The organism is Coriobacteriaceae bacterium (assembly GCA_025992855.1).
Taxonomy (GTDB): Bacteria; Actinomycetota; Coriobacteriia; order Coriobacteriales; family Coriobacteriaceae; genus Collinsella.
Map to the genome: position 1 here is coordinate 403700 of DAJPGB010000001.1, position 57671 is coordinate 461370.

The following is a 57671-nucleotide window of genomic DNA, read 5'->3' on the forward strand; positions in this document are numbered from 1 at the left end:
ATCTCGTCAGCCTGCTGATCAGTAAGTACTAACAACGAAAGCTCCTTTCTGACAAAAATCAGTGTATCGAGAACTTTTGACAAAAAAAGGGGACGTGGAAACCACGTCCCCTTAGCATAAGCTCGAGTAGATTATCGAGCAACAATCACCACATGGCGATCGGGATCAGAACCCTCAGAATGAGTATCGACGGCGTCATTGCCACGAAGTGCAATGTGAACCAGTCGGCGCTCGTAGGCATTCATGGGCGGAAGCGAAACACTCTTATGAGTGCGGATGGCACGCTCGGCAGCAGACTGAGCCATGGAGGCAACCTTGTCCTGACGGCGGCTTTTGTATCCCTCAACGTCCACCACAACCGGATACCTAAAGCCAAGCTTGCGGCTTACCAGAAGTGAGAACATAACCTGAAGGGCATCAAGCGTACGACCGTGACGACCAATGAGAACAGCAAGGTCAGGAGCCGTTACATCCAAAATCAGCTCGCCCTCATCGCCCTCATACTCATCGATAGGAGAGTTGGCAGCATCGAAGTGCGAAAGGATGGAACGCAGAATAGAAATCGCAACATCGGCAATGGTGTCAAGCTCCTCATCAGTCAGCTCTTCACCAGCCTTGTAGCGCTGTGCAATCTCGGGATAATCGCCCGCAACCTGCGGGGCAACCTCCTCAAGCATATCCTCGATGATCTCTTCAGACATAACGTACTCCAAAAGTTAGGTACCTAAATAAGATTGATATCCCGACTACTTCTTCTTGTGCGGACGCGGCTTCTTCTCGCGGCGCGTAACCTCGACCTGCAGCGGGGCGTTCTGAAGACGCTCCTCCTCTTCGGCCTTGGCCTTGTCGATAACCTTCTGCGTCACGAAGATCTGCTGGATAACCTGCCAAGCTGAGGACACGTCATAGTACAGCAGAACGCCGACGGGAAGGCTCCAGCCCATCCAAAGCATCATGACAGTCATGACGACAGCCATCATGCGCATGCTCTGAGCCTGCTGACCAGTCTGGTTGCGCGACATGTACAGCTGCGGAATCAGGGTCAGGACAGCGAACAGAAGCAGGCAAATCAGCGCCGGCAGAGCAACCATAAAGCCATCGGCAAACGAGGCGCTCGGCGTCGTGGTCAGGTCGGGCAGGATGTTATAGAACGAGAACGTACCCTCGTTAAAGTACTGCGGCAGATTGCGCAGCAGCGTGAACAGGGCGCACAGGATAGGCATCTGGATCAGCAGCGGCAGACAACCAGCCATAGGGTTGAACTTGTTCTCGCTGTAGAACTTCTGCATTTCCTCGGCCTGGCGCTGGGGATCGTCGGCATAACGCTCCTGGATCTCGAGCATCTTGGGCTGCAGCACCTGCATGCGGGCGGTCGACTTGGTCGACTTGAGCATAAGCGGCGTCAGCAGCAGACGGATAATGACCACCAGGATGATGATGGACAGGCCCCAGTCGACCGCAAAGGTCTGGATGAGCTTGAGCAGCTCAAAAAGGATGTTAACGATCCAATCCCACATGTAAGTTTTCCTCCGATAGCGAGTGCCCGCTAGGGCACAGGGTCATAACCGCCGACGTGCAGGGGATTGCAGCGAGCGATGCGCCTCACGGCAAGCCAGCAGCCTCTCAAAACACCGTATTTCTCAATCGCCTGAACGGCGTATTGCGAACACGTTGGATAATAAATGCAGGCGTCAGGCAATAAGGGCGAAATAACCTGTTGATATATGCGAATAGGAGCGATGGCAACACGCCGCAAGACGTGATTGCTCATCGCTCCTCCCCGGCAACGCCGGCGCGTTTCATAAGCGAACGCAACGCCTTGTCCATCTCCTGCGGCGAGGAAACCCTCGTCTTGGGAGTTGCGAACAAGATGATGTCATAACCCGCAACGGGAAATCCGCAGCTGCGGGCGGCCTCGCGCATCACACGCTTAGAACGGTTGCGCACAACCGCACAACCGAGCCGTTTAGCACCAACGAAGGCGACCCTTCCGGAGTCGCCTTCGCCAACCGATTCACATATGGTCATTCGAATCAGAGGGTGATTGAAACGACGCCCCTGACTGAACACATGCTCGAAATCTTGCCGAGACTTAATAGTCTTCATGCGAGATGTGTGTATCGCTGCTAGACAGTGAGACGCTTGCGGCCCTTGGCGCGACGACGGGCGAGCACGGCACGACCACCCTTAGTGGCCATACGGGCACGGAAGCCATGGGTCTTGGCACGCTTACGCTTATTAGGCTGATACGTACGCTTCATCTTAAGTTCCTCCTGCTGCATTTCGAGTGTCCGCGGGGACGCGGACGCAGATATAGACACGTGAGCTTGAAGATTGTAGGGAAATCAATGTTCAAATGTCAAGAAATCAAAGGTAAAAGGTTGCAAAGAGTACACGGTTCCCCCATAAGCAGAATCGTCATTTGAGGCAGTGGGCAACTTTTCACGATATTTCATCGAGTTTTCAACAGGTCATGTTGGCAATGTTGAGAACTTTTCGCCCGATTTCCAAAGTTTTCAACAGGTTTTGAAAAGTTGTCGAAAGATGAGAAACATTGCACGGTGAGCTACTATTTGTTCGAAACCTTTTGAAAGATTGCGAGCGGCATGTCTGACGACTTTTACACCATGGTCGACTCCGGAGATCCGGCACCCGACAACGAGCACATCACCGGCGTACGCGAAGAGCGCGACGAGGGCGAACAGGCCGCAGCAAAAGCGCCGGCAGCGATGTATGCGGCGCGCATAGCGGTATACGACGACATGCTGTCGACCCCGCGCGTGATCGTCATCGAGCCGCAAGACGTCCGCACGTATCTGGAAGAGACGACCAACACCGTCTACCAATGCATGAAGGAACAGGGCGGCCACATCTCGCTCATGGTCATTCGCGAGATTGTCGAAAACTTTATCCACGCCCACTTTGCAGAGCCCATCATCTCGATCCTGGACGGCGGAGACACGATTCGCTTTGCCGATCAGGGACCGGGCATCGATGACAAGGAACGTGCCTTCGACTTTGGTGTGACCAGCGCAAACAGCAAGATGAAGCGGTATATCCGCGGAACTGGAGCGGGTTTTCCCATGGTGCAGGAGTACTTGGAAAACGCCGGCGGTGCCGTCTCCATCGAAGACAACATGGGCAACGGCACCGTGGTGACCGTGAGCCTGAACCCCAAGCGCGTGCAGGAAATCGAACGCGCCGGCGGGCGTGGCGCCGCCGTGCGCCCCGAGACCGAGCAGGCGGTCTATCCCCTGCCGGGAGCTTTTACACAGCAGCCCATGGCAGCACAGCAGACACAAACGCCCATGATGCAGATGCAGCAGCCCGGTATGCTCCCCATGCAGGGATCCCCGGCAGCGTCGATGCCGGCGCTTTCAAACACTCCAGAGGGCATGCCTCCGACAGACCAGGATGTCGCCGCCATCCAACAATCGGCAGGCATGCCGGGCGGTCAGCAAATGGGTTATCAACCGTACCCGCAAGGGTATCCATACCAACAAGTACCGCAGCAGGGGTACGGGTACACCCAGCAGTATCCGCAACAGTACCCACAGGGATACCAACAGCCGTACCAGCAGATGCCTCAGCAGCAGTACAACCCATGGGCGCAGCAGGTACCGGCGCAGCCTTACCAGCAGTGGCCACAAAGTTTTCAACAGCAGATGCCGCCCATGCAGAGTTCTCAACAACCAGCAGCTCAAATGATGTATCCTAATGCGGCGAATCAGTACGCACAGCCACAGCCGGACGTGTTCGTAAGCGACCGCGGCAACGCCGCGCTAGGCTATCTGGCGCAAAATCAGGCATGCGGCGCAACCGATCTGGCGAGGGCGTTTGGAAATTCGGCCCCCACTTGGTCACGCACGCTCAATGATTTGGCACAGGCCGGCTTGGTCATCAAGCATGGCCAAAAATACCATCTGACCGAACTCGGCGCCGCTCGCGTGCGAGCTCAGAGCTAAAGGACGGGAGAGACAGTGGACGAGGAAGCAAGCATCATCCTGGGGGATGCCATCGCCTTTTGCCAGCGCGACGGCCAAGATGCACGCCTCATCAACATGCTGGGGCAGTCGCGCGCCGTGAGCCTGACCGAAGACACGCTCACGATCGAGGCCCCTTCGCGCTTTGCCATCGCGCAGCTCAAAAAGCACCAACCGACGATCGAGGCCTATCTAGAGGAAATCGCCTTTGCGCCGATCGCGCTCGACATCGTGGCGCCGCAGAGTGCCACGGCTGATTCCGCTGCCGCAACAGCACCCGCCACTCCCACGGTAGCGACCGCAGCAGTCGCAACGACACCCGCGCCCAGGGCCGGTGGTGTTTCCCGTGAAACCATGGGAGAGGCACAGCAGGCGCCCGCGGCGCCGTCGGGCCCGGTGACATCAACGCCCGCGCCCGTCACGCATATGCCCATCGCCCACGACACGACGCCGGGCGAGGATTCGGGCATTGCGATCAAGAACACGCTTTCGGCCGATGACTTCCGCCGCATGATGAATCAGATGAAGGGCGGCGCCCCGGCAAAGACCACGCACGTTGCGGTCCCTGCTCCATCCATGGTGGCGCCGACGGCGGCGGAGCAGAACACGGACGGTGCCCCGCTCGCCGCAAACTCAAAATTCACCTTTGAGAACTTTGTCTACGGCCCCGAGAACAGCCACGCCTATCGCTCGGCGCTCAAGTTCGCCGCCCTGGCGGACGAGCGCGGCACGTGCACGTCACTGTTCATCTACGGCAAATCGGGACTGGGCAAGACCCACCTGCTGCTCGCCATTAAAAATGAGCTCGCCGAGAAATCTCCCGAGATCAAGGTCAAGTATGCCAATTCCCAAGCGTACCTGGACGACCTGATGACCGAGTTCGACCGTCAAAAGAAGAGCAACGCCCCCATCATGCAGGCATACCACGGCGTGGACGTGCTCATCATCGACGACATCCAAAACATTATCGGCAAGCGCGCGAGCGTGGATTACTTTTTCCAGCTCATGGACGAGTTCATCCGCAACAACAAAAAGGTCGTGATCGCAGCCGATCGCGCACCCAAAGACTTGAGCATGGACGAGCGCCTGACCAGCCGCTTTAATGCCGGCATGCTCTGCTTGGTCGCAGAGCCCAGCTACGAGATGAAATACAAGATCTTGCAGCGCTACTACGAGAACACCATCGCCGCCGCACCCGAGGTGGGCGACGATTCGCTGCTGGCGGCCTACGGGGGAGACGGCGGACACCTGACCGACGAGCACTTTAAACACATGGCCGAGGTCTCGGGCACCAACATCCGCGAGCTCGAGAGCTTCTGCGAGCGCTGTGCCGGCGAGGCGGGCGATCGCGAACGCGAGGGCGGGGAGCTCACCTTTGACGATATCGACACCATCGCCAGTCAGTACTTCGACACGTCGGCCAAAAAGATCAACGTTCAGACGGTCCAGTCCGTCATCGAGGAGCAGTACGGCGTAACGCACGAGGAGCTCATCGGCCCGCGCCGTAACGCCAATATCGCCAAGGCACGTCACATAGCCATCTATCTGGCGATTGAGATGTGCGAGATGACGACCACGGCGGTGGGTGCCGAATTTGGCAACCGCAACCACTCGACCGTCAGTACGAGCTACAAAAAAGTCCAGAAGATGATCCAGGAAGACAGAACTGTCACCGAGGACCTCAAGTCGCTGCGGGACAAAATTACACTGCGCTCGTAGGGAAATAGAGACACCTGTTGAAAACTTGTCGAAACCACGGGCATAAGGTGTCTAAAACCCAACCCGCGGTGATGAAAAGTTTTGCGCAGGTTTTGAACGTGGAAAACGACCCCTGTTGCACACAGGCTACTGTCGATTCTCTTTCTGGGCCTGACCTGCATCTTTGCGAGTAATCAACAGTTTCGTCAGTGCTATTACTATTATTAAAATATTTATATCTATAGAAAGGTATTAAAAGATGAAGTTCACCGTCAGCCAGAGCTCGCTTACACAAGCTATCGGCGTCGTTATGAAGGGAGTCGCTTCGGCATCTACCCTTCCTATCCTTTCGGGCGTACTCGTTAAGGCGCAGGACGGCATCTTGGAATTCCAGACCTCTAACTACACCATCTCGATTCGTCATCGCATCGCGGCACATGTCGAAGAAGAGGGCGAGATGGTTATCCCCTGCAAGATGCTCTCCAACATTACCAAGACGCTCCCCGACGCTCCGGTCACCTTTGAGCTGTCTGAACGCCAGGTGCTGATTGGGTGCGAGAAGAGCTCTTTTCGCCTGAACACGCTCGACGCTAACGACTTCCCCGAGTTCCCGGCCTATGCCATCGAGAGCGCCGTTGAGCTTCCGACCGACGTCCTGTCCGAAATGGTCGGCCGCGTGTGGCGCGTCACCTCGACCGACAAGGCCCGCCCCATCCTGGGCGGCGTGCACATGAAGGTCGAGAACAACACCGTGCGCCTGGTGGCGACCGACTCCTTCCGTCTGGCCGTATGCGATACGCAGGTCGAGACCTCGACCCTCGAGGGCTCCTTTGAGCTCAACGTTCCCGCCGACGCCTTCAACGACGCTCTGAGCATTATGGCCAGCCAGGCCACCATCATGATCGGTGCCACCGACACCCAGGTCGTCTTCGAGGCCGGCAACACCACCTACGTCTCGCGCCGTATCGAGGGCGTGTATCCCAACTACAAGCAGCTCATCCCCGATTCGTGCGTGACGAGCGTCAAGATCGACGTGGCTGCCTTCAACGCCGCCCTCAAGCGTGTGGCGGTTATCGCGAGTGCCAACCCCGCCGTCAAGTTCGAGATCGACGTCGAGAACGGCCAGATGGGCCTGTCCTCCATCTCCAACGACCAGGATCTGGCGCAGGAGACGATCGATGTCGAGGCCGAGGGCGAGTCGGGCACCATCGCCTTCAACTACCACTACATCTTTGGCTGCCTAAACGCCCTGTCCAAGGAGAAGGAGATCACGCTGGAGCTCAAGAGCTACTCACAGGCGGGCATCTTCAAGTCCTACGACAAGATCAACTACCTGTACCTGGTCATGCCGGTTCGCATCTAGCGGTCGCTCCATGACCATGTTCGCTCGCGATCTTTCCGTCGCGCACTACCGCAGCTTCGATAGTTACCGCCTTGCCTTGGACGATGGCGTGACGGTGCTCGCGGGGCCCAATGCGGCGGGAAAGACCAACCTCATAGAGGCGCTGCAGCTGCTGACGAGCGGTGCCTCGTTTAGGCACCCGACCGCCGCCGAGCTGGTGCATGACGGCGTTGGCTCATGCCGAGTCCAGTTGAGGCTCGAGGGCGATGGCCGCGTGCTGGACATGGGGCTGAGTGTGGAGGATGGCAAACGCTCGTTTAGTCGCAACGGCAAGAAATGCTCCGCCGCCGGTGTGCGCGGCGTGCTGCCGAGCGTGCTGTTTTGCCCGGACCACCTGGACATGGTCAAGCGAGGTGCCAGCGTGCGTCGCGCCGCGCTCGACGACTTTGGCGTGCAGCTGAGCGCGCGCTATGCCGATCTGGCAAGTGCCTATGGACGTTGCGTGACCCAGCGCAATGCCCTTCTCAAGGAGAGCTGGTGCTGCCGCGAGATGCTCGGCGCCTGGAACGAGTCCATCGCCCGCGCTGGATCCGCTTTGCTGGTGCATCGTCTTGCCCTGCTCGATCGCCTGGCGAGTCACGTGCGCGATGCCTACGGACAGGTCGCGTCCGGCGAGACCGCCCATGTGTCCTATGCGTCCACGTTGGGCGATTTGCCCCAGACCGACGATCGAGAGGAACTAAAGGGCTGGGCGTACGAGCGCATGCTGGCGGCCCTCGATGACCGTGCCGACGAGGAGATGCGCCGCGGCGTGACACTCGTGGGTCCGCATCGCGACGAGATCGAGTTTAGCGTGGCGGGCCGATCTGCCCGCTCGTTTGCTAGCCAGGGCCAGCAGCGTACGCTGGTGCTGGCGTGGAAAGTGGCTGAGGTGGCGGTTGCCCGCGATATCTTGGGCACCGCACCGCTGCTGCTTTTGGACGATGTGATGAGTGAGCTCGACGGTGAGCGCCGTGCCGCTTTTCTGCAGCTGATCGGTGATGACATCCAGACGGTTATTACTACTACCAACTTGGGGTACTTTACCGATGATCTGCTCGATCGAGCCAAGGTGGTGAGCATGGGTGAGACGTGCTAATTACGAGCGCGAAAACGGCACGGTTGCCTTTGGCGGCTTTTTGGATGCCGAGCGCCAGCGCATTATGGCTGCGGCGACACCCGAGCGCCGCGCGCAGATGGAGGCCGCCGAGGAGTCGCGCGCGGTCTATCGCGCGTGGAATGCGGTGTGCTCGGGCACGCGCGAGGGGCGCCATGTGACGGGTCTGCGCTATCTGCCCGAGTCCAATGAGCTGCTGGTATATCTCGATTCGCCCTCGTGGACGCAGGAGATGACGCTTCTGCGTGAGATTATCCGTGCGCGCATGGAGCGCGCCGGGGCGCATGTGGACGGCCTGGTGTTTAAGACGACGGCCCCCGGGCATACGCCAGCCGCCGCCAAGGAGCGCCTGCGCCCGGCGACCACCGAACGCCCGCCGGCTCCACACGCCGACCTGAACGACGCCGAGCGCGGCGAAATCGAACGTCAAGTGGCGCCTATCGAAGACCAGAAACTGCGCGAGGCCCTCGAGAACGCCATGAGGGCTAGTGCCGAGTGGGCCAAGGGCGTGCAAAGCACAAAAGAGTCTTAAATCGCATCTGGTGGCCTTGTAGAGCCAAATACCCTCGTCCCCGAGGGTATTTTTTTACGATAAACTAGTAAGGCTGTACACATTTTCTTAACTGAAGGAGGACGTGTGGCAAACGAAAACGATTACGATGGCGGAGAGATTAAGATTCTCGAAGGTCTCGAGGCCGTTCGTAAGCGCCCGGGCATGTACATCGGCTCGACGAGCGCCAGCGGTCTGCATCACCTGGTGTGGGAGATCGTTGATAACTCCGTCGACGAGGCCATGGCCGGTTTCTGCACCGAGATTCAGGTGACGGTCCACGCCGACAACTCCATCACGGTCGTCGACAATGGGCGCGGCATCCCCGTCGACGAGCATCCTATCAAAAAGATCCCGACGCTCGAAGTCGTCATGACGATTCTGCACGCCGGTGGTAAGTTCGACAATTCGGCTTACAAGGTGTCGGGCGGCCTGCACGGCGTGGGTATCTCCGTCGTCAACGCGCTGTCCAAGCGCGTGGTCGTTCAGGTGTGCCGCGACGGCAGCATCTACGAGATGGAGTTCTCGCGTGGCAAGACCGTCAAGAAGATGGAGGTCGTGGGCACTTCGGAGACGACGGGCACCACCGTTTCCTTCTGGCCCGACGACGAGATCTTCGAGACCTGCATCTACGATTTCGATACGCTGCACAACCGTCTGCAGGAGACGGCGTTCCTCAATAAGAACCTCAAGATCGTGCTGACCGACGAGCGCGAGGCGACTCCCCATGTGGAGGAGTTCTGCTATGCCGGCGGCATCATCGACTTCGTTAAGTTCCTCAACGACGGCAAGGACGTTCCCGAGGCCTTTAAGGAGCCCATCTACATCGAGGGCAAATCGGATCCGGATGCGCCCGTGACCAAGATGGGCGAGGTCGAGGTATCCCTGCAGTGGAATAGCGGCTACGGCGAGAACGTCATGTCGTTTGCCAACGACATCTACACCCCCGAGGGCGGCATGCACCTCGAGGGTTTCCGCACTGCGCTCACCCGCGTGATCAACGACTACGCGCGCAAGCAGAACCTGCTCAAGGAGAAGGATGCCAACCTGACCGGCGACGATGTGCGCGAGGGTCTCTCGGCCGTTATCTCGGTCAAGCTGCCCGATCCTCAGTTTGAGGGCCAGACCAAGGCCAAGCTCGGCAGCTCCTACATGCGCGCGCTGACGCTCAAGATCGTGACCGACGGTCTGGCCGATTACCTGGAGGAGCACCCCAAGCCCGCCCGCGAGATCGTCAAGAAGGCTCAGCAGGCCTGCAAGGCGCGCAACGCCGCCCGCAAGGCGCGCGAGGCGACCCGCCGCAAGAGCCTGCTCGAGACGGCATCGCTGCCCGGCAAGCTCGCCGACTGCTCGGTGCGCGATGCCGAGCTGACCGAGCTCTTCATCGTAGAGGGCGACTCGGCAGGCGGTTCGGCCAAGGACGGCCGTCGCCGAGACATCCAGGCGATTCTGCCCCTGCGCGGCAAGATTTTGAACGTCGAGCGCGTGGGCGACCATCGCGCGTTCTCGAGTGACACCATCCAGTCGCTGATCACCGCGATCGGCTGCGGCGTCACGACGAGTGCCGGCGACGGCGGCGACTTCGACATCACCAAGGCGCGCTACCACAAGATCATCATCATGACCGATGCAGACGTCGACGGTGCGCACATCCGCATCCTGCTGCTGACGTTCTTCTACAAGTACATGCGTCCGCTGATCGATGCCGGCTATGTCTACGTTGCCTGCCCGCCCATCTTTGGCATCAAGGTGCGTAACAAGATTCACTACGTGTATCCCAACGGCCGCCAGCCCGAAGACGAGATCCTGCGCGACACCATCCAGAGCCTGGGCCTGAATCCCGACGACAACGACGAGGACGGCAAGGCCAAGGACGGCAAGATCACCAAGAAACGCAAGGGCTATACCGTCCAGCGCTACAAGGGCCTGGGCGAGATGGATCCCAAGCAGCTTGCCTCGACGACGATGGACCCCAAGACCCGCATTCTGCAGCGCGTGTCGATCGAGGACGCCGTGGTGGCGGACCGCGCCGTGCGCGAGCTGATGGGCTCCGAGGTCGGCTATCGCCGCGAGTACATTGAAAAGCACGCACATGATGCACGCTTCTTAGACGCCTAACCTGTTCGGCTTTCCCAGCCACCGCACCTTCGCCCTCAATCGTCGGTCGCGTACCCAAGTACGCTTCCCTCCTCTTTCGAGCGAATCTGCGGCACCTGGAAAAGCCGTCTCCGTGGTAGGGAACTAATGGACCACGCAAACCATGAGGAGGTAACGTGGCAGACGATATCAACAACAATGAGGGTATGGACGAGGCCGGCGATGCCGGCATGCCCGATGATCTGAAGCGCCTGCTCGCCCGCGCCGAGCAGGGCGAGGACGGCGACCCCGATGCCTACAACCCCGATGCCGACGAGGACGAGGAAGAGGACGACGACGGCGAGCTCGAGGAGAGCTTTGGCGAAGTCGACCGCGGCGCCTCCGCAGGCGAGGACATCAACGGCGGCCAGCTCCAGATTTCGGAGTTCGGCCGCGAGATGAAGCAGTCGTTCATCGAGTACTCGATGTCGGTCATCACGGCGCGCGCCCTGCCGGACGTGCGCGACGGCTTAAAGCCGGTGCACCGCCGCATCCTGTACGCCATGAACGAGAGCGGCATCTACCCCAACCGCCCGCACAAGAAGTCGGCCTGGACGGTCGGCGAAGTTATCGGTAAGTACCACCCGCACGGTGACTCCGCGGTCTACGAGGCCATGGTTCGTCTGGCGCAGTGGTTCTCCATGCGCACGCCGCTCATCGACGGCCACGGCAACTTTGGCAACATCGACGGCGACGGCGCCGCCGCCATGCGTTACACCGAGAGCCGCCTGGCAAAGCCCGCCATGGAGCTGCTGCGTGACCTGCAGAAGGATACCGTCGACTGGCAGCCCAACTACGACGAATCACTCGCCGAGCCCGTGGCACTGCCTGCGCGCTTCCCCAACCTGCTGGTCAACGGCAGCCAGGGCATCGCCGTCGGCATGGCCACCAATATCGCCCCGCATAACCTCACCGAGGCGATCGAGGCAACCTGCTACCTGATCGATAATCCCGACGCTACTGTCGACGAGCTCATGCAGATCATGCCCGGTCCGGACTTCCCCACCGGCGCCATCATCATGGGCAGCGCCGGCATTAAGCAGAGCTACGAGACCGGCCGCGGCTCCATTACCGTGCGCGCCAAGGCCCACGTGGAATCCACCAAGACCGGCCGCAACCGCCTGGTTTTTACCGAGATTCCCTACATGGTCAACAAGGGCACCCTGCAGGAGAAGATCGCCCAGCTCGTCAACGACAAGCGCATCGAGGGCATCTCGGACATGCGCGATGAGTCCAACCAGAAGGGCATCCGTCTGGTCATCGAGCTCAAGAAGGGCGTCATTCCGCAGGTCGTGCTCAACAACCTGTATAAGTACACCTCGCTGCAGACGACCTTCGGCGCCAACAACCTGGCGCTTGTCAACGGCGTTCCCAAATGCCTGAGCCTGCGCGAGATGCTGCAGCACTACATCGATCACCAGGTCGACGTCGTCACCCGCCGCACCCGCTTCGACCTTAAGAAGGCCCAAGCCCGCGCGCATATCCTCGAGGGCTACCTGATGGCTCTCGACCATATTGACGAGGTCATCAGCATCATCCGTTCCTCGCAGACCGATTCCGAGGCCAGCAGCCGCCTGATCGAGCGCTTTGGCTTTACGCCCGAGCAGACCACGGCCATCCTCGAGATGAAGCTGCGCCGCCTGACCGGCCTGGAGCGCGACAAGATCCAAGAAGAGTTGGACGGCCTGCGCCGTGCCATCGCCTACTACGAGGACCTGCTGGCGCACGAGGAGAAGATCCTGGGCGTCATTAAGGAAGAGATGCGCGAGATCTCCAAGAAGTTTGGCGATAAGCGCCGCACCGAGATCAGCCAGGTCGAGAAGGACCTGGACGTCGAGGACCTCATTGCCGACGAGGACATGGTCGTGACCATCACCCACACCGGCTATGTCAAGCGCATCCCGGTGGCCGCCTACCGCGCCCAGAAACGCGGCGGCAAGGGCGTGTCGGGCGTCAACCTCAAAGAGGACGATGTCATCGACGAAATGTTCATCGCGTCCACGCACGAGTACGTGCTGTTCTTCTCGAGCAAGGGCAAGGTCTATCGCCTGAAGGTGCACGAGCTGCCGGTGGGTACGCGCCAGGCGCGCGGTACCGCGATCGTCAACCTGCTGCCCTTCGAGGAGGGCGAGAAGATCGCGAGCGTCATCAGCTGCCGCGAGTTCCCAGCCGACGAGTACCTGATGTTTGCCACCAAGAGCGGCATGGTCAAGAAGACCGTGATGAGCGCATATGACCGCAGCCGTCGCGACGGCCTGATCGCTATCAACCTGCGTGACGACGACGCGCTGCTGAACGTGCGCCGCGTGCGCGAGGGCGACAAGATTATCCTGGCCACCACCGCGGGCAAGGCGATCATGTTCTCCGAGGAGCAGGTGCGCGCCACCGGCCGCGATACCAGCGGCGTTCGCGGTATCGGTATGAAGGACGGCGTGAGCGTTCTGGGCATGGAAGTCACTAACGGCAACGGCGATCTATTCGTCATCACCGAGCGTGGCTACGGCAAGCGCACGCCGGTCGCGGACTACCCGGAGCAGAACCGCGGTGGCCAGGGTGTCTACACCATCCAAATGACCGAGCGTAAGGGTAACCTCGCGGCCATGAAGACGGTGGGCCCGCAGCACGAGCTGTTCATCGTGACAGAGGGCGCGACGGTCATTCGCGTCAAGACCGACGAGATCAGCCAGACCGGCCGCGCCACCCAGGGAGTCAAGATGATGACCGTCGACGACCACGACCGCATTTGCGCCGTAGCCCGCATGACGACCGCCAAAGAGAAGCCCGAGGGCGAAGGTGCCGAGGCCGCAGCCGACACCGAAGAAGCCCCAGTCGACCTAGGCGACGGCAACGACCTGCCAGAGGATCTCCTCGACGAGTAAGAGGCCCTGACTGGTAAAAATCATCAGACCCCTTATATCGGCGGTCGGCGCACTGCGCGCCGACCGCTTTTTTGACAAGCTTGGAACCCCGTGTCAGACGGCTGGGCGAGATGGGTTAGGTTTGTCGCGAGTTCCGCACGCAAAGAAGGCCACTTAATGTGGCCTTCGTCTTGCGCAGGACTGCCCGAGCAGCAAACCTAACCCATCTCGCCCAGCCGTCTGACACACCCTCCAAAGATTTTCAAAAAAGTTGTTGACGCGCGCGTAACGACTCGTCTAATATATCCCTTGCGCGATGGACCTGTAGCTCAGTTGGTTAGAGCGTCCGGCTGATAACCGGGAGGTCACAAGTTCGAATCTTGTCAGGTCCACCACTTTCTTTCGCAATAAACACCCCAGCGAGAGCCGAGTCGCCGCTGGGGTGTTTATTACTGTCTCCGTGGGGGTTTAGCTCAGCTGGGAGAGCGCGGGCTTTGCAAGCCTGAGGTCAGGGGTTCGATCCCCCTAACCTCCACCATGATGGACCTGTAGCTCAGTTGGTTAGAGCGTCCGGCTGATAACCGGGAGGTCACAAGTTCGAATCTTGTCAGGTCCACCATCAAAACTGTGAAGAGCCCTGGGGCGTTGCCTCGGGGCTTTTTTCTTACCTACTGAAAGTAGTCAAAAAAGCCCCGTCCCAAATTAACTACTTTGATTTTGTGTGCTGTGCGAAAGATTGGGTAGTATAGCTATTCAATGCGGCGGGCTGCCGCGTGTTAACCGCTACGTACCGGAGGTGTTCCATGGTTCGCGTTGACATAGAGACCATCGTCATGGCCGCCGGTCCCGTGCCATCGCTTATCGTACTTCGTGAGCGCAGCAGCAAATCGGACTCGCCCGCGCCGCTGCGTTCCCTTTCCATTCAGACTGGTTCGTTTGAAGCTGCTGCCATCAGCCGCGGCATCGATAGCGGCCGCGCCGAGCGCCCGATTACCCATGACCTGCTGCTCGATACCGTTGACGCCCTGGGCGCCAAGCTCGAGCGCATCGAGATCGTTCGCGCCGAGCCGCCGGTGTTCTACGCGACGATCGTCGTACTGGCCGATGGCGAGGAGCGCAAGATCGACGCCCGCCCCAGTGATGCCATTGCCCTTGCCGTGCGCAGCAATGCCCCCATGTTTGTGGAGGACGACATCATGAATCGCCTGGGCACTGTTTCCACCCACGCCGAGGATGTCGACGACGAGCAGGAGTTCGAGAAGTTCGACGAGTTCGTCCATACGCTCTCCCCCGATGATTTCTAAATGTCTGGCACGCGAGCGGAGAGGTCGCTGATGGGTACCCGCGTATCGGCTGAGGCGGCGGCCATTGCGCGCGAGGCCCAGATGCGCTCGGAGGCTTCTGAGGCGGCTCGCATTGCCTATGTGACGCAGGCCCGCACGCTTCGCGAGCGCCGCGGCTCGTTTATCAAGATGGTTGTCGTCTCCGCCCTTGTCGCGGCAATCTGCTCGCGCCTTCGTGGTACAGTTGGTGCGCTTGGGTTTTCGATTTCAACAGGCTTGGTAATCTGGGGTGTGGTCGATGCGGTCATGCTGACCAACCAGATCAAGGTACTCGACAAGCGCGCGATGGATATGATGCGCGCCCGCGACACTGCCGCCAAGATCGCTGCCGAGGCACAGGAACTGTAACGACGCCAGACTCGATGGGAAGGTCTAAAGATGGCACAGGATATGCAGGACGCCGGTAACGTCTCCGCCGAGCTCGACGCCATGGTGTGCGATCTGATCGGCGCGTTCTTGGACGACCTTGCCGCCGGCGAGAATCCGGGCGTAGTTGTGGCGATCGAGGACGCTGCTTCCAACCGATATCTGGCGGCGCTCGACGAAGATGGCGAGGAGGCATGCCTCGAGGCTGCCACCAACTTTATCTCCGAGCACAAGATGGGTCTTAAGGACGAGGGGCTGGGCCGCATCGCCCGCTATGCCATCGGCTACACCGGTTGTGTCGAAATTGACGGCGGCTATCACGACGCCCTGCTCGTGAGCTTCTTCGAAACCACGCTCGAGAGCGGTTTTTCGGCATACGTGCTGTATGAGGGCATGGGTGCCGGCGATGGTTTTATGTGGAGCGACCCTGAACCTGCAGGTGAGGAAACCCCTCTCATCTAAAATCGCTAAAATAAACGAGTTTTCGGTAAAAGGCTCAATATTCCCGCTGAGCGTTGTGTCGCTGGGCGGGCCGCATACGCGTGCCGTTTGTATATGGATAGAAGATAGGGGAACTACATGCGCGTAGACAATCTGAGGAACATCGCCATCATCGCCCACGTCGACCACGGCAAGACGACGATGGTCGACAAGCTCCTGCGTGCCACGGACGCCTTCCGTGCCAACCAGCAGGTCGAGGACCGCGTCCTGGACTCTAACGACCAGGAGCGCGAGCGCGGCATCACGATTCTCGCCAAGAACATCTCTATCGAGTACAAGGACGTCAAGATCAACGTCATCGACACCCCGGGCCACGCCGACTTTGGCGGCGAGGTCGAGCGCGTGCTGCGTATGGCCGACGGCGCCCTGCTGCTGGTCGACGCTTTTGAGGGCCCCATGCCCCAGACCCGTTTCGTGCTGCGTCACGCTATCGACACCGGCCTCAAGATCATGATCGTCATCAACAAGATCGATCGTCCGGGCGCCAACCCCGAGAAGGCCTACAACGACTGCCTGGACCTCATGGCCGACTTGGGTGCCACCGACGACCAGCTCGAGTTCGCCATGGAGCACGTGGTCTACGCCAGCGCCATGAATGGCTTTGCCCGCCTTGACCCCAACGACGGCAACATGGACATGTACCCGCTGCTCGACATGATCATCGACGACATGCCCGCACCCGAGGTTGACGAGAACGCCCCGCTCGCCATGCAGTGCGTGACCATCGACCACTCCAACTTCGTCGGCCGTATCGGCATCGGCCGCGTGTACTCCGGCACCATCCACCAGGGCGACCAGATCCTGGTTGTCAAGAACGACGGCTCCAGCGCCACCGCTACCGTCAAACAGCTCTTTACCTTCGACTACCTGGGCCGCACCGAGTGCCAGGAAGTCGGCGCCGGCGACATCGCTGCCGTCGTGGGCATCGACCGCACCGATATCGGCGATGTCTACACCGATCCCGAGAACCCCGTTGAGCTCGAGCCCATCGAGATCGACCCGCCGACCCTGTCCATCGTCTTTGAGGCTTCGACCTCCCCGCTCGTCGGTCGCGACGGCGACATCGTTGGTGCCCGTCAGCTCAAGGAGCGCCTGTTCAACGAGGCCGAGAACAACGTGACCATGAAGATCGAGGAGCTCGAGGACAAGAGCGGCGTCGAGGTCTCGGGCCGCGGCATCCTGCACCTGTCCGTTCTGATGGAGTCCATGCGTCGCGAGGGCTTTGAGTTCCAGGTTGGCCGTCCTCGCGTTCTGTTTAAGAAGGACGAGAACGGCAACAAGATGGAGCCCGTCGAGCAGGCCGTCGTCGAGTGCCCGGACGAGTACTCGGGCAAGGTCGTTGAGGTCTTCGGTACCTCCGGCGGCATCATGACGAGCATGGATACCTCGGGCATCGTGACGCACCTCGAGTTTAAGATCCCGACCCGCGGCATCATGGGTCTTAAGAACCGCATCATGAACGTCACCCACGGCGAGGGCGTGTTCTACCACACCTTCCTGGAGTATGGTCCCTACGCCGGCGAGATCGGCAACCGTCAGAACGGCGCCATGATCTCCATGACCACCGAGAAGGCCGTTGCCTACGCTCTGGGTACGCTGCAGGAGCGCGGCCAGCTGTTTGTTGAGCCGGGCACCGAGTGCTATGAGGGCATGATCGTGGGCGAGCGCAGCAAGGCTGGCGACATGGTCGTCAACATCGCCCGTACCAAGAACCTGGGTAACCAGCGTTCCTCGACCTCCGATATCTCCGTCCAGCTGGTGCCGCCTCGCACCTTCTCGCTGGAGGAGGCGCTGGAGTACATCGCCGACGACGAGCTGGTCGAGATCACCCCCAAGAACATTCGCCTGCGCAAGCGTCTGCTCAACGCCACCGACCGCAAGAAGGCTGCCGTCCGCGCCGGCCAGGTCAACAAATAAGCGCTGGGGCTTATAACCGCCAATAAGAAAGGGCGTCGACCGCGATGGTCGGCGCCCTTTTTGGTGCAAGGGGGACGGGTCCGTTTGCACCACCACAAAGGTGCCTGTCCCCTTTGTGGCAGTTGGCGGCTAAGCGGTGGGGAGTTCCGGCGTATTAGCCGGCTGTTGCGATTTGAGGTGGGCGTTGCGCCAGATGATCTGGATAACGTAGCCGAGCGTGAAGACAAAGGCCACGCCGCTGATGAAATCGCCTACGAGGGGGATTGCCGTAAGCGCGCCTGCGATTACGCCACCAACGGCTGCCATGGCGTAGCGGTTCTGGCTGTGTCCGACCATGCGCGCGATCGCGCACCCTGCAAAGGCACTCGACACCAGCGCGATGCCAATAACACCGCACATGAGGGCTCCGGCAAGCGACAGACCAGCGATAGAGATAATTAGCAGTAGGACGGCGGGGACGATAGCAATCGTGCCCAGAAGACCGCTCACCCACAGGGGCATGGGGCGCTGGTGGAGCATGCCGGCGGCGCCGGCGGTAGCGCGCGGAAAGACGAGCTCGAGCAGCAGAGCGACAAAGCAGGTCGAGAGGGCCGCGGCGACGATACCGCCGATGACATCGTTGGCGGTGGAAGTATCTTCGTTTTCGGTGCGGTCGATCTTGAGCGCGCCGACCTCGGCTCCCGCGGCGCGCTCGGGGTCCTCGGAGACGTGCGCGTTCACGGTGCCGGTGATGTGGGCGTTCTTGCCCAGGATGAGCTTGTCGGCCCAAACCTCGACATCGCCCTCGACGGTGCCATCGATGGTCACCGTGTCGCCCGCGAGCGCTGCCGACTTGGTAGAGCCGCGCAGGGCAACCGTCTCGCCTATCGCATAGAAGCAGTTGGCGGTGCTGTCGGAATTGAGTACGACATGCTGACCGACGACCGTGACGCTGCCATCAACCGTAGTCTTGGCAATGTCGATGGTGCGCGCCGCAAGACGAACGGCGCCGCCCACCGTGCAGCCGCGGATCGAGAGGGTATCGCCCGCAGCGATGATATCGCGGTCGATGGAGGTGTCGTCCAGGTTGAGGCTCTGACCTGCCCAGTACAGGTCACCTTCGACGCCGGACGGAGTGGCGTCATTGTCGGTCGCAAGTACGTTGCCTGCGGTGTCCGTGCCGGCAAGAGCCGTAGCGGGAAGTGCGGTGAGCGCCAGAGCGATGAGCGCGAATAGGATGGTGATGCGGCCCCACGCTTTACGGCGTTGGGTCGACGGGAATTGATTGTGGGGCATAGTGAATCCTTCGTCAGATGCTCGATATGCACCTAACAGGGTACCCAACGCGTGGGCGCTCTAAAAGAACCTCTCGGTTGCATTTCGAAGGATGAGCCCGCGCAATCTACTTTTTGTGGTGCAAAAAGCGCGCGATGTCCTCTTCGGTGGGGCTTTTGATGTCAAAACGCAGCGACAGCCAGCGCAGCCCCATGGTTACCGCAACGCATACGATCAACGCGGTGATGTTGCTGACGACGCCGCTCATGACAAGGCATACATAGCTTGTCGATCCGGCGATGGCGGCGATGGCATAAAAGTTAGTGCGTTGGAAAATGCCCGGAACCACGCCCATAAAGCCGTCGCGCAACATGCCGCCGCCTACAGCGGTGAAAAAGCCCATCATGATGCACACCGCCGGCGCAAAGCCGTAGACCAGCGCCTTGTCTGCTCCAGTGGCGGCGTAGATACCGACCGATATGATGTCGAGCAGGGGAATGAGTTTTTCGGGCCTGTCGACGATTGCCGGGAAAATATAGATGATGGCTGCCGTGGCAATGGAAAGCGGGAGTGCCATCGGCTGGTTGAGGATGTAGACGTTGCCCACCTGCAGCGTCATGTCGCGTAAAAGACCGCCGCCCAGGCCACAGACCACGGCAAGCGCGACCGCGCCCACTAGGTCGAGCTTGTGCTCGCGTGCGACCAACACGCCTGAGATCGATGCCGCGACAACAGCGAACATCTCGAGCCAAAATGGGATAGCGACCATGGCATCCGTGGCGTGTGAGGTAACGGTCATAGCGGCGACGACGGGCAAGATGGGGTCCTTTTTGGTTGCGGGTTTAGACAAATGCTCGTACATAGTACATGGTTGGCCGGCGTGGTGACCCTATTGCTCGGTAAACGGTCGGGACTGGTTGGGGGCGTAGGCACCAAACATGTACATCAGCCTCCAAAGATGCCGAAAAATGTCGTTTTTGGAGGGTGATGTACATGTTTGGGATGTTGGGTCGGGATTGAACTTGATGGGGGTGTGGGCTGAAGAGGAGGGATGTCCAAATCTTGAGCTTTGCTCAAAATTTATCCGGTCGGCTTACGCCGACCGCGCTGCGCTAAAAACGCGCCACGGGCGCGTTTTATTTACGCTCCGCGCCCTGGCGGGTTCGAATCCCTCCTCCTGCGCGTTATTGAAATGTGCTCAAAAAGAAAAAAGCCCCATTGCTGGGGCTTATACCATCTAATGGCGGAGGAGGAGGGATTCGAACCCTCGTGACCTTATACAGGCCAAACGGTTTTCGAGACCGCCGCATTCAACCACTCTGCCACCCCTCCGCGTGGGGTAAAAACAAAGCAGGCTCGAAGGCCTGCTTTGGAATTAACTGGCGGAGAGTCAGGGATTTGAACCCTGGAGACGCTTTTGACGCCTACACGATTTCCAATCGTGCTCCTTCGGCCACTCGGACAACTCTCCGTTAAATGCGAAAGTCAGTATACACGAGGAATCGCAAAGTGCAAACAGAAAAGTTGGCATTTTTTAAAACGCTTGGCCGCGCTTGGTGTTGCAACGGAGTTTGAGGTGCCAAAAAACGGCATCCGACCAGCGTGGTTGATCAACTCAATTGTTCAAAAGGGGTATTTATAAGCGATTTGGCAATGAATTTAAAAATCTTTGGGTGGTGCTGTGGGCCACTGGTATGCATTTTGCGACCACAACCATGCGCCCGTTGACCTGCGACTTGGCTCAGCTTGTCCTCACGGCACCGTATCTTGTCCACAGATCCGTCAAGCTTTTGGTCAGCATTTGGTTGGAATGCGCATGAAACGTCGTGCGAGTATGGGCATATGTGGAGGTCATGAGGTTGTAGCTGCATATTCTTGCGGCCTGGGAGGTTGAAAGATATTATTACCAAGTCTTTTCCTGCTTCAGGCGCACCTTCACGACCTGAAGCCACATTTGCCCAGAGGAGGTGACAATATGAAGGCTTATGAACTGCTGTTCTTTGTTGACCCGTCGCTCGACCCCGAGACTCGTCTCGCTGTTATGAAGCGTATCGATACCACGATCGCTGAGGGCGCTGGCAAGGTCGACTCCGTTGACGAGTGGGGCAAGCGCAAGCTCGCCTACGAGATCAACGACCTCACCGATGGTGACTACACCCTCATCAACTTCCACGCAGATCCTACCCAGATCGCCGAGCTTGATCGCGTCCTGCGCATCACCGACGCTGTGGTCCGCCACATGATCGTCCGTCGCGACGACCAGGAGTAAGACTGTCGTTTTGGACTGGGCTTGTGCCCCAAGAGGAAGTAGTGAGTTATGAGCATCAATCGAGTGAACATCACCGGTAACCTCACCCGCGATCCCGAGCTGCGCGCCACCGCCGGCGGAACCCAGGTTCTGTCCTTTGGCGTCGCCGTGAACGATCGTCGCCGCAACGCGCAGACTGGCGAGTGGGAGGACTATCCCAACTTTGTCGACTGCACCATGTTCGGCACCCGCGCCGAGGCCGTGAGCCGTTTCCTGGCAAAGGGAAACAAGGTCGCGATCGAGGGCAAGCTGCGCTACAGCTCTTGGGAGCGCGACGGCCAGCGCCGGAGCAAGCTTGAGGTCATCGTCGATGAGATCGAGTTTATGAGCTCCCGTGGTGGCCAGGGTGGCTACGACCAGGGCGGTTACGCCCCCGCAGCTCCCGCGCCCGCAGCACGTCCTGCCGCACCGGTGGCCACGCCGCCCGCGGTCGACGTCTACGATGAGGACATCCCGTTCTAAGGGTTGTTCACCTATTTTTGAGTGAGAGGCGGCTTCGGTTCGCCGAAGTTGCCAAACGAAAGGTATTTTGACATGGCTAATGATTTTTCTGCACGTCAGCCGCGTCGTAAGTACTGCCAGTTCTGCAAGGAGAACACTGAGTTCATCGACTATAAGGACACTCAGCTTCTCCGTAAGTACATGACCGACCGTGGCAAGATCAAGCCCCGTCGCGTCACTGGCGCTTGCACGCAGCATCAGCATGACATCGCCAACGCCATCAAGCGCGCCCGCGAGATGGCTCTCCTGCCGTACACCGTCCCCGTGGTTTCCTCTCGTGGCAACCGCGACCGCGGCTAAGAAGGGAGACGCATCATGAAGGTTATTCTTCTCGATGAGATCAAGGGCAAGGGCGGCGAGGGTGACGTCGTAGAGGTCGCTCAGGGTTACGCTGAGAACTTCCTGTTCCCCAAGAAGCTCGCTGTTGCCGCCACCAAGGGCAACCTCAAGCAGCTTGACGAGCGTCGCAACAACATCGCCAAGCGCGAGGCCGTCCGTCTGGCTACCGCCAACGAGACCAAGGCTGCCTTCGAGGGCAAGACGGTCACCGTTGACGTCAAGGTCGGCGACGAGGGCATCCTCTTTGGCTCCGTTACCGCCGCTATGATCGCTGACGCCATCAAGGCTCAGCTCGGTATGGACATCGACCGCAAGCGCGTCGAGCTCGGTAAGCCCATCAAGGTTGCCGGTGCCCACACCGTTGCCATCTCGCTGTACCGCGAGATCAAGGCCGAGGTTGTCGTTCTCGTCGGCGTTACCGCCGAGGAGCTCGCTGCCGAGGCTGAGGTCGAGGAGGCCGCTGAGGTCGCCGAGGCCGAGACCGCCGAGGTCGAGACTGAGGCTGCTGCCGAGTAGCATTTGCTGCAACGCAACAATCTTGTTCTAAGAAGGGCGCTCTGGGAAACCAGGGCGCCCTTTTGTTTTTTGCGCTGAGTGAGTGTCATGGTGAACGTTGCGTCGAAGTCCTATATACAGGACCGTTCATCCGTTTGGTTCGGTGATGATTGGCGGCGCGCGGCGCGTTTTGGGACCGTGGCTGATACTATGGATGCTCGCAAGCGATATGAATGAGGATGCTCATGGCATATGACGATAGGGAGACGGGGCTGACGGTCGAGGACCGCGGCTCAAAGTTGGGTCTTCCCCAAAACCAAGATGCAGAGGCCAATGTACTGGCCGCTATGCTGCTATCGCCCGAGGTGGTCGAAGAGGCCCAGGTCGAGCTGCAGCCCGATGATTTCTACCGGCCCATTCATAAGACCATCTACACCGCGATGGTCGATATGTACAACAGCCGCATTCCCATCGACTCCATCTCGCTGATCGATTACCTACGAAGCATCAACAAGCTCGATGCCGTGGGCGGCGAGGCCTACATTTTGGAGCTGATGGGTCAGACTCTGTCGCTCGTGAACTGGCAGCACCATGCCGCCATCGTTCGTCGCGATTCGATGCTGCGCGAGCTGATCGGCGCCACCAACGAGATCAACGCGCTGGCATATAACGCCCCCACCGACACCAAAGAGGTCGTGGAGCTAGCCGAGAGCAAGCTGCTCAAGGTCACGGCACGCGAGGTCAAGTCGAGCTACAAGACGCTGACCGAGTTTATGGTTGAGGCCTATAACGAGGCCGAGGAAGTGTGTCAGGCCGGTGGCCAGGCTGCGGGCGTGCCCACGGGCTTCCCGTCACTCGACCGCATGCTCATGGGCTTCCGCGAGGGCCAGCTCATCATTATCGGCGCCCGCCCTGCTGTGGGTAAGACGTCGTTCGCCCTGAATCTGGCGCTCAACGCTGCCGCTGCCGGTTATACCGTCGGCTTCTTCTCGCTGGAGATGTCGGGCAAAGAAATTGCCCAGCGTCTGATTTGCGCCTACGCCATGATCTCGATCAGTGACTTCCGCATGGGCCGCATTAGCCCCGAGCAGTGGGCCAATATCAACGAGGCCACGCAGACCTTGTCCAAGCTCGATATTCTGATTGACGATACGCCCGGCACCACAGTGACCGAGATTCGCGCCAAGAGCCGCCGCATGCTCCATAACAAGGAGAAGGCAATCATCATCCTGGACTACCTGCAGCTGGTGAGTCCTCCGCCGGGACGCCGCTCCGAGAGCCGTACCGTCGAGGTTTCGGAGATGTCGCGTGGTCTGAAGATCATGGCCAAGGAGCTCAAGATCCCGCTCATCGCGCTGTCGCAGCTCTCGCGTCAGGTCGAATCCCGTACCGGCAAGCGCCCGCAGCTTTCCGACCTTCGTGAATCGGGCTCCATCGAGCAGGACGCCGATATCGTTATGTTCTTGGACCGCTCCGCCGACGAGGCCGAGGCCTCGCGCGACGATCGACCCGACGAGGGCGTTACGCGTATCGTCGTGGCCAAGAACCGTTCGGGCCCGATCGGCGACGTCGATCTGATGTTCCTGCCGGCATCCACCAAGTTCTATGAGCTTGATGGGGCACATGCCGAGGAGTAGGACAGGCGCCCGTTGCACGGGTATACTGGGAATGTTTTGTGCTTCTGCGTGCCGGCGTGGCGCGTAGACAGTCCATGAATGTAAGGAGTAAACATGCCGTCAACCGTTTTGGTCGGTGCCCAGTGGGGCGATGAGGGCAAAGGTAAGATTTGCGACCTGGTCGCCGGCGACTTCGATGCCGTCGTGCGCTACTCGGGAGGCAACAACGCCGGCCACACCATCGTCGTCAACGGCAAGAAGTACGGCCTGCACCAGGTGCCCTCCGGCATCATGTATTCCGACCACGTGTCGGTGATCGGTAACGGCTGCGTCGTCAACCCCAAGGTTGTCCTTGAGGAGATCGACATGTTCGAGGCCGACGGCATCACCACCAAGAATCTCAAGATTAGCGGCAACGCGCATGTCATCATGCCGTACCACATCGATCTGGATGGCGCCTTTGAGCAGAAGCTCGGCAAGAAGAACATCGGTACCACCAAGCGTGGCATCGGTCCGTGCTATCAGGACAAGATGGCCCGCATTGGCCTGCGCATGCAGGACATGCTGGACGAGGAGCTGTTCCGCGACAAGCTGGAGACCGCTCTTGCCCGTGTGAACCCCGAGCTCGAGCTCATCTACAACCTGCCCACCTACACCGTGGACCAGATCTGCGACGAGTACCTGCCGATGGCCGAGCGCCTGCGTCCCTACATCACCGAGACGAGCCTGCTGCTCAACAACATGATCGATGAGGGCAAGAACCTGCTGTTTGAGGGCGCCCAGGCGACGCTGCTCGACATCGACCACGGCACCTATCCGTACGTGACGTCTTCCAACTGCACCGCTGGCGGCGCCATCACCGGATCCGGCGTGGGCATGAAGAACGTCGACCGCGTGCTGGGCGTCATGAAGGCCTATATCACCCGCGTCGGTTCGGGCCCCATGCCCACCGAACTTTCCTATGAGTCCGAGGCTGGCCACACGCTGACCGAGGAGGGCTATGAGTACGGCGTGACCACCGGTCGCCGTCGTCGTTGCGGCTGGTTCGACGGCCCTATCGCCAACTATGCCTCGCGCGTCAACGGCCTCACCGACATCGCCGTGACCAAGCTCGACGTGCTTTCGGCTTTCGACACCATCAAGGTGTGCGTTGCCTACGACGTCGATGGCGAGCGTTACACGAGCGTGCCCGAACACCAGGTGCGCTTTGAGCATGCCAAGCCCATCTACGAGGAGCTCCCTGGCTGGAAGTGCGATATCACCGGTTGCCGCAGCTTTGAGGAGCTGCCGCAGGAGGCTCAGGACTACGTGGCGTTTATCGAGGATCTGGCACACACCCGCGTGACGTTCATTGGCGTTGGCGCTGGTCGCGAGCAGATCATCAACCGATTCTGGAAGTAATCGGGACTATTTGGTTATTGCGATATACCCCTTTGCAGCCCGGACGGGCGGCCGAGGGGTATATTTGCTTGCAAAGGGCTCGCGCGGAGCGGGCCGTTCATCCATAGAGGAGGCACCCTTGAAGGCGGACACTCAAACCATCGACATCCTGTTGTTGGGCAGCGGCGGCCGTGAGCATGCTTTGGCAGCCAAGCTCGCGGCATCACCGCGCGCCGGCAAGCTCTACATTGCGCCGGGCAACGGCGGCACCGCGAGCTGCGGCGAGAACGTTGTTCTCGACGACTGCGATCCTGCGGCCGTGGCGGCGTTTGCGCAGAGCCACGGATGCGGACTTGTGGTAATTGGCCCCGAGGCTCCGCTCGTGGCGGGCGTGGCCGACGCCGTGCGCGCGGCGGGTATTCCCTGCTTTGGCCCGGGTGCCGAGGGCGCCCAGATGGAGGGCTCCAAGCTGTTCTCCAAGCAGCTCATGGAGCGCGCCGGTATCCCGACGGCGGCCTACGGCTCGTTTACCGACGAGGCTTCGGCTCTTGCCTACGTGCGCGAGCAGGGCGCCCCGCTGGTCGTCAAGGCCGACGGCCTTGCCGCGGGCAAGGGCGTTATCGTGGCGACCGAACTTGAGCAGGCCGAGGAGGCCGTGCGTGAGTGTTTTGGCGGCACCTTTGGCGATGCCGGCAACACCGTGGTTATCGAGGAGATGCTCGTTGGCCCCGAGTGCTCGCTGCTGGCCTTTACCGACGGCAAGACCGTTCGCCCCATGGCCACCTCGCAGGACCACAAGCGCGCGCTCGAGGGCGACAAGGGCCCCAACACCGGTGGCATGGGCGTCTACAGCCCGGTGCCCATCGTGACTGACGAGGAGCACGCCACGATGGTGAAGGTCATGGAGCAGACCGTGGCCGAGCTCGCTGTCGAGGGTATCGACTACCGCGGCTGCCTGTACGGCGGCTTTATGCTCACGCCTGCCGGCCCCAAGGTGCTGGAGTTCAATGCCCGCTTTGGCGACCCCGAGACGCAGGTCGTGCTGCCGCGCCTTAAGAACGACTTGGTCGAGGTCATGCTGGCTTGTGCCAACTGCGAGCTCGATCAGATTGAGCTCGACTGGCGTGACGAGTGGGCCGTGGCCGTTGTCCTGACGAGCGCGGGCTATCCCGGCAGCTACGAGAAGGGCAAGGTCATCACCGGTATCGCCGATGCCGAGGCCATGGAGAACGTGACCGTGTACCACGCGGGCACCGCCGTGGTGGACGGCCAGCTCGTGACCAATGGTGGCCGCGTGCTTGCCGTGACCGCTCTGGGCGACACGTTCGAGAACGCTCGCAACCTTGCCTACGAGGCCTGCGAGAAGATTGATTTTGAGGGCAAGACCCTGCGTCACGACATCGGCCTGCGCGCGCTGCGCGGCCGCGACGCCTGGGATGCCTAAAATCCGAGAGGAATGAGACGGATGGACGAGAAGAACGAAGAGCTCGTGGACGCGCAGATCGTCGAAGAGGACAGCCGCATGTATGGGCACGCCGAGGGCGAGCCTGGTGGCGAGGTCGCTGACGAGCCGGCACTGGTGCTGGGCGACGACGACCCGCACGATGCCGAGCTGCACGAGAAGATTCTTTCGGAGGAGTGCGCCTGGAAGGGCAAGATTCTCGACGTCCACCGTCTTGAGGTTGAGCTGCCCAACGGTCACCGCAGCGCCCGCGATATCGTTCGCCATCCGGGTGCGGCGGCCGTTGTGGCACTGACCGAGAGCGGCAAGATCGTACTGGTGCGTCAGTACCGCACCGCCATCGACCGCGTGACGGTCGAGATTCCTGCCGGCAAGCTCGATCCAGGCGAGGACCCGCTCGATTGCGCCAAGCGCGAACTGCATGAGGAGACCGGCTTTAGGGCTGGTCGTATTCGCTTTTTGACGTCGATTGTCACGTCCTGCGGTTTTTGCGATGAGATTATCCACATCTACTTGGCTACCAAGCTCGAGTTTGATGCGCCCAACCCCGATGATGACGAGTTTGTCAACGTGGACTTGGTGCCGCTGCACGAGCTGATCGACGCCGTACTCGACGGCAAGATCGAAGACGCTAAGACCGTCGTGGGTGCGCTTGCCTGCGACAGCATCGCACACAGGCTGGGCGGAACTGAGCTTTAAAAGCGAGGGCGACCCTGGGGCAAACACTACTGATTGTTTTGCCCCAGGGTTTTACGTTGTTGTTTTATCTCCGAGGACTGCATGTTTAGAAGATTCTTGTCTTATTACAAGCCCCAGATGGGGCTTTTTGTTGCTGATACTGTTTGTGCTCTGGTGCTTGCCGCCATTGACCTTGCGTTTCCCATTATCCTGCGCAATTTGACCGGTGGGCTGTTTACTCAGGGTCAGGCTGCCATTATGCAGGCGCTCGGCATGATCGCGGTGGGCTTGGTGCTGATGTATGCCGTCCGCTGCGCCTGCCGCTATTTTGTGAGCTATTGGGGTCACGTGATGGGCGCGCGCATGGAGTCCAAGATGCGCGAGGACCTGTTTGACCAGTATGAGCGCTTTAGCTTTGCGTACTTCGACCGCAACAGCTCGGGCGACATGATGAGCCGCGTGGTCAACGACCTGTTCGATATCTGCGAGGCGGCGCACCACGTGCCCGAGTGGATCATCATCTGCGGCATCGAGATTATTGGCTCGTTTGTGATCCTCTTTACCATCGCCCCGGTGCTGGCGCTCGCCATGGCCGTGGTGACGGCGGCGTTTGCGGTCATCATGTTTTGGCAGAACATGCGCATGCGCGAGGTCTTTAGCGACAACCGCAAGAAGATCAGCGGCATTAATGCACAGCTGCAGGATTCTCTGGCGGGCATGCGCGTGGTCAAGAGCTTTGCCAACGAGGAGACCGAGCGTGCCAAGTTCCGTGCCTCTAACGACCGCTACCTTTTGTCCAAGGAGAACATGTATCACGCCATGGGCGTCTATACCGCGACGTATGGCCTGCTCTCGGGTGTGCTCTATGTGATCGTGGTGCTGCTGGGCGGCTGGCTGGTCGCCCAGGGACAGCTGCAGGCGGTCGATATGGCGACCTTCGCACTCTATATTTCGCTGTTCTGCACGCCGCTCGAGACACTCGTCAATTCGGCCGAAACGTATCAGAAGGCCATCGCCGGCTTTAAGCGTATGGACGAGGTGCTCTCGACCGCGCCGGATATCCAGGACAAGCCGGGCGCTACGGATCTGCAGGTGACTGCCGGCGCCGTGGAGTATCACGACGTGTGCTTTAACTACGAGGATGTTGAGCTGGGCGAGGGCGATGCCGACGAACGTCCCGTTATCGACCATATGGACCTGTCCATCAAGCCCGGGCAGACCATCGCTTTGGTTGGCCCTTCGGGCGGCGGCAAGTCCACGACCTGTTCGCTGCTGCCGCGCTTTTATGACGTGGCTGCCGGATCCATTAGCATCGACGGCCAGGACGTGCGTGATGTGACGCAACAGAGCCTGCGTCGTGCCATCGGCCTGGTGCAGCAGGATGTCTATCTATTTGACGGTACGATTGGCGAGAACATCGCCTACGGCAAGCCGGGCGCTACGGCTGAAGAGATCGCCGAGGCCGCCCGTCGCGCCAACATCGATGCCTTTATCGAGTCGCTTCCGCAGGGCTATGACACCGTGGTGGGCGAGCGCGGCAGCCGTCTTTCGGGCGGACAGAAGCAGCGCGTTGCCATCGCGCGTGTGTTTCTCAAGAACCCCAAGATCCTTATTTTGGATGAGGCGACGAGTGCTTTGGATAACGAGAGCGAGGAGGCGGTGCAGGAGTCACTCGAAGAGCTGGCGCGTGGCCGCACCACGATTATCATCGCCCACCGTCTTTCGACCATTAAGCATTCCGATGAGATTGCGACCGTTGAGCATGGTCGCGTTGTGGAGCGTGGCACGCACGAGGAGCTTCTCGCCCGTGGCGGCACCTATGCCCGTTACTATCGAATGCAGTTCGAAGGTGCGCGTGCGCACGAGCTCGACTGATTGATATGACAGGAAGTTTATGGCTGACAAGAACCCTTTGACTCCGGAAGAAGTGACGGAGTTATTCTCCGAAATCGATGCATCCGGCGTCTTGGATCCCACGCTCGCCAAAAAGCGCACCGAGCGCATGCGTGAGAAGGAGGCTGCGGCCAAGCGCGGTGACAAAGCAGCGCTAGCGCAGCTGCGCAGCGAGGACCGCGCGAGCCAGGCAAAACATATCGACCCGCTGTCCGAGGACGACCCTTCGGGTTCGCAGGTGAGCCATACCATTACGAAGACTGCCATGGTCGTGGTTATCGGCATTTTGGTGCTGATCGTGGGCATGCAAATTGGCTACGGCGTGATGCGTCGTCTGAACACCGCGAACCTCTCCGAGAGCGTTTCGGCAGATACTGTCTCGACCGCGCTCAAGGGTGGACTCGAATGGGGCAATGGCTTTACGCAGTTCCCGCTCGACTTTACCGTCGATGAAGCCGATGAGCGTACGGGCACGGTCGAGGTGACGGTGTTGGACACATCGTCTGCCAACGAGCTCGAGCTGCTGTCCAACGGGCAGATTCAGGCCGCGGCGCTTGCGACCAACGCGTTGCTCAACGATAAGATCGACCGCGTGGTGTATAACGTTCACGCCTATATCGACGAGGATAGCAACATTCAGCACGATTCCTTCTTTGGCATGTTCCCCGCGCGCGGCCACCAGAGCGCCATTTTGACGTTCGTGTGGACCAAGAGCTCATCCAACGCCACGAGTATCGACTGGAAGATGCGCATCGTGAGTATGGATGACACCATCGCCGAGCGCATTCAGAAGCAGGTGAACTCGGTGTCGTCGTTGATTGAGGATCCGGTGGTGAGCCAGACCAAGATTGACGAGGAAAAGGCCGAGCGTGACCTGGAGCATCGTCTGCATGGCCGCGAGATTTTCCGCGGCGGCAAGCCCGATCGCACACCGTCCGAACTGCTGGAACAGGACAAGAAAAAATAAGACGCCATCATCCCGCGTGAGCCAAGTGCCCCGCGGGATGATTTTTCTGGGACGGGGATGAAAAAATCATTCTGGCATGTACGCAGTTGGCGAGTAGTTAAAGTCCCGCTCTCAGAATGATTTTTTCATCCCCGTCCCAGAAAAATCATTATGCATAGAAAGTCATAATTATCATTTCGTAAACATTTCGATGAAATTAACGCCATAAGGCATGCTTGCGGTTACAATACCGCGAGGCCTAACTACACACCTTTAAGCCGGTCCTGTGAGACCGGGAAGGAGAATTATGGCGAACAACCATACCGCGGGCGCTGCCGCCCGCACCTTCGCGCCCAGCGAGCTTTGCCAGCGCATGCTGGCCAAAACCAGCAAGGGCACCTGCGGTCCCTGCATCCTGTATCTTGAGGATGGGACCATTTTTTATGGACGTGCATGCGGCGCCGAGGGCACCGCGACCGGCGAAGTCTGCTTCAACACCTCGCTCGAGGGCTACTTTGAGGTCATGACCGACCCGAGTTATGCCGGCCAAATCGTAACCATGACCTATCCGCAGATCGGCAACTACGGTATCGACGAGACCGACGTCCAGTCGGCCTTCCCCGGCGACGCCGTGCGCCCTGCGAGCGCTCCGGCTATGCGCGGCATGATCGTTCGCGACATGTGCGCCACGCCTTCTAACTGGCGCTCGGCCGTCAGCGTGCCGGAGTACCTGCGCGCTCACGGCATTGTCGCTATCGAGGGCGTCGACACCCGTGCCCTGGTGCGCCACCTGCGTGACAACGGCTCCAAGATGGGTATTATCTCGACCGAGATCTTTGACGTCGACGAGCTTGCCGAGCGTCTGGCCGCAGCGCCGACGCTGGTGGGCGAGAATCTGGTCAAGACCGTGAGCTGCTCTGAGCCCCACGCTTTTGCCGCGAGCGATCTGCCCGCTACGCATGACTTTGCGCTTGCCCCAGCCGCTCCTGCCCGCCACAAAGTGGTCGCCTACGACTGCGGCGTCAAGCGCGGCATCCTGGAGGGTCTGGTTCGTGCCGGCTGCGACCTTACTGTCGTGCCGTGGGATACGCCCGCGAGTGAGGTGCTCGACATGAATCCCGACGGCGTCTTTTTATCCAACGGCCCCGGTGACCCCGATGCCGTGGTGGAGACCTACGAGCAGGTGCAGCAGCTGATCGGCAAGGTGCCGGTCTTTGGCATTTGCCTTGGTCACCAGATGATCAGCCTGGCGTGCGGCGCCCAAATGGAAAAGCTTAAATTCGGTCACCGTGGCGGTAACCAGCCGGTTATGAACCTGGTGAGCCGTCGCGTGGAGATCACCGCGCAAAACCACGGCTTTGGCCTGCTGTTCCCCAGTCTGGGCAAACTGATTCCGGAGCTTCCCGGCGGCGAGACCGAGCATGCGGCCGATGGAGATCTGCGCGTCTGGGTGCGCCGCGGAATCGCGCCGGTCGTGATGAACGAGCGCTTTGGCCGCATTCGCCTAACACATGTGAACCTCAACGACGGCACCGCCGAGGGCATCCAGCTGCTCGACGCCCCGTGCTTCTCGGTCCAGTATCACCCCGAGGCCTCGCCTGGCCCCACCGATGCCCACTATCTCTTTACCGCCTTTACGCGACTCATGGACGGCGAGGAGAACTACCTGGACATCGACACCGCGAAGGACCGCCTGGCTGGCTGGAATTTCGCCGAGACCGCCGTGACTGAGACCGAGGAGAACTAACATGCCGAAACGTACTGACATCAAGCGTATCCTCGTTATTGGCTCGGGCCCCATTGTCATTGGCCAGGCCTGTGAGTTCGACTACTCCGGCGCACAGGCCTGCAAGGTGCTCAAGGAGGATGGCTTTGAGGTCATCCTGGTCAACTCCAACCCGGCGACCATCATGACCGACCCGGGTCTTGCCGACTGCACCTATGTCGAGCCCATCACCGCCGAGTTTATCGAGCGCGTGATCAAGAAAGAGCGCCCGGACGCGCTGCTGCCCACACTGGGCGGCCAGACCGGTCTGAACGCCGCCGTCGAGCTGGCGAAAGACGGTACGCTCGACAAGTACGGCGTCGAGATGATCGGCTGCGACCTGGCCGCCATCGAGCGCGGCGAGGACCGCAAGCTCTTTAACGAGGCTATGGCCGAGATCGGCCTGGAGGTCGCGCGCTCGGGCTATGCCTACAGCGTGGCTGACGCCGAGGCCATCGCCGAGCGCGTGGGCTATCCCTGCGTGCTGCGTCCGAGCTTTACCCTCGGTGGCGCCGGCGGCGGCATCGCGCACACCCACGAGGAGCTCGTCTCCATCGTGAGCCAGGGCCTCGAGCTCTCGCCTGCCCATGAGGTGCTGGTCGAGGAGTCCATCGAGGGTTGGAAAGAGTACGAGATGGAGGTCATGCGTGACCACGCCGGCAACGGCATCATCGTGTGCTCCATCGAGAATCTCGACCCCATGGGCGTGCATACCGGCGACTCCATCACCGTCGCGCCGGCGCAGACGCTCTCCGACCTTGAGTATCAGCGCATGCGCGTGGCCTCGCTCGCCATTCTGGAGAAGATCGGCGTTGAGACCGGTGGCTCCAACGTGCAGTTTGCCGTGAACCCCAACACCGGCCGCCTGATCGTCATCGAGATGAACCCGCGCGTGAGCCGTTCGTCCGCCCTCGCTTCCAAGGCCACAGGTTTCCCCATCGCCAAGGCCGCCGCGCGCCTGGCTGTGGGCTACACGCTCGACGAGATCGTCAACGACATTACCAAGGCAACGCCCGCCTGCTTTGAGCCCACGATCGACTACTGTGTGGTCAAGGTGCCGCGCTTTGCCTTCGAGAAGTTCAAGGGCACCGACCCTACGCTCACCACGCGCATGAAGGCCGTGGGCGAGATCATGGCGATCGGCCGCACCTTTGAGGAGGCCTTTGGCAAGGCCATGCGCTCGCTGGAGGACGGTCACCAGGGCATCTGCGCCGGTGGCAAAGAGGGTGCCGATAAGCTGAGCGACGACGAGCTTGCTCAGGCCGTGGCAACCCCGACCGAGCATCGCATCTTCTTTGTGGTCGAGGCCCTGCGCCGCGGCTGGGACATCGCTCGCATCCATGCTATTTGCGGTATCGATCCGTGGTACCTCAACCGTATCAACGACATGGTGCAGGTCCAGGAGAGCATCCGCGGCCTGCGTGTGGAGGATATCGACGCCGACGCGATGCGCCTGCTCAAGCAGTACGGCACGAGCGATGCCGAGATCGCCGCACTGACCGGCTCGGACGAGCGCTTTGTGCGCGCCTATCGCAAGGGTCTGGGCGTGGTTCCCAGCATGAAGACGGTCGATACCTGCGCTGCGGAGTTCTCGAGCGCCACGGAATATCACTACAAGACGTACGAGAACATCTACCGCACGAGCCCGGATGCCAAGAAGTGCGTGGCTCCCGACGAGACCACGCCGGCGGACAAGCCCAAGGCGATGATCCTGGGCGCCGGCCCCAACCGCATTGGCCAGGGTATCGAGTTCGATTACTGCTGCGTGCACGCGAGCTACGCGCTGGCGGCCCGCGGCTTCGAGACCATCATGGTCAACTGCAATCCCGAGACCGTCTCGACCGACTACGACACGTCCGACCGCCTTTACTTTGAGCCGCTCACCTACGAGGACGTCATGGACGTCATCGACGTTGAGCGTCCCGACGGCGTCGTGGTAACGCTCGGCGGCCAGACCCCGCTTAAGCTGGCGCGCATGCTCGAGGAGAGTGGCGTCAACATCATGGGCACCAAGCCCGATGCCATCGACTTTGCCGAGGACCGCGAGCGCTTTGCCGCCCTGCTCGACAAGCTGGGCATTATGTATCCGCCGGCGGGCCAGGCAACCTCGTTTGAGGAGGCCGAGGCCGTGGCCGCGCACATCGGCTACCCGCTGCTGGTACGTCCGAGCTACGTGCTGGGCGGCCGCGGCATGATGATCGCCTACGATGCCGAGCATCTGCGCGATTACATGGCCGAGGCCGCGCGCATTAGCCCCGACTACCCGGTGTATCTGGACCGCTTCCTGGAGGGCGCAATCGAGTCCGACGTCGACGCCCTGTGCGACGGCGAGGAGGTCTACATCGGCGGTATCTTGGAGCATATCGAGGAAGCCGGTATTCACTCCGGCGACTCCGCGACCTGCATCCCGCCGTTTAGCTTTAGCGAGAGCCTGCAGGCGAAGCTCCGCGAGACCACGCGCCGCATCGCGATGGCGCTGGGCGTCCGCGGCCTGGTTAACGTGCAGTACGCCATTAAGGGCGAGACCGTCTACGTGATCGAGGCCAACCCACGCGCAAGCCGTACCGTGCCGTTTATCTCCAAGGCCACCGGTGTGCCGCTAGCCAAGTGTGCCGCACGTATCATGGCAGGCGATTCCATCGCGAGCTTGGGCCTGCCGAGCGACGAGCGTCAGCTCGATTGGTTCTGCATGAAGGAGGCCGTCATGCCCTGGGGCCGTTTCCCGGGCGCCGACGTTATCCTGGGGCCCGAGATGAAGTCGACGGGCGAGGTCATGGGTATCGCCAAGAGCTACCCCGAGGCATACGCCAAGACGCAGCTGGCGATCGACTACAACCTGCCCGATCCGAGCAGCGGCAAGGTGTTCATCAGCGTGTGCGACCGCGACAAGCGTCATATCCTTTCGGTCGCGCGCATCCTGCGCTACCTGGGCTTTGACATCTGCTCCACCGAGGGTACGGCGCGCGTGCTGCGCGGAGGCAACGTGACGTGCGAGATCGTGGAGAAGATTAGCGGCCCGCACGACGGCGAGCGCCCCAACATCGGCGACCTCATCGCCGATGGCAAGATCGCGGTGATCATCAACACGCCGTACGGTCCGGGCTCGCGCGGCGACGGCTATCTGCTGCGCACCGAGGCAGTGCGACGCGGTGTGACCTGCGTGACCGCGATGTCTGCCGCCAACACGTACGTGAGTGCCATCGAGGCGGTGCGCGAGGACCAGCAGGGTCACGGCAGCGCCAACGACATGGGCATGGACGTCATCGCCCTGCAGGACCTGCCGCAGTGCACGGTGTAGACTGACCTGTCCGGCCGGGGCGGGGGAGCCGAGTTTCCCCCTTCGCTCCGGCTGCAAGCAGAGTCGCTCAGGGGGAAAACTCGGCCCCTCCCGCCCCGGCCTGCGGTAACTCGGTTGCGCCGTGTGCTGCAGAAGGGGCTTTGCGCGATGACTAGGGCTGAATAAAAAGTGAGTGTGGGATCCGCCGTTCGTTCGAACGGCGGATCCCACGTTAATATTTCAGCCAACGTACGTCATGGCAATTCCCGGTAGGTCCCCGGGTGCCCCGCGGCGGGCTGGGTTTATTGTCTGAGCGACTTTGCGAAGCAAGGGGAGCGAAGATAAAAACCCAGCCCGCCGCGGGGCACCCGGGGACCGCAGGGACGGGAGCAGCTATACTACTCTCAGTAGTTAAGGGTCGCGGATTCGCCGCGTCACCGCTCTCAACAGGAGGTCTTTGTTTATGGCAGATCAAAAGCCGGTCGTCGGGATCATCATGGGTTCCAAGTCCGATCTGGGCGTTATGGAAGGCTGCACCGCCGAGCTCGAGGCGCTTGGTGTGCCCTATGAGCTCGTCATTGCGAGTGCACACCGCACGCCGGCGAAGGTCCACGAGTGGGCCTCGACTGCCGCCGATCGCGGTATCAAAGTGATTATCGCCGCCGCCGGCAAGGCCGCTCACCTGGGTGGTGTCGTGGCTGCCTTTACGCCGCTGCCGGTCATCGGCGTGCCTATGAAGACGAGTGACCTGGGCGGCATGGATTCGCTGCTGTCGATGGTGCAGATGCCTTCGGGCGTGCCCGTGGCCTGCGTTGCCATCAACGGCGCCAAGAACGCCGCCATCTACGCCACGCAGATTCTGGGCGCTTGCGACCCCGAGTACCGCAAGGTTATCGAGAAGATGAAGCAGGAGATGGCCGACGCCTAGGCGTTCCGCCGTTTCACCGCAGTATAAGGAGAGCCATGTCCGACTATCAGGGAAAACGTTTTTCGGCTTCTCAGATTCCCGATCCGTCGAAGCCGGGTGCTGCCCATGCGGCGCAGCAGGGTCGGACATCCTCTTCTCAGCAGCCGCGTGCACCGCGCCCCGTGACACCGGCGAAGCATTGCCGCCCGGATACGCCGGCTGCGTATCGCCCCTCGTCATACAGCACGGCCAAGAAGCCGCCCCGGTCTTCATCGCACGCCGCGCCGTCGGATTACGTCGAGCCGCTACGCAAGAAGCGCCGCTCCGTCATCCCCATCCTGCTCATCATCATCGGCATCGGCTTGATTGTTGCCGCCGCTGCCATCTTTATCAATGCGCAGATTGGCTACAAACAGGCGAGCGAGTCGTATCAAAAGATCGAAAAGCAATATGTGAGCGACAAGGACGCCAGCGGCGTTCCGATTATCGACTTTGATGCGCTTGCTCAGACAAATCCTGAGGTCGTTGGCTGGATTTACGCACCGGGTACCAATATCAACTACCCCGTGGTGCAGACCAACAACAACTCCAAGTACCTCAATACGCTGTTTGATGGCACATCTAATGCGTCCGGCGCTATCTTCTTGGATAGCGACGATACCGCGCCGGGCATGGTCGACCAGCAGACCACGATCTACGGTCACCATATGAACGACGGGTCGATGTTCAACGTGATTTCGGACACCACTGATCAGGCGACGTTCGATAGCATCGAGTTTGTGTATTACATCACACGGGATGCTACGTATAAGCTGCGACCACTGGCGACCAAGGTGGTCGAGGACACGTATGCCAAGGCGCGCACGACCAATTTTGAGGGCGACGATGGGCTCAAGAACTACCTGTCCGAGATGCTCGACGGTGCCTCTGCCGTGGCGAGCGATGCCACCGATCGTGCCGCTTCGGCAACTAAGGTTGTAACGCTCGTGACCTGCCGTTCGCTGTCGCTGAGCAACACGCGCGCCGTCATGGTGCTCACGCCGGTCGAGGAATAGATTATGGGCTACTCAATGACGGTGAAAGGAGAAATGATGCTTGAGAACGGCAAATCGATGCCTTCGGTTGATGCTTGGCTGCGCGAAGCCAAGGCCGATGTTTCGGCGGCTGATTGTGGGATGTACCTGACACACAACGGCGTGGTGCGCGCGACGCCCAAGGCCGAAGTGCGCGGAGTCGAGACCGATGGCGTGGCGCCAGGCCACAAGGTGGGCGGCATGGTGTTTGGCTTCGATGCCGAAAAGGTGCAGGCCGCTATCGAGGCGACGCGCACGATGCCGGGTATCGGCTATGTGCGCGTGTGGCTGGCGAGCGGCGAGCTTACCGTGGGCGACGACATCATGCTCGTGCTCATTGGCGGAGACATTCGCCCGCATGTGGTCGATGCGCTGCAGTCGCTCGTCGGCACCATCAAGAACGAGTGCGTGAGCGAGGTCGAGCGCGAGGCGTAAGGCCTCGTCGGCAATCCGAGTCTGTCTATAGCGAAAGCCCGCCGGCAGTTCATGTAGATCTGCCAGCGGGCTTTGATGTGTTGGAGCTATTTTGCTCTGGCGTTTGCTACACGCGTGTGGCGTCCTTGGGGCTCATGGTCATACTCTGAAAACGGTTCTCCATATATTCGTTATCGAAATGCTTGTCATAGAACTGTGCGACGGGAATATTTCGAACGGTTCCGTTGACGCGCTGATACCAATAGTCGAGCGATTGCAACGTCATGACGCCGTCGATCAACATGACGGCGGTCAGGATGACGGTAGCAGAGTAGCGGCGTTTCCATGGAATCATATTGATGAGCTTAAGCAGGCGCGGCAGCAAGACCTTGATCCAGATGAGGCCACCCAGGCCCCACATGCAGGCAAACGGCGTGCATGTGCGTCCCCCGGTCAATACCGCGATGGGATCGGGCATGCCGAATAGCCTAATGTGTGAATAGCTCCACGACACCACGTCAAATGAGGTCTGCATAAACCAGCCTACAAACACCTCGAAAGCGCCGCCGATCAGGGCACTTACCAGGAAAATGATCAGAGAATTCTTTTTATAGAAGCGGTTGAGCGCCATGGTCATGAGCACCGCGCCAAATCCGTAGATGGGGCTAAAGGGGCCAAATAGCATACCGGCACGGTCCTGATAGACGCCGGGATCGACGACGACCATATGCCAGACTTCCTCGAGAATGAGACCTAACACGCTGCAGACGAAGAATACCCAGAACAGGTTGAAGTAGTTGAGCTTGATGTAGCCCTCGCCGGTTTCGTCGCGGCCGAGCATCCCCTCGGCGGCGGCATCGCGGTCGAGCATCTCTTGCAGACGGCGCTGCAGTTCGCGCTCCTGGCGTAGCGTGGGGTCGACGGTGGCCGACAGCGCAATGAGGATGACAAGCTGGACGGCGGGGCGCAGCAGGAAGGGTCCGATGCCCTGGAGCATCACGTCAACTAAAAGCTCCACGACGGTAAATGCGATGAGGACGTAAGACAGGCGGGCGGCATTGCGCCGCTGGTCCTTGATGAGGTCCAGGCCAAAGACGATCAAGATGATCGCGCTTGCCGCCGAGAGCATAATGCCGGCGACGATAAGGCCAACCGCGACTAGGGTGTTATCACCGAGCTTAGCGGCGACGTTGCCGTTAATGAGTGCGGTGATGACCTGCCACATGAAGACGGCGACTGACGGGAGCGTGCCCACGCCAGATAGGGTGCACAGGACTGCGTAGACCTTGATGATAAGGGGGATCTTCTTGGCCTCCGTGGTGCTGGGGACACTGGGGTCGAGTTGATTTCGATCCATACGCTACCTTTCTCGTCTTGTAGTAGCCTACAAGGATACGCCGACGACCAGCTAAAAGACAGGACGAACGTCCCAATTGCAACAATGCAAGCCCTAACGGCGGGCGAGACACGTCGCAACGAAAGCATGCGGGATCGTCGGCCCCGAGGCGGTTGCCAAATAAAATGTTTGGCTGCAAAACGGATTATAAGCTCGGTGGGCTTTTAAAAAGCGCTGTTCATGCGCGGGAGTGCTTGTCTTGCCGTGCGTATAATAGGGCAGGTAACGCCAAATAACGAGGCTCTGAGGGGATGCCATGTCTCAAGAAACCATCCACGCGGCCGAGCGTGCCGCGGGACAGGTGAACACCATGTCGACGTATGATCCGGACTCCGACCAGCTGCATGAGGAATGTGGCATTTTCGGCGTATGGGCGCCCGATCGCGACGTGGCTCGACTGACGTACTTTGGCCTGCGTGCGCTGCAGCACCGCGGCCAGGAATCGGCGGGAATCGCCGTGGGTGACGGCGGCACGGTTATGGTCCGCAAGGACCTGGGCCTGCTCGACCGCGTGTTCTCAAACGCCGACCTGTCGACGCTCTCCGGCCAGCTGGCCGTGGGCCATGTGCGCTACGGCACTGCCGGTGCCAAGAGCTGGGAAGCCTCTCAGCCGCATCTTTCTACCATCAACAGCGTCATTATCGCGCTTGCTCACAACGGCACCCTCGTCAACACCGACGAGCTGCGCCGCCAGCTGATCGAGCTGGGCGTGCCATTCCTCTCCAATTCGGATTCCGAGGTCGCGACCAAACTCATCGGCTACTTTACCCAGCGTACGGGCCATCTGCGCGAGGGCATTCGCAAGACCATGGAGCTCGTGCGCGGCGGCTACGCCATGACGCTCATCAACGAGCAGGCGCTCTACGCATTCCGCGATCCGCACGGCATTCGCCCGCTCGTGCTGGGCAAGCTGGTGGACGAGGGTTTGGACCAGGCCGATGCCGCAGCCGTTTCGCAGCTGCCGTCGCAGGACGGCGCCGCGACGGTCGACTCCGCCGTCCGTGTCACGCGCGCCGGCGGCTGGGTCGTTGCTTCCGAGACCTGTGCACTCGACATCGTGGGTGCCGAGTATGTCCGCGACGTCCGCCCCGGTGAGATCTTGCGCATCAGCGCCGAGGGCCTGGTATCCGAGCAGGGCGTGCCTGCAGCCGAAGAGCCCGCCAACTGCATCTTTGAGCAGGTCTACTTTGCCCGCCCCGACTCCATCATGAACGGCAAGAGCGTCTATGCCTGCCGTTACGACATGGGTCGTCAGCTGGCACATGAGGAGCCCGTCGAGGCCGACCTGGTCATCGGCGTGCCCGACTCCGGCCTGCCGCCCGCGGAGGGTTATTCGCACGAGAGCGGCATTCCCTTTGGCGAGGGCCTCATCAAGAATCGCTATGTGGGCCGTACGTTTATCGAGCCCACGCAGGAGCTGCGCGCCATGGGCGTGCGTATGAAACTCAACCCGCTGCGCGACAACATCGAGGGCAAGCGCCTGGTCGTCATCGACGACTCCATCGTGCGCGGCACCACCATGGTGCAGCTCGTCAAGATGCTACGCAACGCTGGCGCCAAGGAGATTCATATCCGCATCAACTCGCCCGAGGTCATCTGGCCGTGCTTCTACGGCATCGATACCGACGTGCAGTCGCAGCTTATCAGCGCCAACAAGACGGTCGACGAGATTTGCGAGTATATCGGTGCCGATTCGCTGGCCTTCCTTTCGGTCGAGGGCCTGCTGAAGGTCATGCCCAAGGGCGGCTACTGCGATGCGTGCTTTACCGGCCGCTACCCCGTGGCGATTCCCGAGAGCTTTGGCCGCGATAAGTTTATGGAGGGCTTTAAGCCCCGCAACCTGGATAAGCCGCTGCACTTTGACGACGACGCCGTGGTCGAGAAATACGACGACCGCAGCTGGGAAGAGGAGCACGGCGAGGCCTAAAGCCTGCCATGTAGGGACAGGTTTATTCTGGTAGGTTTTACCTGCTGTTTTGTTGATATGACGGCGTGTGCTGTTATGGCACACGCCGAAATGAACGCAACTATGAGCACCGTTTGGCGCCCGCGCGGCGGACGGTAGTGGGAGAGGAAGGCTCAGATGAGCGACAGCAAGCATGTGACGTATGAGGATGCCGGCGTCGATACCGCTGAGGGCGGCCGCGCCGTCGACGCTATTAAGCAGATGGTCAAGGACACCAATCGCCCCGAGGTTATCGGCGGTATCGGTGGCTTTGGTGGCTTATTCTCGGCCGCCGCGCTTAAGGATATGGAAGACCCGATTCTGATTAGCGGTACCGACGGCGTGGGCACCAAGCTCGTGCTCGCCCAGATCATGGACCGTCACGAGACGGTGGGCCAGGACCTGGTCGCTATGTGCGTCAACGACATTCTGGCTTCGGGCGCCGAGCCGCTGTTTTTCCTGGACTACGTTGCCATCGGTCACATCGAGGCCGAGCACATGGCAAAGATCATCAAGGGCGTGGCCGATGGCTGCAAGCTCGCGGGCTGCGCGCTCGTGGGCGGCGAGATGGCCGAGCACCCCGGTGTCATGGCGCCTGCCGACTACGACCTCGCCGGCTTTACCGTGGGTGTCGTCGATCGTCCCAAGATGCTCGACCCCGCGAACGTTCGCCCCGGCGACGTGATTCTGGGCCTGCCTTCCACCGGTGTGCACTCCAACGGCTACTCGCTCGTGCGTAAGGTCATCGGCGTCGACGGTATTAAGCCGGGCACGCCCGAGGCCGCCGCTAAGGCCGAGGAGCTGAGCCGCCCGCTCGAGGAGCTTGGTGGTGCATCGCTGGCAGACGCTCTGCTGGCCCCCACGCGCATCTACGTCAGGCCGGTTCTTGAGCTGCTCCGCGGCGGCGCTCCGGTGCACGCCATCGCCCACATCACTGGCGGCGGTATTACCGAGAACCTCAACCGCGCGCTCGCCGACGACGTCGACGCCGTGGTCACCCGCAACGGTGCCGAGATGGGTTGGGACGTTCCGCCCGTCATCACCTATGTGTCGCGCCAGGCCGAGCTCGCGCCCAACGAGGCATGCAAGACCTTCAACATGGGCGTTGGCCTGTGCCTGATCGTCGCCCCCGAGGACGAGGCTGCGGTTACCGAGGCCCTGGTCGCGCTGGGCGAGAAGCCGTTCCGCGTGGGCGAGTGCGTCGAGGGTTCCGGTAAGGTCGTGTACTCCGATGAGCGCTGACGAGCAGATGGCTGCTGCCGAGGGCCTGGATTTTGTGCCCTATACCCGTCCGACCGGCACCGATACGGCTGAGCCGCTCAAGATCGGTGTGCTCATCAGCGGTTCGGGTACCAACCTGCAGGCGCTGATCGATCTGATCGCCGCCGGCAAGCTTAACGCTTCGATTGAGCTTGTGGTGTCGAGCCGTCCTTCGGCTAAGGGTTTGCAGCGCGCTGAGCGCGCGGGCATCCAGACGCTCACGCTGTCCAAGGATGTCTACGCCGACCCCATCGCCGCCGACGAGATCATCGCGCGCGAGCTTCTCGAGCGCGGCTGCGAGTACGTGGTGATGGCCGGCTACATGCGTATGGTGCACACCCCGCTGCTGGCGGCGTTCCCCAACCGCGTGGTCAACTTGCACCCGGCGCTGCTGCCGAGCTTTACCGGTGCCCACGCGATCGACGATGCGTTTGCTCGCGGCGCCAAGGTGACCGGCGTGACCGTGCACTTTGCCAACGAGATCTACGACAACGGCCCCATCATTGCCCAGCGTGCGCTGGCTGTTGAGGAGGGCTGGGACGTCGACACGCTCGAGGAGCACATCCACGCGATCGAGCACATGCTGTATCCCGAGGTCGTGCAAATGCTCGCCGACGGCCGCGTCCACGTGCTGGAGAGCGGCAAGGTCGCAATTGACGCGCCTCGCGGCTAGCGGCGCACAGTACAATTTAGCCGAGTAGTCAGGGTGGTCATTGGCGCCAAGGCGCGCGTGGCCACCTTTTGTTTTTTGGGTAGTCATCGGGGACGGTCTTTAACGACTAGTCATTCAAGAACGTCGCAGGTGACTAGGTGAGAGAGGTGAGCGCATGGCGGATAACGAAGCGCTGTTTACGCCTGAGTTGGTGTTTTTTGATTGGGAGTGTGCGACGCCGGATGAGGTGTTCGTGCGGCTCGAGGGCGAGCTTGCCCCGCGCGGCTACATTGCGTCCGGTTGGCTCGACGCCGTTCGCACGCGCGAGGATGCTTATCCCACGGGTCTTGCCATGCCGGCGGCAAACATTGCCATTCCGCATACCGATCCGGGGTTTGTGGCCAAGCCCTATATCGCGGTGGTGAAGCCCGTTGCGCCCGTGACATTTAACGCTATGGCTGGCATGGGCGCTCCGGTGCCGGCGCAGATCGTCATCAATTTGGGTATTGCCGAGCCGGGTGGCCAGGTCGAGGCCCTGCAGGCACTCATGAACATCTTTATGGGCGCCGATGCCGCAGCCGACGTGCTCGGCCAGACCACGCCCCAGGGCATGGTCGACGCCATCCGCCGCCACTTCTAAGGTGGGGCTGAGTCGGCACTTGGGGACTGTCCCTAACTGCCGGCTGCCAGAGCTGTCCCCTTTGCACCAAAATGGTGCAGATTAACCTGTCCCCAATGCACCAAGCGTGCCGCGGGGGCTGCGTTGTGACACAATGGCGTTTGTTCGATTCGTTATGCGAAAGGCCAACTATGGCAAATAAGAAAAAGAACTCCGAGGCCGCGCCGACGCCCGAGCAGCAGGCCCGTGCTGCCTCCAGCTCTCGCAAGAAGCAGCGCAAGACGTACGTGTCTAAGACAGTCAAGATCATCCTGGTGGTCATCGGCGTGCTGGCGATGCTGCTTTCCGTCTCGGCGATGGCGTGCTCCGGCCTTATGTCGCAGGCCGAGGACACCTCGGGCTACAAGCTGACCGGCGGTGTTGCTGCTACTATCAACGGCACCAACCTCACCGAGGACACCGTGACCAAGCAGATCATGAGCATGCGCACGTCCTATGGCTACACCAAGGACAAGGACTGGGCGCAGTATCTGGTCGACAACGACCTCACACCCAAAAAGTACCGCAAGCAGCTCATCGATTCCTACACGCAGCAGATTCTGCTTCAGCAGGCGCAGAAGGAAAACGGCGTGACGGTGTCGGACGAGGAGGTCGAGAAGGCATGGAAGGACGCGTGCAAGAGCGCGGGCGGTGCCAAGACCTTTAAGAAGACCCTTAAGACCTACGGCTATACCGAGGACACCTACAAGGACTCGCTCAAGGAGAGCCTGGCACAGCAAAAGCTTAAGGATGCCGTGGCGCCCACCAGCAAGCCCAAGGACAGCGAGATCGTCGATTACATCAACGAGAATCTGTCTAACTACAACGATGCCCGCCGCTCGTCGAACATCCTGATCAAGGTCGATTCCGACGCATCTGACGAGGACAAGGCCGCCGCCAAGGCCAAGGCACAGGAGTGCCTGGACAAGATCAACTCCGGCGAGCTGAGCTTTGAGGACGCCGTGGAGCAGTATTCCGACGACACTGGCTCCAAGGAGAAGAAGGGCGATGTGGGTTGGGATAAGCTCACTACCTTCGTCGACAGCTATCAGACGGCGCTCGAGGGCCTCAGCAAGGGCGATGTGAGCGACGTGGTTGAGTCGACGTACGGTTACCATGTCATCAAGTGCACCGACTACTTCCATGTCGATAGCCAGGTCGATGACATCAAGCAGGTACCCAAGGACATCAAGAAGTATGTTTCCAACGTGGTGAAGACGCAGGCGGCCAGTACTGCATACAGCGAGTGGCTGGAACAGTACAAGAAGGACGCCGACATCACCGTCAACCCCATGCCCAAGGACGTGCCCTATAACGTGAGTCTGAAGGGCGTCACCAAGAGTTCGACCGACGATTCGTCGACGACTGAGTAATCATGGGGCGGTGCTCATGCGAGCGCCGCCCACGCTATTGAGGAGGATTTGCAGATGACCAACGAAGAGCTGCAGCAGGAAATGATCGCCGCCATGAAGGCCAAGGATAAGGTTCGCCTGTCCATCATCCGCCAGGTCAAGGCCGAGGTGAAGAATATCGAGGTTAACGAGCGCCGCGACGTGACCGAGGAAGACGTCAACAGCATGATCAAGCGTCTGATTAAGCAGACGAGCGAGACGCTGGAGATGTCCATTAAGGCCGGTACCGACCAAGACCGTACCGACAACCTGACCGAGCAGGTCAAGATTCTGGAGAGCCTGCTGCCCGCACAGGTTTCGGGCGAGGAGCTCGAGGCTCTGATCGAGCAGGTCATCGCCGAACTGGGCGCCACGTCCAAGAAGCAGATGGGCCAGGTCATGGGAGCACTCGGCAAGGCCACCGGCGGTAACTTTGATAAGCCTGCCGCGGCAAAGATCGTCGGCGCAAAGCTCGCGTAGGGGCCGAGCGGCATATAGTTGATGTTGAGGGGGCGTGGCCATTGCGGTCGCGCCCCCTCATTTCACGTCACCTTGCTCGCGTGTACGGGTTTTCGCTGACTTGTGCTCAACAGGGGGGGGTTGGGTGCTCATTGGGGACAGACTTAAATGAGTGCCCAATGAGCGGGCGCTCATTTAAGTCTGTCCCCAATGAGTGGGTGGAAGGTTGCGGGTTCTTTACGGGAATGTAGTGTGGGCTGCGGAAACGTGGTTCTTTCCGTACAATAGTGCAACTCGTGTAAACGCAGGGAAGGGACATTCATGGCAGACATGATCGAGATCAAGCATCTCAACAAGTACTTTGGCGACCTGCATGTGCTCAAAGATATCAATCTCACCGTTAAGCGCGGCGAGAAGCTCGTAATGATCGGGCCTTCCGGCTCGGGTAAGTCGACGCTCATCCGTTGCGTCGATTATCTGGAGGAGCCCACGTCGGGCGAGGTCGTCATCGACGGTACGCCGCTCACCAAGAAGAATCACCTGGAGATGGCTCGCAAGTATAGTTCCATGGTGTTTCAGCAGTTCAACCTGTATCCCAACATGACGGTGCTCGGCAACCTGACGCTCGCGCCCATCAAGCTGCAAAAGAAGAGCAAGGAGGAGGCGACCGAGATCGCCATCGCCGCACTCAAGCGCGTCGGCATGGCTCATAAGGCCGGCGAGTATCCGCAGAATCTCTCGGGTGGTCAGCAACAGCGCATCGCCATCGCCCGTGCTCTGTGCACCAAGCAGCCCATCATCCTGTTTGACGAGCCGACCTCGGCGCTCGACCCCGAGATGGTCCAGGAGGTTCTGGACGTTATGATTGAGCTCGCGCAGGAGGACATCACCATGATCTGCGTGACGCACGAGATGGGCTTTGCGCGCCAGGTGGCCGACCGCGTCATCTTTATGGAGGACGGTCGCATTCTGGAGGAGGGCACGCCCGAGCACTTCTTCGACAACCCCGAGAACCCGCGCTGCCGCGAGTTCCTGTCCAAGATTCTGCACTAGGCGCGGTGATGGACATGACGGATATGACGAGGGCGGCCGTGTCGCGCCGTCATTTTTTGCAGCTGGCGGGCGCCGGCATGCTTGCGCTGACGGGGACCGCGCTTACCGGTTGCGGCAACTCCACCAGCGGCGAGGGCTCCGACAAGGGGTCCAAGCTTGCGGCCATCAAGTCGCGTGGCCATCTGAACGCCGGCGTTAAGAAGGACGTTCCCGGCTACGGCTATTACGACACCGCCAAGGGTCGCTTTGAGGGCATGGAAGTCGATTTGTGCTACCAGATCGCCGCTGCCGTCTTTGGCGTGAGCTACAAGGAGGCCCGTGCCCAGGAGCTTGTCGAGTTTACCGACGTAACGCCCAAGACGCGCGGCCCGCTGATCGATAACGGCCAACTCGACGTGGTCGCGGCGACCTACACCATCACCGACGAGCGCAAGAAGAGCTGGGATTTCTCGACGCCGTACCGCACCGACTACGTGGGACTCATGGTCAAGAAGCGTTCGGGCTTTACCTCGATTGAGGATCTGGACGGCAAGGTCATTGGCGTGAGCCAGGGCGCTACCACGCAGAGCCTGATCGAGCAGATGATCAAGGACAACGGCTTTAGCTGTAAGCCCGAGTTTAGGGCCTTTAGCGGCTACCCCATCATCAAGAGCTCGCTCGATGCCGGCAATATCGACGTCTTTGCCATGGACCGCTCCACGCTGGCCGGTTACATGAACGAGACCGTTGAGCTGTTGCAGCCCGAGGTCAAGTTTGGCGAGCAGGGCTACGGCGTGGCGACCAAGAAGGGCTGCGACCTTTCGGCCGTGGTCGACCAGGTGATTTGCGATCGCCTGGCCGACGGCTGGCTCGACCAAGAGGTCAAGACCTGGGGTCTTGTATAGGCGCATCGTCCAAGGAAGGAATCAAATGCTCGAAGGATTATTTGACGCCGACCGCTGGTCGACGACATTTCAAAACATGGGGCCCTTCTGGGAGGGCTTTGGCGTGACACTGCAGGTGGTCGTTGCCGGTCTGCTGCTGTCGCTGGTGCTGGGCACGCTGCTGGGCGTGTTCTCTACCACTCGTTCGCGCGTGCTGCGCGCCATAAGCCGCGTGTACGTGGAGTTTTACCAGAACACCCCGTTGCCCGTGCAGGTGCTCTTTATGTACATGGCCGGTCCGCAGTTTTTGCAGGCCATAACCGGTGCCGACCAGCCGGTGCGCATCGCGCCGTTCGTGCTGGGCTTCTTGGGCGTGGGCCTGTATCACGCGGCCTACATTTCGGAGGTCATCCGCACCGGTATCGAGGCGGTCCCGCGCGGTCAGATGGAAGCGGCCCAGAGCCAGGGCTTCACCCGTGCGCAGGCGTACTGGTACATCGTGCTGCCCCAGACGTTCAAGATCATTCTGCCGCCGCTGTGTAACCAGGCGCTCAATCTGGTCAAGAACACGTCGGTGCTGGCGCTTGTGGCCGGCGGCGACCTTATGTACCGTTCCGACAACTTTGTGAGTCTGTACGGTTACCTGCAGGGATACATCGTCTGCTGTCTTATGTACTTCATCATCTGCTTTCCGCTCGCCATGCTGGTGCAGTGGCTCGAGCGCCGCTCCAAGGAGCGTCCGCGCGGCGTGAGCCTGGCCGAGCTGGGGCTCGACAACGTAGAGGAGGCCTAGCGCATGGAAATCTTCAACGCGACCAACCTGCTCTACATTTGGGGCGGCTTTGTTAAGACAATCGAGATCTCGGCGCTGTCGATTTTTTTCTCGCTCATCTTTGGCACGGTGCTGGCGCTCGTTAAAAGCTATGCGCCCCGCCCGTTCCGTATTTTGGTGAGCGCCTATATCGAGCTGTTCCGCTGCACGCCGAACCTGCTGTGGATCCTGTTTATCTACTTTACGGTGCAGGGTTTGGACATTGTGATTTCGACCATCGCCTTCACGCTGTTTACCAGCGCTGTTATGGCCGAGATTGTGCGCGGCGGCCTCAACTCGATTCCGCGCGGTCAGTTTGAGGCAGCGCAGAGCCAGGGCTTCGGCTTCTTTGCCACCATGCGCTACATCATTCTGCCGCAGACATTTAAGACGATCATTCCGGCGCTGTTTAGCCAGTGCACGACCGTCATCAAGGACAGCTCGTATCTTTCGGGCATTAACGTGGCCGAGCTCATGTACGCGGCAAACGTCGTGATGGCCCACGCGATCGATCTGTCGCAGGTGCTTATGCTCTACGGCCTGGTGTTTGCGATGTACTTTGTGCTCAACTTTGGTATCTCGCTGCTGGTCCGAGCGTATCAACGTCGTATCGTAGCCGCATAGTCCTGCTTCCCCAAGCACGGCACCTTGCCCCTCAATCGTCACTTGCGTACATTTAGTACGCGGCGCTCCTCTTTCGGGGCAATCTGCCGCACTTGGGAAACCAGGACGGTCGTAAGTGACAAAATGGGAATCAGGAATCGCCTATTTTTCATTTGTTAGAAAGGAATCGCGATGAGCGATCTGGAGAATAAGAAGAATCCTGTGGTCATTACCATCGCGCGCGACTTTGGCGCCGAGGGCCACGAGATTGGTCGCATGCTTGCCGACGAGTTGGGGATTCCGCTGTACGATAACGAGCTGCTGGTGCGCGCGTCGCTGCGCGCGGGCGAGTCGCTCGACAAGATGGCTGCCTACGACGAGCGCCTGGCCGTGGAGAATATGGCGTTTCTGCCCGACCGCTACGATGCACGTTCGTACTCGGACAAGTTGTTCCAAAAGATGAGCCAGGTGATTTTGGATCTGGGCGAGACCGAGAGCTGCATTATCGAAGGCCGTCTGTCCGATTACCTGCTGCGTAACAATCCCAACCACATTGCCGTGTTGGTGACCGCACCCTTTGAGGACCGCGTCGAGATCGTGCGCAAGAAGCGCGGCCTTAACAAAAAGAAGGGCGCCAAGCTGGTCAAGCAGCAGCAGAAGGCGCGCGAGGCGTTCTATAAGCGCTACAGCGCCGGAAAGTGGAAGATGACGAGTGGCAAGGACATCGTCGTCAACCGCGCCAAGCTGGGCCGCGAGGGCTGCAAAGATGTCATCGCCGCTGCCTACCGCTACAAGGTAGCGCAGCTCGAAGGCTAGCCGATCAATAACCACCACAAAGGGGACAAGCACCTTTGCGGTGGTTTTTGTTTTAGGCCGAGGGGAAGGCCTTGGTGAGACCGGCGCGCGTCTGCGTGTCGGTCTTTTGGTAGATGGAGCTCAGGTGGCGCTGTACCATGCGCATCGAGATACCGAGTTCCTCGGCAACCTGCTTGAGCGGGCGTTCATCCTGGGTCACGGCTATGAGCACGTCGACTTCGCGCGGGGTGAGAGCGTGGTTGGCGATGAAGGCCTGGCGTTGCTCCTCGATGGTGGGGGCGGCGAGTGCTTCTTCTGCCAGCTGCTCGCGCTCGCGCTCCCGCTCGGTTTGGGGCAGGCGGAACAGGCCCGCGGCTACAAACGCCGCGCAGGCGGCGACGAGCAAAACGAGCGCACCGATCATAATGAGGGCAACGTTATCCGAGGTCACGAGAGCAAGCGAGATGCCCGATGTGGTGAAAGCGCATACATTGTTGGCGGCGCGGCCCATGCCAGCCCAAAGGGCGGGCGCATGCATGTGCGGTGCCAGCTGTGTAAAGGTGGCGGTAAAGAACGTGACGAAAAAGCCCGAGCTCAGGTAAAAGACGACAAGGCCTAGGTTGGGATCGGCGCCGGCCTCCACGGCCAGGATGGAAATGGTCGAGAGCACGGCGATGCCGAGCATGACAAGTCCCATGTAGCGGTGCTCGGCAAGGTCAAAGATAAGACCGGCGGCAAGGCCGCTTGCCGCCAAAAAGAGGCGCGGCCAAGTCTGCACGGCAATGGTGCCGTGGGCGTTGGAGAGTGTGACCACGTTGTCGAGGGTGGAGAACAGACAGGCAAGAATCATGACGAGCGCGATGCTCCAGCATGCCTGCTTGGCGAGGGCATGAGAGGACTCAGCAAAGGGATTGATGGCGGGGCTGGAGCTCTCGGCAGCTTTTTGGGGAACGACGCTGAGGGCGGATATGGCGATAGTCGCTGCGCCAAGGACGATGAGCTCTGCGATACCGCCGCAATTGAGCAGGTTGACGGCGAACTGCATCAGGATGCCCGCGGCATAGGCTGCTCCCGCACCGGTGGCGAGCTTGGGATCGTCTTGAAACGCCAGTGAAAAGGCGTGGTGCGCAGCGGCGCCCAGCAGGCCGAGTCCGAGGAATGCGAGGCAGCCCAGAATCTCGAGGGCAAGCGAACCCGTGGGGGACTGGATCTGGGTCAATCCCAGGATGGCGATGGGAACGGCGGCGCTGACAACTGCCTGGGGCTGGCCTTTGCGTTGGGCGAGACCGAGCAGTGGTGCATATCCGATAAAGCCGAGCACGCTCGCACCCAGAATAAAGCCCTGTGCGATTACAACGCGTTCGGCACCGGCGAGCAGCCCGACGTTGACGTCGAAACGAAACTCGGCGGCAAGGAAGGCGAAGGTGAAGAGCGCGAGTGCCAGAAGCGCGTTGATTTTAGGCCTGCTCAGGTTCAAGGACGGTCCTTTGGGTGGACGGAATGGGCGTGACCTCGATTGTAGCGTCCCTGGGACGCGTATGGCGATGGCGAAATCATATTGAATTAAACCGCAGGTAGAGGCCTAGGTTCGCATCTACGAACCTAGGCATACGGAGTCATTTGGCACATCTTGGTGGTACAGGACCACCACAAAGGGGACAGGCACCTTTGTGGTGGTGTCCCTACGACCAAGGAGGGCGTTATGTGCGGAAGTCACTTTGATAAGCAGACCCAACGCGAGCGTACCTGCTCGCTGGTTCACGGTACCTGGCGTTGTGTGGGTGCCAAAATCGCTTGCGCCGGTGCGTGCGCGCTTATGGTCGGTCAGCTGCTGCTGCCGAGCGTGGCGCTGGCGACGGAATGCGCCGATCCCGCCGCTGGGACGGATGAGGTTGCCGCGGCTCCGGTGACGCCGACGGTTGCGGGGGATACGGCTGCAACGACCGCACCAGCTGCTTCGACCGCGCCTGCAACCGATGCTGCTCCGGCGGCGCAAGCCACCGTTGAGCCTCAGCAGACGGCCCCGACTGGCGCCACCGATGAATCCAACGATGCGGCACCCGCTGAACAAAATACTCCCAGCGACAACGCCGCCACGCCGGCGAATGACGCCATCATGCCCTGCGGTGTGACCGATGTTGTTGGCGGCAGCGGCGTTAGGGTCAATATTACGGTGCGGAACAATTACACCGACATCAAGAAAGAAGAAACGATTGAGTATGTGGAGGGGATTGCCCTTGTAGATGGAGACCAGTCTGCTCTCGATGGTAGCGCTTTGACTTTTATCGGCCTGGGGGACTTGATCGTCCATGCGGCGTATGACAGTGCGAGCAATAAAACAACGCTTACCCTGGATATCAGCAAGATTCAGAGACAGAAGGAGGAGCAGAAGTACTTTACGGAGTACAAGGAGAATAAGTCCAAGATGACGACCACCTATGATGGATCAAAGCTTACGTATACGGGTACAGAGCCCGGGAATATCATCATCGGTGATCCGGACGACGCCTTTAAAGGAGACACCGAGGCGACCGGGAAACCCACTATTAACGAGATCCGGGATGACTACTACACCCGCACCCATGTCTACGAGAGGGCGTGCCTTGTTATCCCGGCAGCGGAATCAGAATCGGAATCCATCTCCTTTGCCAATGTTCAGAATACGAACTTCAATTGGCAGCTGGATACTGGTCCGCAGGCGACGGCAGGTGTCCCTAACTACGATGCAGATAAATACGAAATCGCTTATGAATGCTGGCAGGAATTTGAAAACAACGAACCCGTTGCTGCCTGGTATTCCGATAACGGCTCGCATGGTTCCCTGCCGACTATTACAAAGTTTCAAAGCGGGAAAGAGTACGTGTATTCTCTTATGCTGAAGCCAAAAGACGGATATTCCTTCAGCGATGAAACCGTTGTTACCGTAAACGGGGAAACCGTAAAGCCGAGTCTAAGCGGAGAATTCCTGTATGTCCCTGCTATTAAAACAATTACGATGCCTGCTTCGTCGGAAAACGAAGCTCTTGAGAATCTAAACGTCAACGATGTGAAAACCGACTACGCGCCCGGCGAGGCGCCGCGTGCGACCGCGACGATTCCTGCCGCCGATGCCGATAAGTATGAGATCGCCTATGAGTGCTGGGAAGAGATGGATGGCAGCGACCCTGCGGAGCTCACGCCCGTTGCCTTCTGGTATTCCGACCCCGCCAAGTATCCGACGGGCGCGAGGAGGATCGAACACTTCGAAGAGGGCAAGTTCTACATGTATTCCGTCGAGCTGAGGCTCAAGGGCGACAATACCGTGGGCAATGACTGCATGATGTACGTCAACGGCCATTGGACGCACCACATCAAGACCGTCAACGGCGTCTTCGCGCCAAACGCTGACAATATGCTGTGCGAGCAGCCGATCGACGAATGGCGGGCCATCGACGTTATCGAGATCAACGGCGCCACGACCACCTTCAAGGCAGGCGATAAGCCGGTCTTTACGGCGAATGTTCCGACGGGCTCCAACTTCCTTCCTCAGTGTGAGTACTGGACGGGTAGCGACGGCAGCGAAGTGAACTCTCAGGAGTTCTGGGATCAGAACATCACGAACCACATCGACGCCTTTAAGCCTGGCGTGACCTATCGCTACGGTATCTACCTCAAGCCCGCGCGCGGATTCTACTTTACGCCCAACACCAAGCTGGTGATCAACGGCCAGGAGTGCGGCTACCAGATGGGCGAAGCGAGTGTAGTTGATCCCGAGAGCGGCTGTATCTTCACTCTGTGGCTCAACACCGATTTGACCTTTACGCCTGAAGCCACGCCGACTCCCGATCCGCAGCCTACGCCGGATCCCAATCCGACGCCGCAGCCCGAGGTCAAGCCCGAAACCAAGCCTGAGACGAAACCCGAGACCAAACCCGCGGCTAAGCCGGCCACGACAACCGCCACGACCAAGACGGTTGAGAAAGCCGCGCCGACCAAGAAGGGCGATGCTGTCCTGGCTACCACGGGAGATACCACCGTAATGACGGTCGCCGCCCTAGGTATCGCTGGCGCAACCGTTGCCGCTGCCGGCATCGCCGCAACCAAGCGCCGCAAGCGTTAGGTTTTGGCGGCGGCGCCCATCCTCGGCTTTAGCAAAATCTCAATCTGTAACACCAAGCCAGTCAAAACGGCTCTAGATGTTACAGATTGAGATGAACCGAATGGCCGCCAACCTAACGTCTCGATCTGTAACACGTAGCGGGGAATTTGGTCTCTAACTGTTACAGATTGAGACAAAGCGGGGGCGGCTGGAGCAATATCTCGATCTGTAACAACTACAAGGCTCAACAGGGCCTAACTGTTACAGATCGAGACAAACATCGGAATCGGTTCGCCGACCAGACCCCAAACCGCCACAAAGGTGCCTGTCCCCTTTGTGGCGGTTTGCGCAGGTAGAACGGTAGGTTCGTATATATGAACCTACCGTTCGCTTTGTTTTTGGACGACGATTACGCTGGATGACTTTTGGTTTCAGGAAAGGAACGACCATGAGGTGGACCACTGTTCGAGCGCTTTGCCGCCGCCTGACCGTTGCCGCGGTGACCCTCACCATGGTGACGGGTTCGTTGCCCGCGGGCGCGTTTGCCGAGACCCTCACCACCGATAGCACCTTTGTGCAGACGGATGTCGAACAAGTAGACGATGCCGATGCCGCCGACGCCGCCGACCCCGCGCCCGATGCCGCCGACGCCGCGCCCGATGCCGGCGTTGCCGACCCCACAGTGCCCGCCGCCGATGACGTCCTTACGCCCCCGGACTCCGAGATTGCATTGGCGGCAGGCCTGACGGGCGCCGGGCAGACCGAGAGCACACCTGCGGGTACGCTCGCCACCGATCTTGTCGAGGGCAAGGAACTCGCCGAGCAGCAGAAGCAAGAGGAGGCTTCCGGTGCCGAGGCAACCTGGAACGAGGAACTTGAACTCTGGGCAACCTCGAAGGGCGCCACGGGCGTAAAAGGCGAATACGATGATGGCTACGTGGCCGGCGAGCAGACTCCCGCGCAGTACTACTTCTCGATTGATAGCCTCACCAACGAAATTTCTATCGAGTATGGCGACGCGGGCATTACCACGTTGGAGGTGCCCTCGACCATCGACGACAAAAATGTCGTAAGCCTTACGGGTATGGGAAGCGCTGCGCTCACATCGATCACCTTCGCCCCTAATTCGCATGTCCGCTCGGTTGGAGGCTTGGGCGGCAGCAGCATCAAAGAGATCGCACTGCCCGATTCGGTCGAGGAGCTCAAGAGCTATGCATTCTACAAAAGCAAGACGCTCCAAACGGTAACCTGGCCCAACAACGCGGCCTTTACCACGATTCCCGAGCAGGCCTTTAAGGAATGTGAACAACTTGACGACAAGGTGGTGGCAACGCTGCCGCCTTCGGTCAAAACTATCGACTATCTTGCATTCGCCTATTGCGGCGTGCCACAGTTCTATGTCTCGGACACAACAGTGCTCACCTTTACGCAGATCAATGTGCCGGGCACGGTGGAGCGGATCGGGCACTATGCCTTTGATGGGTGCTCGCATGTGTCGTCGGTGACGATCGGCGATGGTGTCAAATCTATCGGGGCGCTCGCGTTCGCCTCTCTTGATCCTGCGATTGCCGGCAAAGAGATTGTGCTACCCAAAAGCGTGGAAATGATAGAGTGGGGAGCTTTTGAGAACACGAGATACGGAAACGAGACGAACCATAATGCCGTTGCCCTGCGCGTGATGAACCCCGATCTTCAGCTTGGTGAGGCGGGCTATCCGGGCGACTATAATGAGCGCGTGACAATCGATGGCGTAACGTATGCGATTCCCTTTAGTGAAGGCCAGACCATCTATGCCTATGCGACCGATTCGGCTGGCAACCCCTCGATGGTCAAAAAGCTTGCCGATGCCGTGGCCGATCGCAAGGACTCCGTCGATTCCTCGAAGCCTGCCTACACGTTTGAGTGGATGGGCGAGGCGGCCCAGATCACGGGCAAACTTCCCCAGGGCGCGGCGGCCGTGCTCGTGCAGGCGGGGCAGTCCACGCCGCTGGCGGTTGGCGATGACGGCAGCTTTACAGCGGACGCCCTCTCCAAGACGGCGGCCACCCTGCGCATTTCGCTCAGCGGTTACTATGACATGGTGCTGGCGCGCCCGGGCGACCAGATGACGGGCACATGGAATATCGGAGACATTAAGGCGGAGGACTTTACCAAGATTCCGGCTTCGCGCGCGATTGAGCTCAACGTGGGCTTTCTTGAACCGATTGTGGGCCAGGATAAGACCGAACGCATTGAGCTCGATAGTCTCGATAACATCGATCTGACGGTGAAGAGCGGCGGCAAGACGCTTAAGCCTGCCAAGGGTGACAAGGAAAACGACTTCCGTATCCAGGGTACAGCGCTCGTGGTGTCGCAGGCCATTGCCGATGCAGACCAGGATCTGGAGATAACGCTCGAGCCCAAAGACAGCCTCAAGCTGGGTGGGGCGACGGCGACGGTGAAGCCTTCGGCCGGCAAGGTCGATATCGACTTGAAACCCTGGGGCACGGCGACGGTCACGACCAAGGGCGACTACCAGGGCGCCAACCGCGTGCTGGTGTTCCGTACGTCCGACGGCAAGCTAGTCGCCGACGGCGTCACCTATTTGATGGGTTACGAAGACGATGGCACCACGCCTATCATGAAGGCCGAGACGCCGCGCCTTAAGGCCGGTTCGTACACCATCGTCGCCTTTAACAAGACGAGCTACGACATCCAAGCGACGAGCTATTCCACGTTTAGCCGCCTAGGGCTGACCGTGGGTAAGCATATCGCGCAAAAGCAGGTGAAGATTGAGGACGGCAAACAGCTCGACGTGACGCTCGACGTCCCCACGTTTGACGTGGAGACGTATCGTGCCGAGCGCGGGCTGACGGCGGGCTCGGTTATCGCTGATTCGTCCGCGGTCGTTGGTGCGGAGACCGAGCTGCGCATTCATTACGAGCTCAAGGACAGCCAGGCTGCCAAGATTGAGATTCCTCTGGCCAAGGATGCCGTCGAGGATGTGTCCGCAGGCGCTCGCGAAGCCGGCGCCAGCTCCGATGCCATGTGGGCTGCCACAACTTGGGAGGGCGACAACCTCGTTCTCGATATGAAGAAGAGTGCGGGCGCCGATGTGTTTGTGCGCTTTAAGCCTAAGGCCGCGGGCATCTATGCCGTCTCGCCGCTTATTACGCTGGGCGAGGTGACATTGCCGCTGGGAAGCACCACACTCGAGGTTAGCGGATCGCGCATCGAGGTCGACAACACCGACGTTCACAGCCTGCTGGGCAATGTGGCCTACGTGTATGCAGCGCCGGGCAAGAGCGTGCAGCTCACCGTGGGGACGGGCTCGTCGGCTGCAAAGTACACCGGCAAGACCAATAAACTCGGCCGTGCCAAGATTGAATACGAACTGCCGCAGGATACGCTTGCCGCCGAGCGTGTGACGCTCGAAGCGCGCGTGGGCTCGACCGATGTCGCCGCCGCTGCCGCAGAGGTGACGGCTCGCAACTATGTGCGCTATGTTCCGGGTGCTTCGGTCTGGAACTTTGATGTGACGTATCGTGGCGGTACGCAAAACCTGGTCAA

Annotated in this window: 49 protein-coding genes and 5 tRNA genes (1 of these 54 cut by a window edge); 43 read left to right on the plus strand and 11 right to left on the minus strand. The window is 60.1% G+C overall.

The genetic code is table 11. The features are described from left to right. Positions 1-131 precede the first annotated feature (131 nt). Genes OIL88_01690 through rpmH form a run of 5 tightly spaced genes read right to left on the minus strand, consistent with a single transcriptional unit; the run spans position 132 to position 2261 of the window. Positions 132-701: a KH domain-containing protein gene (locus OIL88_01690; protein HJI71090.1), complete on the minus strand. Its 570-nt coding sequence runs from the start codon at positions 699-701 to the stop codon at positions 132-134. Positions 702-746: 45 nt separating this feature from the next. Further along, the gene (locus OIL88_01695) at positions 747-1517 is read right to left on the minus strand and encodes a YidC/Oxa1 family membrane protein insertase (GenBank protein ID HJI71091.1); all 771 of its coding nucleotides are present in this window, start codon (positions 1515-1517) and stop codon (positions 747-749) included. A gap of 29 nt (positions 1518-1546) precedes the next feature. Continuing rightward, positions 1547-1771 carry a membrane protein insertion efficiency factor YidD gene (yidD, locus tag OIL88_01700; GenBank protein HJI71092.1) on the minus strand — a complete coding sequence of 75 codons (225 nt, stop codon included), beginning with the start codon at positions 1769-1771 and terminating at the stop codon, positions 1547-1549. Beyond that, entirely contained in the window at positions 1768-2106 is a 339-nt protein-coding gene (gene rnpA / locus OIL88_01705; protein HJI71093.1) for a ribonuclease P protein component, read from the minus strand. Before rnpA ends, yidD begins: the two co-directional genes overlap by 4 nt. Positions 2107-2126: 20 nt before the next feature. Beyond that, positions 2127-2261 (minus strand): 50S ribosomal protein L34, encoded by a 135-nt coding sequence (gene rpmH / locus OIL88_01710; protein HJI71094.1) that lies wholly within the window; start codon positions 2259-2261, stop codon positions 2127-2129. A gap of 345 nt (positions 2262-2606) precedes the next feature. Between rpmH and OIL88_01715 the strand changes: the two genes are divergently transcribed. The 14 genes from OIL88_01715 to typA all read left to right on the plus strand — a co-directional run bounded on the left by OIL88_01715 (position 2607) and on the right by typA (position 17850). Further along, the gene (locus OIL88_01715) at positions 2607-3965 is read left to right on the plus strand and encodes an ATP-binding protein (GenBank protein ID HJI71095.1); all 1359 of its coding nucleotides are present in this window, start codon (positions 2607-2609) and stop codon (positions 3963-3965) included. A gap of 15 nt (positions 3966-3980) precedes the next feature. Continuing rightward, positions 3981-5702 (plus strand): DnaA/Hda family protein, encoded by a 1722-nt coding sequence (locus OIL88_01720; GenBank protein HJI71096.1) that lies wholly within the window; start codon positions 3981-3983, stop codon positions 5700-5702. A 238-nt stretch (positions 5703-5940) separates the two neighbouring features. Then, the gene (dnaN, locus tag OIL88_01725; GenBank protein HJI71097.1) at positions 5941-7044 is read left to right on the plus strand and encodes a DNA polymerase III subunit beta; all 1104 of its coding nucleotides are present in this window, start codon (positions 5941-5943) and stop codon (positions 7042-7044) included. Positions 7045-7054: 10 nt separating this feature from the next. Beyond that, positions 7055-8161: a DNA replication and repair protein RecF gene (gene recF, locus OIL88_01730; protein ID HJI71098.1), complete on the plus strand. Its 1107-nt coding sequence runs from the start codon at positions 7055-7057 to the stop codon at positions 8159-8161. Beyond that, positions 8148-8711 (plus strand): DUF721 domain-containing protein, encoded by a 564-nt coding sequence (locus OIL88_01735; protein HJI71099.1) that lies wholly within the window; start codon positions 8148-8150, stop codon positions 8709-8711. The genes recF and OIL88_01735 overlap by 14 nt, the downstream gene beginning before the upstream one ends. Before the next feature lie 105 nt (positions 8712-8816). Further along, the gene (gyrB, locus tag OIL88_01740; GenBank protein ID HJI71100.1) at positions 8817-10847 is read left to right on the plus strand and encodes a DNA topoisomerase (ATP-hydrolyzing) subunit B; all 2031 of its coding nucleotides are present in this window, start codon (positions 8817-8819) and stop codon (positions 10845-10847) included. Positions 10848-11263: 416 nt separating this feature from the next. Next, positions 11264-13744, plus strand: coding sequence for a DNA gyrase subunit A (gene gyrA, locus OIL88_01745; protein HJI71101.1), 2481 nt, complete (start codon positions 11264-11266; stop codon positions 13742-13744). A gap of 297 nt (positions 13745-14041) precedes the next feature. Continuing rightward, positions 14042-14118 (plus strand) — tRNA-Ile (locus OIL88_01750). A gap of 67 nt (positions 14119-14185) precedes the next feature. Beyond that, positions 14186-14261, plus strand: a tRNA-Ala gene (locus OIL88_01755). A 4-nt stretch (positions 14262-14265) separates the two neighbouring features. Further along, positions 14266-14342: transfer RNA gene (locus OIL88_01760), tRNA-Ile, on the plus strand. Between the two features lie 184 nt (positions 14343-14526). Then, positions 14527-15027, plus strand: a complete 501-nt coding sequence (locus tag OIL88_01765; protein HJI71102.1) for a bifunctional nuclease family protein — start codon at positions 14527-14529, stop codon at positions 15025-15027. 30 nt (positions 15028-15057) lie between these two features. Next, positions 15058-15414 (plus strand): hypothetical protein, encoded by a 357-nt coding sequence (locus OIL88_01770; protein ID HJI71103.1) that lies wholly within the window; start codon positions 15058-15060, stop codon positions 15412-15414. A gap of 30 nt (positions 15415-15444) precedes the next feature. Beyond that, positions 15445-15894 (plus strand): hypothetical protein, encoded by a 450-nt coding sequence (locus tag OIL88_01775; protein ID HJI71104.1) that lies wholly within the window; start codon positions 15445-15447, stop codon positions 15892-15894. A gap of 117 nt (positions 15895-16011) precedes the next feature. Beyond that, on the plus strand, positions 16012-17850 hold the full coding sequence (typA, locus tag OIL88_01780; GenBank protein ID HJI71105.1) for a translational GTPase TypA: 1839 nt from the start codon (positions 16012-16014) through the stop codon (positions 17848-17850). A 129-nt stretch (positions 17851-17979) separates the two neighbouring features. On the opposite strand, the gene OIL88_01785 is transcribed toward typA, so the two are convergent. After that, positions 17980-19125, minus strand: coding sequence for a polymer-forming cytoskeletal protein (locus OIL88_01785; GenBank protein HJI71106.1), 1146 nt, complete (start codon positions 19123-19125; stop codon positions 17980-17982). Positions 19126-19231: 106 nt separating this feature from the next. Beyond that, positions 19232-19921 carry a TRIC cation channel family protein gene (locus OIL88_01790; protein ID HJI71107.1) on the minus strand — a complete coding sequence of 230 codons (690 nt, stop codon included), beginning with the start codon at positions 19919-19921 and terminating at the stop codon, positions 19232-19234. Positions 19922-20042: 121 nt separating this feature from the next. Here OIL88_01790 and OIL88_01795 point away from each other — a divergent pair, with 121 nt between their 5' ends. Further along, positions 20043-20345 (plus strand): hypothetical protein, encoded by a 303-nt coding sequence (locus OIL88_01795; protein HJI71108.1) that lies wholly within the window; start codon positions 20043-20045, stop codon positions 20343-20345. On the opposite strand, the gene OIL88_01800 is transcribed toward OIL88_01795, so the two are convergent. Together OIL88_01800 and OIL88_01805 are read right to left on the minus strand one after the other, a co-directional pair. Then, positions 20346-20436, minus strand: a tRNA-Ser gene (locus tag OIL88_01800). A gap of 48 nt (positions 20437-20484) precedes the next feature. Next, positions 20485-20575: transfer RNA gene (locus tag OIL88_01805), tRNA-Ser, on the minus strand. Between the two features lie 504 nt (positions 20576-21079). Here OIL88_01805 and rpsF point away from each other — a divergent pair. The 15 genes from rpsF to OIL88_01880 all read left to right on the plus strand — a co-directional run bounded on the left by rpsF (position 21080) and on the right by OIL88_01880 (position 38179). Next, positions 21080-21373 (plus strand): 30S ribosomal protein S6, encoded by a 294-nt coding sequence (gene rpsF, locus OIL88_01810; GenBank protein ID HJI71109.1) that lies wholly within the window; start codon positions 21080-21082, stop codon positions 21371-21373. A 48-nt stretch (positions 21374-21421) separates the two neighbouring features. After that, positions 21422-21874 carry a single-stranded DNA-binding protein gene (ssb, locus tag OIL88_01815; protein ID HJI71110.1) on the plus strand — a complete coding sequence of 151 codons (453 nt, stop codon included), beginning with the start codon at positions 21422-21424 and terminating at the stop codon, positions 21872-21874. Between the two features lie 72 nt (positions 21875-21946). After that, positions 21947-22213, plus strand: coding sequence for a 30S ribosomal protein S18 (gene rpsR, locus OIL88_01820; GenBank protein ID HJI71111.1), 267 nt, complete (start codon positions 21947-21949; stop codon positions 22211-22213). 15 nt (positions 22214-22228) lie between these two features. Next, entirely contained in the window at positions 22229-22768 is a 540-nt protein-coding gene (rplI, locus tag OIL88_01825) for a 50S ribosomal protein L9 (GenBank protein ID HJI71112.1), read from the plus strand. A 224-nt stretch (positions 22769-22992) separates the two neighbouring features. Further along, entirely contained in the window at positions 22993-24384 is a 1392-nt protein-coding gene (gene dnaB, locus OIL88_01830) for a replicative DNA helicase (GenBank protein ID HJI71113.1), read from the plus strand. Positions 24385-24477: 93 nt separating this feature from the next. Next, positions 24478-25764, plus strand: coding sequence for an adenylosuccinate synthase (locus OIL88_01835; GenBank protein ID HJI71114.1), 1287 nt, complete (start codon positions 24478-24480; stop codon positions 25762-25764). Between the two features lie 118 nt (positions 25765-25882). Continuing rightward, the gene (gene purD, locus OIL88_01840; protein HJI71115.1) at positions 25883-27187 is read left to right on the plus strand and encodes a phosphoribosylamine--glycine ligase; all 1305 of its coding nucleotides are present in this window, start codon (positions 25883-25885) and stop codon (positions 27185-27187) included. A 21-nt stretch (positions 27188-27208) separates the two neighbouring features. Beyond that, entirely contained in the window at positions 27209-27904 is a 696-nt protein-coding gene (locus tag OIL88_01845; GenBank protein HJI71116.1) for an NUDIX hydrolase, read from the plus strand. Between the two features lie 81 nt (positions 27905-27985). After that, a complete protein-coding gene (locus tag OIL88_01850) occupies positions 27986-29758 on the plus strand; it encodes an ABC transporter ATP-binding protein/permease (protein HJI71117.1) in 1773 nt (590 codons plus the stop codon). A 19-nt stretch (positions 29759-29777) separates the two neighbouring features. After that, positions 29778-30743 (plus strand): hypothetical protein, encoded by a 966-nt coding sequence (locus OIL88_01855; GenBank protein ID HJI71118.1) that lies wholly within the window; start codon positions 29778-29780, stop codon positions 30741-30743. A gap of 286 nt (positions 30744-31029) precedes the next feature. Further along, positions 31030-32469 (plus strand): glutamine-hydrolyzing carbamoyl-phosphate synthase small subunit, encoded by a 1440-nt coding sequence (gene carA, locus OIL88_01860; protein HJI71119.1) that lies wholly within the window; start codon positions 31030-31032, stop codon positions 32467-32469. 1 nt (position 32470) lies between these two features. After that, positions 32471-35785 (plus strand): carbamoyl-phosphate synthase large subunit, encoded by a 3315-nt coding sequence (gene carB, locus OIL88_01865; GenBank protein ID HJI71120.1) that lies wholly within the window; start codon positions 32471-32473, stop codon positions 35783-35785. Positions 35786-36227: 442 nt separating this feature from the next. Beyond that, positions 36228-36692, plus strand: a complete 465-nt coding sequence (gene purE / locus OIL88_01870) for a 5-(carboxyamino)imidazole ribonucleotide mutase (GenBank protein ID HJI71121.1) — start codon at positions 36228-36230, stop codon at positions 36690-36692. A gap of 35 nt (positions 36693-36727) precedes the next feature. After that, positions 36728-37726 (plus strand): class B sortase, encoded by a 999-nt coding sequence (locus tag OIL88_01875; protein ID HJI71122.1) that lies wholly within the window; start codon positions 36728-36730, stop codon positions 37724-37726. A gap of 36 nt (positions 37727-37762) precedes the next feature. Then, positions 37763-38179, plus strand: a complete 417-nt coding sequence (locus tag OIL88_01880) for a molybdenum cofactor biosynthesis protein MoaE (GenBank protein ID HJI71123.1) — start codon at positions 37763-37765, stop codon at positions 38177-38179. A 106-nt stretch (positions 38180-38285) separates the two neighbouring features. Here OIL88_01880 and OIL88_01885 read toward each other — a convergent pair whose 3' ends face one another. After that, entirely contained in the window at positions 38286-39515 is a 1230-nt protein-coding gene (locus tag OIL88_01885; GenBank protein HJI71124.1) for a putative ABC transporter permease, read from the minus strand. 295 nt (positions 39516-39810) lie between these two features. Here OIL88_01885 and purF point away from each other — a divergent pair, with 295 nt between their 5' ends. The 11 genes from purF to OIL88_01940 all read left to right on the plus strand — a co-directional run bounded on the left by purF (position 39811) and on the right by OIL88_01940 (position 50065). Beyond that, complete coding sequence (gene purF, locus OIL88_01890; GenBank protein HJI71125.1) at positions 39811-41481, plus strand: amidophosphoribosyltransferase; 1671 nt, start codon at positions 39811-39813, stop codon at positions 41479-41481. A 156-nt stretch (positions 41482-41637) separates the two neighbouring features. Next, on the plus strand, positions 41638-42741 hold the full coding sequence (purM, locus tag OIL88_01895) for a phosphoribosylformylglycinamidine cyclo-ligase (protein HJI71126.1): 1104 nt from the start codon (positions 41638-41640) through the stop codon (positions 42739-42741). Continuing rightward, positions 42731-43432: a phosphoribosylglycinamide formyltransferase gene (purN, locus tag OIL88_01900; protein HJI71127.1), complete on the plus strand. Its 702-nt coding sequence runs from the start codon at positions 42731-42733 to the stop codon at positions 43430-43432. The genes purM and purN overlap by 11 nt, the downstream gene beginning before the upstream one ends. A 154-nt stretch (positions 43433-43586) precedes the next feature. Next, positions 43587-44051, plus strand: a complete 465-nt coding sequence (locus tag OIL88_01905; protein ID HJI71128.1) for a PTS sugar transporter subunit IIA — start codon at positions 43587-43589, stop codon at positions 44049-44051. 170 nt (positions 44052-44221) lie between these two features. Further along, positions 44222-45442 carry a peptidylprolyl isomerase gene (locus OIL88_01910; GenBank protein ID HJI71129.1) on the plus strand — a complete coding sequence of 407 codons (1221 nt, stop codon included), beginning with the start codon at positions 44222-44224 and terminating at the stop codon, positions 45440-45442. Between the two features lie 54 nt (positions 45443-45496). Next, positions 45497-45940, plus strand: coding sequence for a GatB/YqeY domain-containing protein (locus tag OIL88_01915; protein ID HJI71130.1), 444 nt, complete (start codon positions 45497-45499; stop codon positions 45938-45940). Positions 45941-46249: 309 nt separating this feature from the next. Next, entirely contained in the window at positions 46250-46972 is a 723-nt protein-coding gene (locus tag OIL88_01920; protein HJI71131.1) for an amino acid ABC transporter ATP-binding protein, read from the plus strand. A gap of 8 nt (positions 46973-46980) precedes the next feature. Further along, positions 46981-47856: a transporter substrate-binding domain-containing protein gene (locus OIL88_01925; protein HJI71132.1), complete on the plus strand. Its 876-nt coding sequence runs from the start codon at positions 46981-46983 to the stop codon at positions 47854-47856. A 25-nt stretch (positions 47857-47881) separates the two neighbouring features. Further along, complete coding sequence (locus tag OIL88_01930) at positions 47882-48628, plus strand: amino acid ABC transporter permease (protein ID HJI71133.1); 747 nt, start codon at positions 47882-47884, stop codon at positions 48626-48628. A 3-nt stretch (positions 48629-48631) separates the two neighbouring features. After that, positions 48632-49270, plus strand: a complete 639-nt coding sequence (locus OIL88_01935) for an amino acid ABC transporter permease (protein HJI71134.1) — start codon at positions 48632-48634, stop codon at positions 49268-49270. A 171-nt stretch (positions 49271-49441) separates the two neighbouring features. After that, a complete protein-coding gene (locus OIL88_01940; GenBank protein ID HJI71135.1) occupies positions 49442-50065 on the plus strand; it encodes a cytidylate kinase-like family protein in 624 nt (207 codons plus the stop codon). Positions 50066-50117: 52 nt separating this feature from the next. Here the strand turns inward: OIL88_01940 and OIL88_01945 are convergent, their stop codons facing one another. After that, positions 50118-51521 (minus strand): LuxR C-terminal-related transcriptional regulator, encoded by a 1404-nt coding sequence (locus tag OIL88_01945; GenBank protein ID HJI71136.1) that lies wholly within the window; start codon positions 51519-51521, stop codon positions 50118-50120. Between the two features lie 225 nt (positions 51522-51746). Between OIL88_01945 and OIL88_01950 the strand changes: the two genes are divergently transcribed. After that, positions 51747-54143, plus strand: a complete 2397-nt coding sequence (locus OIL88_01950; GenBank protein HJI71137.1) for an LPXTG cell wall anchor domain-containing protein — start codon at positions 51747-51749, stop codon at positions 54141-54143. Between the two features lie 427 nt (positions 54144-54570). Continuing rightward, positions 54571-57671, plus strand: the beginning of a protein-coding gene (locus OIL88_01955; GenBank protein HJI71138.1) for a leucine-rich repeat protein. It continues 3511 nt past the right edge of the window; 3101 of the gene's 6612 nt are visible here — the first part of the coding sequence; it begins with the start codon at positions 54571-54573; its stop codon lies beyond the right edge, outside the window.

Coding starts and splice junctions, on each gene's coding strand:
- OIL88_01925 (HJI71132.1), top strand. CDS start 46,981: ATGGACATGACGGATATGACGAGGGCGGCCGTGTCGCGCCGTCATTTT.
- rpsR (HJI71111.1), top strand. CDS start 21,947: ATGGCTAATGATTTTTCTGCACGTCAGCCGCGTCGTAAGTACTGCCAG.
- purE (HJI71121.1), top strand. CDS start 36,228: ATGGCAGATCAAAAGCCGGTCGTCGGGATCATCATGGGTTCCAAGTCC.
- carB (HJI71120.1), top strand. CDS start 32,471: ATGCCGAAACGTACTGACATCAAGCGTATCCTCGTTATTGGCTCGGGC.
- OIL88_01765 (HJI71102.1), top strand. CDS start 14,527: ATGGTTCGCGTTGACATAGAGACCATCGTCATGGCCGCCGGTCCCGTG.
- rplI (HJI71112.1), top strand. CDS start 22,229: ATGAAGGTTATTCTTCTCGATGAGATCAAGGGCAAGGGCGGCGAGGGT.
- yidD (HJI71092.1), bottom strand. CDS start 1,771: ATGAGCAATCACGTCTTGCGGCGTGTTGCCATCGCTCCTATTCGCATA.
- OIL88_01695 (HJI71091.1), bottom strand. CDS start 1,517: ATGTGGGATTGGATCGTTAACATCCTTTTTGAGCTGCTCAAGCTCATC.
- OIL88_01880 (HJI71123.1), top strand. CDS start 37,763: ATGCTTGAGAACGGCAAATCGATGCCTTCGGTTGATGCTTGGCTGCGC.
- OIL88_01785 (HJI71106.1), bottom strand. CDS start 19,125: ATGCCCCACAATCAATTCCCGTCGACCCAACGCCGTAAAGCGTGGGGC.
- OIL88_01915 (HJI71130.1), top strand. CDS start 45,497: ATGACCAACGAAGAGCTGCAGCAGGAAATGATCGCCGCCATGAAGGCC.
- OIL88_01855 (HJI71118.1), top strand. CDS start 29,778: ATGGCTGACAAGAACCCTTTGACTCCGGAAGAAGTGACGGAGTTATTC.
- OIL88_01920 (HJI71131.1), top strand. CDS start 46,250: ATGATCGAGATCAAGCATCTCAACAAGTACTTTGGCGACCTGCATGTG.
- OIL88_01950 (HJI71137.1), top strand. CDS start 51,747: ATGTGCGGAAGTCACTTTGATAAGCAGACCCAACGCGAGCGTACCTGC.
- dnaB (HJI71113.1), top strand. CDS start 22,993: ATGGCATATGACGATAGGGAGACGGGGCTGACGGTCGAGGACCGCGGC.
- gyrA (HJI71101.1), top strand. CDS start 11,264: ATGAAGCAGTCGTTCATCGAGTACTCGATGTCGGTCATCACGGCGCGC.
- OIL88_01775 (HJI71104.1), top strand. CDS start 15,445: ATGGCACAGGATATGCAGGACGCCGGTAACGTCTCCGCCGAGCTCGAC.
- purF (HJI71125.1), top strand. CDS start 39,811: ATGTCTCAAGAAACCATCCACGCGGCCGAGCGTGCCGCGGGACAGGTG.
- OIL88_01715 (HJI71095.1), top strand. CDS start 2,607: ATGTCTGACGACTTTTACACCATGGTCGACTCCGGAGATCCGGCACCC.
- OIL88_01795 (HJI71108.1), top strand. CDS start 20,043: ATGTACATCAGCCTCCAAAGATGCCGAAAAATGTCGTTTTTGGAGGGT.
- OIL88_01770 (HJI71103.1), top strand. CDS start 15,058: ATGGGTACCCGCGTATCGGCTGAGGCGGCGGCCATTGCGCGCGAGGCC.
- purN (HJI71127.1), top strand. CDS start 42,731: ATGAGCGCTGACGAGCAGATGGCTGCTGCCGAGGGCCTGGATTTTGTG.
- OIL88_01835 (HJI71114.1), top strand. CDS start 24,478: ATGCCGTCAACCGTTTTGGTCGGTGCCCAGTGGGGCGATGAGGGCAAA.
- typA (HJI71105.1), top strand. CDS start 16,012: ATGCGCGTAGACAATCTGAGGAACATCGCCATCATCGCCCACGTCGAC.
- OIL88_01935 (HJI71134.1), top strand. CDS start 48,632: ATGGAAATCTTCAACGCGACCAACCTGCTCTACATTTGGGGCGGCTTT.
- OIL88_01905 (HJI71128.1), top strand. CDS start 43,587: ATGGCGGATAACGAAGCGCTGTTTACGCCTGAGTTGGTGTTTTTTGAT.
- rpsF (HJI71109.1), top strand. CDS start 21,080: ATGAAGGCTTATGAACTGCTGTTCTTTGTTGACCCGTCGCTCGACCCC.
- OIL88_01850 (HJI71117.1), top strand. CDS start 27,986: ATGTTTAGAAGATTCTTGTCTTATTACAAGCCCCAGATGGGGCTTTTT.
- OIL88_01690 (HJI71090.1), bottom strand. CDS start 701: ATGTCTGAAGAGATCATCGAGGATATGCTTGAGGAGGTTGCCCCGCAG.
- OIL88_01845 (HJI71116.1), top strand. CDS start 27,209: ATGGACGAGAAGAACGAAGAGCTCGTGGACGCGCAGATCGTCGAAGAG.
- OIL88_01940 (HJI71135.1), top strand. CDS start 49,442: ATGAGCGATCTGGAGAATAAGAAGAATCCTGTGGTCATTACCATCGCG.
- OIL88_01885 (HJI71124.1), bottom strand. CDS start 39,515: ATGGATCGAAATCAACTCGACCCCAGTGTCCCCAGCACCACGGAGGCC.
- purM (HJI71126.1), top strand. CDS start 41,638: ATGAGCGACAGCAAGCATGTGACGTATGAGGATGCCGGCGTCGATACC.
- rnpA (HJI71093.1), bottom strand. CDS start 2,106: ATGAAGACTATTAAGTCTCGGCAAGATTTCGAGCATGTGTTCAGTCAG.
- OIL88_01875 (HJI71122.1), top strand. CDS start 36,728: ATGTCCGACTATCAGGGAAAACGTTTTTCGGCTTCTCAGATTCCCGAT.
- ssb (HJI71110.1), top strand. CDS start 21,422: ATGAGCATCAATCGAGTGAACATCACCGGTAACCTCACCCGCGATCCC.
- OIL88_01930 (HJI71133.1), top strand. CDS start 47,882: ATGCTCGAAGGATTATTTGACGCCGACCGCTGGTCGACGACATTTCAA.
- OIL88_01910 (HJI71129.1), top strand. CDS start 44,222: ATGGCAAATAAGAAAAAGAACTCCGAGGCCGCGCCGACGCCCGAGCAG.
- dnaN (HJI71097.1), top strand. CDS start 5,941: ATGAAGTTCACCGTCAGCCAGAGCTCGCTTACACAAGCTATCGGCGTC.
- recF (HJI71098.1), top strand. CDS start 7,055: ATGACCATGTTCGCTCGCGATCTTTCCGTCGCGCACTACCGCAGCTTC.
- carA (HJI71119.1), top strand. CDS start 31,030: ATGGCGAACAACCATACCGCGGGCGCTGCCGCCCGCACCTTCGCGCCC.
- rpmH (HJI71094.1), bottom strand. CDS start 2,261: ATGAAGCGTACGTATCAGCCTAATAAGCGTAAGCGTGCCAAGACCCAT.